The sequence below is a fragment of the Spirosoma sp. SC4-14 genome, from assembly GCF_037201965.1.
Lineage (GTDB): Bacteria > Bacteroidota > Bacteroidia > Cytophagales > Spirosomataceae > Spirosoma.
Genome location: NZ_CP147519.1, coordinates 173015 through 230685 on the forward strand (window position 1 = coordinate 173015; position 57671 = coordinate 230685).

The window sequence follows — 57671 nt, forward strand, 5'->3', positions numbered from 1 at the left end:
AGACGATGGAGACGACTCAGTTCTACACCAAAAAGCGGACGCAAAAGACGTATCTCCAGCAGATGCCCGATTAATCACTTAGTTTTGGGCCACTATATACACAGCGTATCAAACCTGATCAACTAATGGAATCATTCAAACCTGGTTTTTTTATTGAAGGCCAATCCGAGCCGGAAACTCACCTGCAAAACACACTCCATCTGATGCTCACGGCGGACGCCTGGATTGCTATCACAGTTAAAGAGAATCCGATTAACGGCCTGGAAGTGGACGTCAAATCAGCGAACTTAACGGCTGAACAACTGAATAAAATTCTGCAATATGCCGTCAATGCGACCAGTGGTCCGCCCACCTCGATGAGCTAATCGGGATTTATTCGAGATAACAAAGGGTCATCACAAGTAGCTATTCATGTAGTTGCGAATTGTTAAAACTTATTTAGGTTTAGAAATGATTGGCGTTGCTAGTCAATTGCGAGTAAAAGCCCGTCAGCAGCTGATGACAGAGCGTGAACCTGCGTAAATGTTATGTAAAATGAGGAAAAATTAGTTTGGCCTTAATTTCTATGACCCATTGAGTGAAGAGATGTATAGGTGAATCAAGCGCACAACGTCCATCATGGCTTTGTTACGTGATAAATATCATATATAATTTGACTGACAGGTTGACAGTGTAAAGGGAAACTAACCTAAATTGCTTAATCTACTATTCTCCTAATCGTATCAAGAAGGGATGTCAACCTGTAGATCGATTTAAGAGATACATACCTTATGATAATATATCATCAGTAGTAAAAAAAGTCATGTCCCTAAAACCAAGTCAAATTTTAACGTGAGTCGGATTCCCTGCAACGATTATTAAGCAATTGCAATATAATGTAAATATCTAATAATGAGTAAGTTATAATAATTATTACAAGTAGGTGCAATTATTTATTGGGTTTCATGTTCAAATAGCTAAAATTACAGGAGTTGAAAAGGATCATTAAAGCTACTACTAGCAAAGTGGACTCATTGACAACCTATTCTGTTAATTTCAAAGTTTTAAACAACGCATTAATGCGTTTACATCAAAAATCTTAAAGTCATGTAATCACGTTCATTGTACATAGCGAAAATAGCAAGCATTATCAACGCTTAAAGAAATAATTATGTTAAGGTAAATATTTCATTATGTAAAAAATGAAAATAACTAAACCTATTTCAATAAAACCAACACTTCTTGGAGAATCTATAGAATTTTTACACCAAGAAGATATGACATGTATAGCAACCACCGAGGGTATTGTAGAATTAGTAAGTCAACTAGTTTATTATAAAGAAGAAGGTAAAGCTTTATTTCCAGAAATTTATATTTTTGATGATTTGGAATTAGTAAAAAAGGTATTACCTACCTCTCAGGTATGTTCAATTGGAAAAGGTGGGAAAAGTAAAGAGACAATGCTTAAAGCATTGAAGAAATGTGCACCTTTAACTGAAGGGGGATGGGCTATATATATATTAAGAAAACTTGATTCATTTGAGTATGGTGTTATTAGGGCTGGAACTTCAATATTATCCGTTTCAATTTCTGAACTTCTAATTGATAATGGATCAAATGAATTAAAAGCTGTTTTGATTCATCAGGTTGCTGAAAAAGTTATAGAAGTAAAAGGGGTTAATGCTGATACATTAGTTATCAATTTTGGTAGTCACACAAATTCCATAAACTCGCCAACTAAAAATCAATTAGAATTTATAGAAACTATCGTTGCAAAGGTAGATATTAAACTAAAAGATCCTACCCTGAATTTTTTCCAAAAAGTATTTTTAGAAGTTTTACAAAAAGGTCATGGTACATTATCCTGCGTAATAAGTAGTAAGAAAAGTTACCCTAAAAGGTTACAAGATGGAATTTTACTAGAACATAAATTAAATATTCCAGATATAATCAGAGAGTTACTTGACAAAGATGACCTAGTGGCAAACTCAAAATTACAAGGTAGTTACTCACTGCTGTCAGGGATGCTACAAAGTGATGGGATCACTGTTTTTTCTGATCGAGGGGAGATTATTTCATATAATGTTTTTATTAAGCATCCTGAAAAAATATTAAAATCTACGACTAGTGGAGGAGCAAGGAGTAGAACTTTTTTGACTCTGTGTGAAATGGTTGGGAGTGGCCTCGAATCAGCATTTATACAGTCACAGGATGGAAATATTGAATTCAAAAAAAATGGAAAATAACTCAATTGTCCTATGGCAAAATAGTAATTTGCCTGTGATACCTAAAAAGGTAGTAGATGTTTCAGAATTAGTAGCATATGGTGTTCAGCTATCTAAGAAAGATCAAAACCAGATCATTAAGGCTTATAATGATGAGTCCTATGAAATGGTTACTACTTATATATGGACTAAAGCTATAAATTTTTTAAAAAATCAACTTAGCAAAGTTGGAATATCATTTATAGCGGAAATGCTTGATCGACCAGATATAAACGACCATACTGATATACAGCAAGCAATTACTGAATATGAAGCACTACGTTTATCTGAAGAATTAGGTGTAATTAGTGGAACTGCTTCATTTAGACTGAAGCGTACTATGGAAACTGTTGCCCACTTCAATCAACTTGATTTGGATGAAGATCCTGAAAATGATTTAACCGAAGAAGAAGCTAAATCAATCATACGTTCTTGTATTCAAGGTGTTTTAGGTGCTAATAAGATTGAAATTGCTATTGATTTTAAAAATTTTAGAGATGAACTTGAAAATAGTACACTAACTGAAGATAGCTCATCTGTTTTAAAATTGCTTCAAAGCCCATACTTTTTCCATCGAACTACTATTAGGACTCTTCTTTCTATAATTAAATCTGCATCAGGCGCGCAACTTGAAAATTCCTTAGCAAATTCAAATTTAATTATACCTAAAATATGGAATAATTTAAAACATCCCGAAAAATATCAGGTTGGCAGAGGGTATTCAGAATTGTTTGCAGACGGAAAGACAAAAGCATCAAGTGGGTTAAAACAAGTACTGCTTAAAGTTAGAGGTTTTGATTTTGTGCCTGAAGACTTACGCTCATCTTCTTTTATAAAAGCAGCTAATGAAATACTTAAAGCGCATGAAGGCTTTAATAATTTTTATAATGAGCCGGCTCCAACAAATAATTTAAGTAGAATGGGTAGCGTTATTCCTATCCCAGCTTTTTCTATTTGTTTAACTGCGGTTTTGTGTGTAAAGCTTGGAAATAGCTATGGTGTCTCAGATGCAGCTCAAGAAAGCGCTAATAATATTATACGTGGAATCACTCACGAAAGATGGATATATTTTTTTAATGAATGTATCCAATCAAATGATAGATTATTGTATAAACTAACCATCCCAAAGCCAACAAACAGATGGTTGAAGCTTTTCAATGAGACGTTTTATGATCGAATTTTGCCTGAAATTAAACAAAAAGAAATAATTAATTTGTTGAAATATTCAAAAGAAGGTAAGATTGAAAAAATTCATAATTTAGCAAAATCAATGTATTCACAATTAGGTTATGCAACGACATGAAAATTACTATTAAATCAAAATTTATTATTGAAATATATCTCTAAGCAAACCAAATCACGCTAATAATGTATCCGTAACTTTTAGAGTAATAGCATTGCTCATACATTCTTCGATTACTTCGGAAATCGTTTGCCCAAAACCAATCATTAGGATCTAGTTCTTCCTGCGTTGTATATTTAGCACCTACTTTACGACTATACTCGCCTACCACAGTTGTAGGAGGAACGGCTTCATGAACCTTGCATCTGAATGCCCAATTGGGAAAATCCTTACTTCGTGCAAACCATTTTACAATTCCATTTTTTGAAACGACTACTGTGATTTCATGAGTACCAATTTCTGTAAAGCGTATGGAAGTAGCAAGAAGACTAGCTTGAAAATTATCAGAAAGAGTTAAAAGAGTAGATAAAGAAAAAGTTTTCCCACCAGAAGATTTCCTAAATTTTTCTTCAGGCATCAATAAACACCCGGCAAAGTAATCAGCTTCTATTTCTATTAATTCTTTTTGATTGACTTCATGTTTTGAACCATGAGGTTTTATTAAATCATATTTTAAACCTATGCGATGGTTGTCTAAAAAGAAATGACCTAATTCATGGGCAAGTGTAAATCTTCCCCTCTTAAAATTGATATTATTGCCTCGATCAATATTTATATGAATATGAAAATTATTTTCTTGATTATCATATACTAACATACCATCAAAATAATTTTCATAATGGTCTAAGTGGCAAGGTAGACTTTCATAATTTAATATATCTTCTAAATTAGTGATATTACCATTTGAAAAAGTGCTTGCAACAAATGAAGCAATTTTAGTTATTGGCGCCTTATTCACCATTATCTTTTTTCTTATTTTCTTGATTTTGTTTCATTTTATTTAAAATATGATCAGGGATTTGCCCTTCACCCTTACGAGCGACCATTCTATATTGGGAGAAATCTCCTATCGGTTTCGAAACATTAAAAACTGCGTTTATAGATCTAGGTTCACCTGATAGAATTCGTTCAATTGACACATCTGAGTTAGAGGTATCAATTTCTTCTTCTGGAAAAAGCTTTTCAAAATGCATTAATTCTTGCTCAGTACGGGGAAATAAGAATCCGGTAGAAGCAAGCCACACATCTACATTTTCTGGCGTAACATTTTGTTTATTTGCTCCCATAAATTTCAAGATATTCGTTAACTTTATCAAATGCTTCCTTTTTATAAACTTGTATTGAACTTTGTGCTAAATCAAGTTCATCTTGTAGAGCTTTAGTTAAGTGAGGTGGCAATTTATGCCCTTTATGTTTGTAGGCTTTATACGTTAAATATATTATTTTATGTTTGGGCGAAAGTCGACCCAAAGCATTTGATATTATTTCCTGTTTATGTTTGAGTTCCTTTTTCCTTAGCTCCCCTATGTTCATACTCTCCAAATCAGGAAAGTCTATAATTACAGTTTCCTCTCCAGTATAGGGATTTGGGTTTCGTTCCTGTTTTCTATAATCGGATAGTTGATTTTGAGCAATACCGTATAAATACAGCTTAAGGCATGTATTTATATTGTACGTTTTACAGTTAGTCTCATTAAACGTGTGTGGTCGATTCCAAAAACGTTTAAATGTTCTTTCTGCTATATCATCCCCGACAACTTTATCATAACCCCAGTTGCTAGCGATGACTCGACATTTACGTATCAGATCTTCACAAAAACGAAAATAAAGTGAGGTGAAGGCTTCTTTTGCGGCTTCTTGGTAATCTGGTTGGTCTTTCCATTTAATGTACTCGATAAGCTCGTCTGTAGGTGTGTTTTGATAGATCTGCCAACTCATAATTTGGAGGGCTGGTATAAGGTGTATACTGCAATCCGTTAGTAACGCTTTAAGTAATGCTGTATGAGAGGTATTTCAATGAATGTTCTACTGATTCTAGAAGTACTATTTAGTCTTAACTAAATTCAAAAAGACCTGTAAATGATTAGCTATGAGCGAATTAACAACGAAATCAGTTTTACATAGTCGAATGAGCGAATTCACAAAGTGGATTGCTCCTGATCCGGATAAAATGGATGACATCTATGATCGCGGAGATGAAATTAGAAAAAATATTAAACAGAAAGCAGAGGACGACAAACTAGTCGTGCAATCGACTCCTATTGGTGGTTCATCAGGAAAAGGAACTGGCATTCGTAGGCATTATCGAGGTAAGTCTGAGGTAGATGGGATGGACGTCGATATACCAGTTGTCGTTGAACCTATTACCACAACTGGCGATCAACTAGAAGAATTACTAGTAAAGTTTGAGGGCTACGCTAGATCTTCCTACCCGAATACGGACATCGATAAAACGAAAAGCTCCGTAAAGCTGAAGTTTGCCGACAAAGTAACCTTCGATCTCGTGCCTATGCTGGCAACTGAAAAGGATGATGAACAGATATTAATTCGTCGAAACGGGGATCGGTTAAGAACGTCGGTGCAAAAACACAATGAATTTATAAAAAGTAGAACTAAAATTAGTAAGGGGACACCAGGCGTAGTTTCCTTTAATAATGGCATTCGGCTGATGAAATGGTGGAAAGAGTTTCAAGCCGACAGTTCCTACTATTTGGGATACAACAAAATGGCAGATATAAATAATATTCCACCAACCATACTTATTGATTTGCTCTGCGCCTACGCTTTTGATAAGCTTGGTGTTGAAAAAACCTATGCTGAGACCTTAGCAAAATGGTGCAGCTACTTGTCTCACATAGTACGAAACAAAAAAGCGGTTCATTTTGCCGACTATTATTCTAATCCAATTTTAGATACTGATGCCCTGTGGATCGTATTGGACCCAGTAAATAATGAGAACAATATTGTCGCGAGTTGGAATGATAACAAAATAAACGAACTGGCAAACTGGTTTGAAACGGCTCGTGACAACTGGCAGCGTATCATTCACTATGACGAGGATGGATCAGATACGTTGGCTTTATCTGAACTGGTAAAGCTATTTGGAAACCCATTTAAAAACCACTGTGATAACGACTAATAAAACATGGTAGGAACTTATTCTCAAAGCGACACAAATACGTATACAGAGTCACGAGCTAACTATGTAATGGGAAAAGTGTATGAAGATACTTTAAATCTCTACTTAGCTGGCCTGATTACAAAAGAACGTGCCGACCAAATCAGACGAGATTTATTGTATCTGATGAATAAAAAAGCACTTAGGTACTTTCAATTACAATTCTTTAAGCCAGATGGGACCGAAGTTGGTGGATTACATTATGAATTAAAATCGGATTCATCGATAAGCGGAGATGCCGCTTCAGGTGGCCTAGATTTTTGGGGATTACCCAGCAATACACGTGTGACCCTACTGGTAGACATTGATCGGTCTTCATCCTCAATTCAGGAAGTAGATCGGCAATTGAATGATTGGGGTTGGGGTACTGGCCAAGCACTCACTGGGGCTCATGAATACTTGAAATCGTATTCGAAGGAAGGGTATGGCGTTCAACAATCAATCGTAGGCAAATGGTAACAACAGCATTAACACTAACTGAAATAAAGCATCCTGATCAGGACGCAGAAATATCTTATCATCAACTTATCGGTATTGATGAACAAAAGACGGAGTTACTGAAAAACTTGACTTTCTTATTAGATAGTAAAAGAATTGATAAGTGGGCGCAAAAGCATCATAATGAAGGTATTTCTTTGCTGCTCCATTTAGATACAGGAACTCCATTAGTAATCCTTTCTGGCGAAGTAGGCTGTGGAAAAACTGCGCTTGCTCAAACCATTGGTACACCGTTGGCACTTTCGTTAGGTCGGCCAGTGAAAGTATTCGAAACACCGTCTAATATCCGAGGGAGTGGAATGGTAGGAGAAATATCAAACCGAATTACCGAAGCCTTTGAGTTTGTTAAGTCCCAACTAAGACACGAAGAAGTAGGCCTACTAATTATTGATGAAGCGGATGATATCGCAACTAGTAGGTCCCAAAACCAAGCCCATCATGAAGATCGGGCTGGTTTAAATGTACTTATAAAACAACTTGACGGAATTAAACGTAGTAAAAAATCGATAGTGGTCATTATGATCACAAACCGTGTCACAGTTTTAGACCCTGCCATCAGAAGACGGACCAGCCTGCACTTAGTCTTTGAGCGACCCACTGGCAATAAACTGATTGAAGTTTTACGATGGCTGTTGTTAGGAACTACATACACCGAAGATGATTTCAAAAAATTAGTTGATGTAGCGACAAATCGTATTCCGTTTAGTTTTTCTGACTTGATTCATAGAGCTGGTAAACAAGCCATTTTCAGTGCGATTGAGAGAGACGTACAATTTGACATCCACATACTGACGGAAGTTCTAAGCAAATTAACACCTACCCCGTTACTAGACCAGCTAAATAAATAGACTAATGGAGACCACACCAAAGGGTTTACTGATTATCAAGCATGAATTTTTTCATGCTATAAGCAACGACGACTGTATAAAAGCCTTACCCGAAACGTGGGAAAAACTAGATAGGCAGTTTATAACTGTTGCTCCCAAATCGCTACGACTCAATGAACTATATGATGCGCCACAAGTGCAAATAGCTTTGACGCAACGAAAATATTTCACTGAAGTAATTGAACCTAAACTTCGTGAATACCCAGAATATAAAATACTTTATTTTGGGTTTGCGCCAATTCCATTAGCTATTGATTTAGGGCAGCAATTTCATAATTTTAGGAATATTGAAATTTTTCAATGGCATCATGTTCACAAGGTTTGGTATCAGAATATTGACCATGAACCTAACCAAAATTTTGACTTACAAACGGTTAATGTGCCGGATCAAAAACAAAAGGGGTTAAATAATCTTTTGATCCGTTTAAGTGTATCACATCGGGTTAAAACAGGTGATACCCAAGAAATACTTGAAAACGCTGCTGAAATTGATATTTTATTAACAGAGCCAGATGAAGATGCTATTTCTACGAAAGATAAAATGCTTCAAATTGGCGAAGAATTTAAGCGCGTGTTAGATAAAATTGCTGATAATGAAAGTGCCCTTGAAGTCGTTCATTTATTTGCATCTATCCCTACCGGATTAGCGTTCTTTATTGGAACAAAAATTAGCCCTAACATTCATCCATACGTTCAAACCTATCAGTATTCTACTACTGAAAAGGTTAAGTACGCAAAGTCTGTTCTGATAAAAGGTATTATAGAAGATACTATCAAAATTACTGAAGAAGAACGCGCGATTGCCCTTCAGTTGAGAACGTTATCCCAAAACGAGCTTGAAACGAATGTAAAGAGCTTTTTAAAATCAAATGTGACTGATTCACGGGGTAGAGCGTGGTATTTAGGTATTATGCCTGACTTGGCCGATGGTATCATGGCAGATCGATTCTGGAAAGATTTACCACCTATTTCTACTAGTAGTTTACTAGATGATTCGTTCGATTTTAAGCAAACAGCAATAAACGATGGATTTTACTGGAAAAACAATAAATGGTTCGTAGATGACAGTTTCTTCATCGCTTTACATAATCGACTTCAGAATGAGGATAAAATAAAGAAAGCCATTCGTCTTTTTATTTTCCATGAAGCTCTACACTACGAAAAACATAGATTGACAACAGCAAATTCAACGGATATTGGTAGCTTTCCCAAAGTCCTTGAAACGGCTGATTATCAAGCTGATGCATATGGCATAATGAATGAGTTTGGGTACTCATCAAAGGTTAGTGAAATTGGAAATATTAAAACATTTTTTCTAGATAGCATTGATGTTGCCACCGAAACAATGTGGTCTTTTGATGATAGAGGTAGTAACCTGGAAGAAATCCAAATCAGGCGTTTAAATCGCTATTTGATCTGGTATTGGCAATATGTTCGGATTGAGAAGGAAGGCAAAACGCTCGATTCGATTATCCAAATTTTAGAAGAGAAGCCAGTAATTGAAATAAATGGGTTAAAAACTAAAGAATTAAACAACCGTTTTTATTACGACCTAAACAGGAAAAATGCAGCTCATTTTGAAATTGCTTTGTTTAAAGACAATTTAGTGTCTCGGCATGGTAGTTCTTCCCCTATCCCTATAGAAAGTTTAATTGATGGGATAAAAAAAATGAATGGTGACTTAATTAAAGAAGTGCTAAGAGGGTTGAGGGATTCTCAATGAATTTAGGAATACTTCTGCATTTGCAACAAAACACTGGACAAATATTTAAGCAACATTTTGTAATTGCCCATATAATACTCAAAAGGGGAAAGATAGCCTAGCGCCGAATGCCTCCGTTGACAATTGTATCAGACTTTAATATATTCAAAAACAGCCTGTTTAGCTAAGGCTTGCGTTTGAAAATCCAGCTGACACACCAACTCCGACTTGAATCATAGAAATCGATCCGATCTAATTCGGCCTGTTTAAGCTCCTTTTTCAGGCGTATTATTTCTTGTTGCTCTTGGCTTACCTGGGCCCGTCTAATGGCTGGAGTACTAGGAGTCACCACTCATTCTCTACGCCATCTGGTTAGAATTTGTGGGTTTATGCCTAACTCTTCAGCGGTTGTTTTAAAGAACCTTTTGCCTCTGAAAGCTTCACGGCCATCTTTTTGAATTCTTCACGGTCCGACGTTGCGGGCGTACTGTCTCATTGATTTCATGGTCCACTAAGTTAGATCGCCCCTAACTTAATGTCTAGTCAAATTGTAGCAGCTCCACTTTCGTAAACGTCTGAATAGTAAGACCATTTACTTCACCTTTGAAGTATTATTCCACTTCATTGTAGTGTAATAAGTACTATCGCATGTAATTCTAGCTTACTCAGCGGTTCAAGAAAATGAGACCAAATTTTGGCAAATAATCGGTACTTTTGCCAAAATTTGGAAATAGATGGAAATAGAGTAGTGGATAAAGAAAGCTTAGTCGAAAATTTAAAATCACGATTTCGTGATCAAGCTGCTATACCCAAAGAGCAACTAATTGACTTCTTAAAATTATTCTATGCTGATGCTAAACAGTCAACCCTAGATTGGCGGCTGCATGAGTTGGCCCGGGATGGTGTATTGATAAGAACAGGATGGGGATACTATGCTCTTAATACTCGTCGTCAGTTTTCGCCGAGTTTACCTAAAGATTTGCGTTGGATAGGCGATCAGATAAAAGCTGAACTACCATACACTGACTATTGCGTTTGGGACACCCGAGTATTAGCTGATTTTATGATTCAGCAGCCAATGAATTTTATTCAACTAGTTGAAGTTGAAAGGGTTGCAGTTTCTTCTACACATAATTTGTTGCAAAATAGAGGGGCCATTTCTGAGCACAATTTAGGGAGTATCTATTTCTACGAGGATTGGATGACACTCAGCCATCATATAGTAAGCACTAACAACCCTATTATTATTAGACCACTTGTCGGTGAAGCACCTCTTCAGCAGGAAAAGCAGTATAAAACAGCTTCCTTAGAAAAAATTATAGTGGACATAATCGCCGACCAAGACCTATTCTATGCTTTTCAGGAAGAACTAGCATATATCATAAGGTCTGCTTTCGAAAAATATGTGATTAACCGAGATAAGCTCAGACGCTACGCACGCCGACGTAATAAGATCGAAAAAGTCGATTATTTTCTTTTTCAACTCCCACCTAACTATCAACCGTATGATTCTTGAGGAATCTTTTACAAGAGAATGGCTACAAGCAATCGCCAGACAATTTTCTAAAACAGTTGATTTAAAACTTCTTGAAAAGGTGGTGAGAGCTTTAAGCTTATTAGAACAGCTACAACACCAGCAGTTGAATTTTGTATTCAAAGGAGGTACTTCATTAATTCTTCATTTTGAGCAGCCACGCCGGTTTTCGATTGATATTGATATAGTAATGCCGAATAAACCGGAAGATTTGCTACAACGCTTTGAGGCCATTGTTCAGACAGGTGCATTTACGCGTTGGCAAGATGATTCGGGGCGTGCAAGGCATTCCGATGTACCTGTCGGACATTATAAATTCTATTATGTTAGTCAAGTAGATCCTCAACTTCCAGAGGAGCCGATTCTTCTGGATATTCTCTATACAGAACCTAATTACGTTTCAATCACTGAGAAACCCATCCGTCACACTTGGCTCAGTACAGAAGAACCCCTTACCATAATTCGTTTGCCAGAGACCGATAGCCTACTCGGAGACAAATTGACCGCGTTTGCTCCAAACACTACAGGCATTCTTTATAGTAAGGAACGCCCCGCCGAAATCGTCAAACAATTGTTTGACGTAGCACACTTATTTGATGTCGCTACCGATATGGAGGCTATCAGGCTGTCCTTCAAGGAAATAGCTGAGGAAGAAATTAGATTCCGCCAATTAGAAATTGGATCTGATGACGTGTTAGATGATATCTTCCAGACATCGTTGATTTTAGCTCAGCGAGATATGAAAAATGAATACTATACCATTCTACTAGGAGGTATTCAACGACTAAAAAATTTTGTGATTGGGGGATTTACGGCAGAAGATGCTATTGTGGCAGGTGCCAAAGCGGCTTATTTGAGTCAACTGCTAAAAACAAATCAAACAACTATTCGTCGATATATAAAACCGGAAGAAATAGCTGGTTGGATAATCACCGATACTGCCTTTAATCGGTTGAATAAACTGAAAAAGACGCAACCAGAAGCTTTTTTCTACTGGTACCAAGCGTTACAATTAGTCGGAATCTCCTAAGAAATATAATGGTAACCCTCTTATAAAATATATAAGATACGCAATGGTTGCAGAATTCTCGTTTGTTTTCGTATTTGTATTTCCTTCCCTGAATAAGGTCGCGTCTATATGTCCTCTAAGTTTTTTACTAATCGTAACGGCAATAGTTTACTCACGAAGTTTGAAGGCGTCTTTACCAATCTAGTCAATCTTTACGCTTTCCACGCCGTGGTTGGGTATTTTCGGGCGTCGGGCTATTTTGCCATACGAGAATACCTGCTCAAGATACCTGAGGTTAAAATCCTGGTGGGTATAAACGTTGATAAACTATCCGCTGACGCGCAACGCCGGGGACTGCTATTCGATGGCAATGACGAGAAAACACGTGACGAGTTTGTCAAATGGATGCAGCAGGATATTAAAGAAGCCCGTTACGCTAAAGAAGTGGAGCAAGGTGTCCTGACGTTTATGCAAGACGTGATGGACAAAAAAATCGAACTTCGGGCGCACAAATCTCAGAAGCTACATTCTAAAATTTATGTGTTTTTACCACAGGGCTTTAATGAGCACACCGACGGTCGTGTGATCACTGGCTCGTCAAATTTGACGGATGCCGGTTTAGGTAGCGGTAAATACTATCATAATTACGAATTCAACGTAGAACTTCGGGAATTTACCGATGTCAGTTTTGCTGAAAACGAGTTTCAAGAACTCTGGAAAGAGTCTACCCCTATCCTACCTGCTGACTTAACTCAAATCAAGGATAAAAGTCACCTTGATAAGGAGTTCAAGCCGTTTGAACTGTACATCAAATTTCTAATAGAATACTTCGGACGGAATATCGAGTATGATCCCGAAACGGTGGGCGATGTGCCCAGCTCATTTAAAAAGCTGTCTTATCAGGTAGATGCCGTTAACGAAGGATACCAGATGCTAATGGACCATAATGGATTCATTCTGGCAGATGTTGTTGGAACAGGAAAAACGGTTATGGCGACTATGTTGGCAAAGCGTTTTATTATCGCCAATGGTACCGCTCATACGAAGATTCTAGTGATTTACCCGCCTGCGCTTGAAAAAAGCTGGAAACGTACCTTCAAACAGTTTGGTATCGACCGTTATGCCAAGTTTGTTAGCAATGGTAGCTTAGACAAAATAATTAAAGAAGATATTAATTATTGGACGAAAGAGGAGTATGATTTAGTGCTTGTCGATGAAGCCCACCGCTTTCGAAATCACCAGTCCCAGGCGTTCCAAAATCTACAAATCATCTGCAAGGCCGGACGATTAACGAATGGCATAATTGAGGGGAACCAGAAAAAGGTCGTGCTTATTTCGGCAACGCCCCTCAATAACCATCCTCGTGACCTGTACTACTTGTTGTCATTATTCCAGAACATCCGCCGTTCCACGTTACCCGAGACAAACCTGCAACGCTATTTCGGTCGCGCATTTGATGAATACCGACATATTCAGCGTACTGACCCGCCCGACATGGATCGACTGCGTACGTTATATACTGACATACGCGAACGGATTGTGAAGCCGATCACGATTCGTCGAACGCGTGCTGATCTGACGGGTACAGAGCGGTATCGACAGGATTTGGACGATCAGGGTATCCGATTTCCTGACATGGCCGACCCAGTCGCGATTCAATACCAGATGAGTCCAGCGCTGGAGCAGTTATTTTACACGACTATCTTATGCTTGACTGACGCCGATCAGATTCAATACATGCGTTACCAAGCCATTACCCAGCTTGAGGATAGAGTCCGCGAAGAATACTATCCGCTGTACCGTGAACAGTCCGCGTTTGGATTAGCGGGTATCATGCGAACGCGCTTTGTAAAACGTTTAGAAAGTAGCTTTTATGCTTTCAAACAGTCTTTAGGGACGTTCCATTCGGCAACAAAGTTTATGCTTCAAGCCTACCAAAATGGTAAGGTATTCATTTCACCCGACCTAGACATTAATTACTTACTAGAAAAAGGGTTAGATGAGGAAGAGATCGAAGAAGCTGTACTGGAGCTGTCAGACACCAAACCCGGAAACCGTGTTTTCAACAGTTCCGATTTTAAACCCACATTTGCTGAAGGCTTACAACAGGATTTAACAATTCTAACCCACCTCTGTGAGGCTTGGGAGCAAGTTGAAGAAGATCCTAAATGGGATAAATTTCGATATTTACTAGAAAACGAATTGTTTGCTCAGCCACGAAACCGGGAGAAGAAATTAGTCGTCTTTTCTGAGTCTAAGGATACATCAGACTATCTAGTACGACGGATGCGGGAGGCAGGTTTTACGGATATGCTAGCCGTTTCGGCCGAAAATCGCAAAGCGCTTTTTGAATGCATCTTGGAAAATTTTGACGCTAATTACGACCGGTCATTCAAGAACGATTACAATATAATTGTCACGACAGAAGTGTTGGCCGAAGGCGTCAACCTACACCGCTCTAACGTGATTGTTAATTATGATACGCCTTGGAATGCAACCCGGTTAATGCAACGTATCGGCCGGGTGAATCGAATTGGTTCGAAAGCCCCGACGATCTATAACTACAATTTCTACCCATCAGCGCAGGGTGATGGTATGATTGAACTGTATAAAAAGTCGTACCTGAAATTACAGGGGTTCCATACTGTCTTCGGCGAAGATGCTCGTGTATATACATTAGAGGAGATCATTGAGCAATTCCGGTTATTTAATCAGGTTGGTGAGCAGCGGGATATTCGCTTAGAATACTTAGAGTTTATTCGCAAATTTAGAGCTGACCAACCGGATGAGTTTCGGCGCATTAAAAAGCTTCCACGCAAAGCTCGTACAGGTAGGCGTCCCAAAACCAATGACGAGTCATACGCTGGTTCATCAATCTGCTTTGTACAAAATGACTTTAAAAAAGAACTGTACTTAACAGATAACAACCATATCCGTGAGTTAACGTTCGAGGAAGCGGTTCGGGTATTTGAAGCACAAGCGAATGAAGAATCAGTGACACTACCTGAATTTCACTTTGAGCATATCAGCCGAACAGTTCGCAAGTTCGATGCCGACATGCAGGCGCAGCAACAACCGACGCCTGTTAGCGAGCAGGCAGACGCACGAACGAATTATGCTAAGGCGTTTTTACGCCAATTACATCCACACGCTCTGACAGACCAGTTTGAAGTAGCTTACCGAAAACTGATTCCACTATTGGACGAAGGAACGTATATTAACTTAACCATTGATCTTGACCGGTTACGCCGGGAAAGTCAGAAACGAGGTAAACTAGCCGGCATTGAACAGGCAGTCATCAAAATTGCCGAAAAGTACACTAGTAAACTCAACTTAGCAGATGAGCAGCCGGAGGGTGACGAGAAACCCCAGAAGCTGCTTTCTGCTGAACCCGAAATCATCATCTCCGAAACCTTTACTAAGTAACTTAAGCCTAAATCGATAATCTGACAATTCTTATTATCACACCACGATGACAAAAGACGCTATCCTAAACCTGCTGCAAAAGGCTTATGACCGTACTACCTGGCAACCTTTTATCCGTGAACTTTTTGGTAGTGGTACATACTACACAAATCCTGAACCGGTTTTTTTACCTGCAAATGAACTTGCCGATAAAGCTGTTGAACTAGGTTCCTTTATGACTACCGACAACCGGCAGATTGGCTTGTTTGAAGTTCAGCTAAAAGTCGGTGTTCGCATTGAAGGTAGGCGGGTTGGCCTACGGCAGTTACTCAAATCAATGTATAAGCTGGTAGATGGGGCGCTGGTCGTCTTTATATGTGATGACGGTACATGGCGGTTTTCCTATGTCTCCGAAATATTTACTTACGACGCCAGCGGTAATCAGCAAGAGCTTAAAACGGAACCTAAACGATTTACGTATGCACTAGGTCGTGGTAAAAATACGCGTACTGCCGCCGACCGATTTTACGAATTAGCCCAACGGCGGGCTACAGGTGTTCTGCTTGATGACTTGCGCCGAGCTTTTTCAGTCGAGACGCTGACAAAAGAGTTTTACCGAGAATTGTCAGACTGGTACTTTTGGGCTCTGCAACACGTACGTTTTCCTGAAGACGCAGAAACGAATACTGATATACGTAATGCAACTAATACCATCCGGCTAATTACTCGGTTAATATTTGTTTGGTTTCTCAAGCAAAAAAAGCAAAATGGGGGCTTAATCCCAGATGACTTGTTTGACCGTGATGTCATTGCCAAACTGATTAAAGGGTTTCGGCCTGATAAGGATACACTATTTACGTCTACAGGTGAAGGGGATAAAACGGGCAGTACCTATTATAAAGCCATTCTACAAAATCTATTCTTTGCTACCTTAAACACAGAGATGACGGGCGACAACCGCAAGTTCATCAGCCGTCAATATGGTGTACAGGAGTTTTACCGCTATGAGCGTTACTTTCAGGATGTAGAACGTTTTTTGGAGTTGACCCAACCCGTACCATTTTTGAACGGTGGCTTGTTCGAGAATCTTGACCGGAACGTGGGTGAGCCAAATGAGATACGTATCGACTGCTTCTCTAACAAACGCGACAATGAAGAGCGATTGGCCGTACCGGATTTTCTCTTTTTCGGCGAAGATGTCGTTGACTTAAGTAGTATCTACGATGATAAAAAGCGCAAAGCCGTGCGTGTCCGGGGTTTAATTCGCATCCTGAATAGTTACAATTTTACCATTGAGGAAAATACACCAACTGAAATTGAAGTAGCACTTGATCCTGAACTGCTAGGTAAAGTATTCGAAAACCTGTTGGCCAGTTACAACCCTGAAACTCGGACTACCGCCCGCAAACAGACCGGCTCATTCTATACGCCACGCGAAGTAGTTGAGTACATGGTTGACGAGGGGCTAAAAGTTCAATTGGCTCGCAAGTTGACACAGGCAGGGCCGTTGGCATACGCTGAACCAGGTAGCAAGCAAACCCAATTATTTGGTAATGAAGTCAAACGTGGTCAGCTTTCCATGGTGGCAGAGGTGGCTACAGCTGTGGTTATGGATGAAACTGAAGCCATTGAACAGTTAACGGAATTATTCCGGTACGACTCAGAGGCCAATCCATTTGATTCCGAAACATCACGTGTACTGACCGAGACACTGTGCGCCTGCCGAATTTTCGATCTAGCATGTGGCTCTGGAGCGTTTCCGATGGGAGTTTTGCAACGTATGGTGCATCTACTCAGAAAGCTAGATCCGCAAAACGATTATCTAAGGGAGCTGCAACTTCGTCCAGTTATGAAGGAGATCGAGCAGGCTATACGTAAAGGGGGAGGGGGGCCAGTTGCAGACTTACAAAGCCAAGTTCAGGATATCATTCGTACGTTTAATGAAAATACAGATGATTATGGCCGTAAGCTATTCTTAATTGAAAACTGCTTGTACGGAGCGGATATTCAGCCCATCGCCGTACAAATCTGTAAGCTAAGGTTTTTCATATCATTAGTAGTTGAGCAACAACCTGATGCAGCTAAACCTAATTTAGGTATTCGGCCATTACCTAATCTGGAAACAAAATTTGTGGCGGCTAATACACTAATTGGTCTGGAGAGACAGGGGGGATTGATTCGTGATCTGCGAGTGGAAGCACTCGAAAAAGATTTAGAAGATGTGCGCCATAAGCACTTTCGTGCTCGATCGGCTGTGACCAAGAAGAAGTATCGTGACCAGGATAACGAGCTTCGTAATCAGATCGCTGATTTACTAAAAGCGAGCGGTTGGAAAACGGCCACTGCGGATCAAATTGCCGCTTGGAACCCCTATGATCAAAATACTCATGCCAGTTTCTTCGACGCTGAATGGATGTTTGGTATTACAGATGGATTTGATCTGGTGATAGGAAACCCACCTTACGTGCAGTTACAGAAGTTAGGTAAGGTGACTGATCAACTTCAGAAACAAGGCTACCAAACGTTTGTGCGTACTGGTGATTTATACTGCCTATTTTATGAAGCAGGCATGAATGCGCTCCGAAAAAATGGCGTATTATCATTCATTACATCGAACAAGTGGATGAAAGCAGGCTATGGCCAGGCGTTACGCAAATTCCTTACCGATAAGTGCAACCCTCTCAAGTTAATCGACTTTGGCGGCTACCAGGTGTTTGATGCAACGGTTGATACAAATATTTTAATTATTGAAAAAGCTCCATATCAAAAGCAAACGTATGGAACAGTCATTACACGGGACTTTGAGAAACTAGCCAATATCAGCGTTTTCTTTCAGCTTAATTCACAATTGATCCCCCTTGGCTCGCCTGAGGTTGGCTGGGTTATTCTATCACCTGCTGAAACGCGCATCAAACGCAAGATTGAAGAAGTCGGTAAGCCGCTAAAAGAATGGGATGTTAACATCTACCGTGGTATACTCACCGGATACAATGATGCTTTTATCATTAACGGGAATATCAAAGACCAGCTATTACAAAAATGTCCAGAAGCTGCTGAAATAATACGTCCGGTTCTGCGAGGCCGGGATATTAAAAGATATAAAGCCAATTTTGAGGATTTATGGCTTCTTTATATACCTTGGCATTTTCCAATACAAAATGATGAGTCAATCAATGGTAATTCGTTAGTTGCAGAGCAGCAATTCAAGCTTCACTATCCAGCGGTTTATGAACATTTATCGAGATACAAAAAGCAATTACTAGAGAGAAATCCTGCCGAAACATGTATACGTTATGAGTGGTATGCAATGCAACGGTTTGGTGCAAATTATGTTGAAGATTTTTCCAAACGGAAGATAATATGGGGTAATCTGAACGTTGAAGCCACCTTCAGTTTAGACGAACTAGGAAGTTATATACTAGCCCCTTGTAATTTGTTGACATCTAAGAACCAAGATATTGAATATCTGCTCATTTTGTTAAACTCACCAGTCACGACTTATTTCATGAAAAATCAAGGATATAGCCGTGAGGGAGGATACGTCGAGTACAAACGGATTTTTCTTGAGCAACTACCTATTCCAGTTGCAGATTTACAAACGCTAAAACTGTGTAGAGATCTAGCGTCAAGTTTAAGTATGGTAACATTGAGTAAAAGTCTGACTGATGAAATTGAGCAAGAAGCTGCTGAGATCGCCATTAAAAAATATGGACTTACACTAGATGAAAAGAGCTATTTATTCAAAGTGGCCAAGAAGATTTAACTACAGTAACTTCTTCTTTAGAAAGATCATACATATCGTAAAAAATCAGGTCCAATTCGTTTTCTAGCTCTGCTGTGTTCAAATTCTCCTCTTTACGAGCAAGAATCTGATCAACATAAGCACAGAATTCTTTTTCAAGTGTTTCGGACGGCTTTATTACTTTAATCTGCTCAAAAAAGACTTTTCGTAGCTCACGTCTGTCTTCCCCAAGATCTGGAAAGCTTGTTTTGTAAACAGATTTAAAAAGTGTCGAATTAAAGAAGGCAACAAGATATTTTAAATGTGTACCAACCATGAAAAACGTTTTATTATTCAGATAGTAGCCGCTATCGTCATAGACAAAAGGGAGAAACTTTGTAATTTCTGGATATATAATCTTAGGCTTCTCTAAATCTAGTAGATAGGCGCAATTACGTAAATTAGTCCAATGACTACCCTGATCTTCACGTGTCTCAATCAATGGTTTAAATTTTTGCTGATTCAAGTACTCGAAAATAGCTGGGTAATCTCTTTCAACATTAATCCTATCAAGCTTTAAACTACGCTGGCCATTGTGAGTATTTATAAGCCATAAATCCTCAAAATTGGCTTTATATCTTTTAATATCCCGGCCTCGCAGAACCGGACGTATTAACTCAGCAGAATTTGCATCTCTTCTTATCAACTCGTCCTTAGTTTGGCCACTAATGATGAAAGCATCATTAAACCCCGTTTTGATGCCATAGTTAATTTGTATATCCCATTCTTTCAGAGGTCTCCCTGATTCTTCTATCTTCCACTTAATCCGTGTCTCAGCCGGAGACAAAATTACCCAACCGGTTTCTGAATTTGTAAACGCAGTTGGTTGCCCATTAAGCTGAAAGAAAACGCTAACCCGACAAACGGCTCAAGAATTGCATACATAAACTATGACACACTATAAATTCAACAATTTATGCATAACTAAAGGGAATCTACAGATTGAACACTGTTTATATTGGAAAGAATCTATATTCAGTTTTTCTTAACATTCCCTACGATGCTATTTGCCTATATCCGCGTTAGTACAGACCGCCAAAACACCGAAAACCAACGCTTTGAGTTGGAACGTTTCTCTAAAGAACGAAACTGGATCGTTGACACCTGGACCGAAGAAACGGTAAGCTCAACCGAGAAACTAGAGAGTCGAAAGCTGTTCGGCCTATTGAACTACCTGCGCAGAGGAGATATCCTAATCGTCACCGAGTTGTCCCGCCTTGGTCGTAACCTCATGCAGATCATGAACATCCTGCATCATTGCATGGAGAAAGAAATCCTGATCTATACTGCCAAGGAACGCTACGAATTAGGTAATAACATCAACTCAAAAGTCCTCGCCTTCGCTTTTGGTCTTTCAGCCGAGATTGAGCGCAATCTAATCTCCCAGCGTACCAAAGAAGCCCTTGCTCGTCGAAAGGCGGAAGGGAAGATATTGGGCCGTCCTAAAGGTAAAAAGTCAAAAACGCAGAAATTGACGGGCAAGGAAGAGGAAATAAAAAAACTGCTAGAAAAGCGAATATCCGTATGCGGTATTAGTCGAATTTTAGGTGTACATCGTATGACGTTGAGTGCTTATATTAAAACGCATAAGATAAAAGCAGCATAATTGTAGAAATGCAATCAAGCTTCAAAAGCCACTAAAGATTTAAACTCTTAAATCATTGACCTCTCCTTTTATCAGCACATTGACGCAACCTGGTTTGCTAAATGTTCTCAATACTGCCCGGCAACAACTTATATATGCTGCACCCGGTATTTCAACCGATATTGCAAAGGTGTTGGTTACCTTAAGAAACCAAGGTATTAAAGTGAAAGTCATTATTGATCCTGCTGAGGAATCGTTCCGAAACAGCTATGGAGAATTAAAGGCGATACAAATAATCCAGCAGGGGAACTGTGAAGTTTTGGAAGTTCCTGGAAACAGAGTCTCTTTTGTCCTCGTCGACAATGCCGGCTACTTACTGTTTAACCAGAGCTTAGCACTCGAAGAGCAGGGACCAGGCACGAATGCTGTTCAACTGAATTCAGTCCAGCAACAACAACTCTTGCTGCATTTCTTCCCACCTCGCAACGTGTTCGAGGCTACCCAGCGCATTCGGGACCTACAGCAGGCCGTCCAGAATGCGCCGATTGACATCAATCAGCTTACGACGGAAGTGGACACTCGTATTGGGGAATCGGTGGCCTGTCCACTTAACTCAGTAATTTTTAAAGAGGTGGAGAAGAACTTGACAGATAACCCACCCGTACACCCCGACCGTCGACGGCAGATTATGATCTATACGTCAAAATTTCAGTTTGTTGAGCTGGAGTTCAAAGGCGCTAATCTCACTTATAAGCGTGTGGATATACCCAAAGACGTGCTGCCGGTCCGGGATAAGCGGCTGAAAGATGCGTTGGAAACAAAGTTGAAGATTTTGGAAACGCAAGATAATCTGCCCAAATCATGGCTAACGCTTAAGGACAACGTAGAGAAGACCCGTGAAGAATTTTTAGTCAAGATTATTACGGCTAACAAGAATGTATTAAATCTTAGCCGAAAGAAAGCGTTTACTGAAGCGATTGTTGCACTAGAACAAACCGTTGCTAGTGCTAAGCAGGAGTTAGCCAGCTTTCTTATGGCCGAAATTAAACAGACCAAAAATCGCTTTGTACAAACACTCCTGAACTTTTTTACTGATAATCCGCCCGATGAATTGCGTTTGTTTGTCGATGATGTAAACTACCTGACGTATTTAAAAGATTACGCTGAAGACATCATCCGAAAGATTAACTTTCCCAAGCCAGCTGCGGAAATGGAAAAAATTACCTTCTCCGTGCGCTATTACGATGTGACCTGGGAGGATTTGAACAGTGAACAGTTTTTGAAGGAACTAAATACTAAAGGACTTATCACAGATCAAGACTTTACACAGCTACGCGAAACAGAGCAAGTCTTTAAGAGCAGAAAATGATTAGATTCCCATGATAAATTAGCATCTATGTTTGGAACCAAACCTATTAAAAATAAAATATTTAGCCTCAACGACATCTTCATTTAAATGGCCACGCTTGACAACCTTTCTAAAAACTATTCAACACTGATTCAGGAAATAGAGTCAGGACAAATTAAGATTCCACAGTTTCAACGAAACTTCGTCTGGGAAAAAAGACAATCAGCGCAATTGTTAGATAGTATGTTGAAAGGTTACCCAATAGGAACATTTATTTTCTGGCGTACTGATGAAGAATTACGAGCAGTTCGTAACGTTGGTAACATCCCCCTACCAATGCAAGGGAAAAACGAGTATGTTAATTATGTGCTTGATGGTCAACAGCGTATTACGTCTTTCTTCGCTGCTATTAAGGGAACACAAATTGTACGGGATGAAAAACGGCTGGACGACTTTTCCAGTATTTATGTTGATCTGACGGCAGAAGCAGATAAAGAGATTGTCACCATTGATTTAACGGATCGTAACCCATCTTTCTGTATAAAGGTTAACGAATTGATGACTGGCGATTTCACATTGCTGTTACAAAGGATGACACAAATGTCACCTGAATTGCACCCAAAAGTAAATGAGTACCGGAATCTCCTAACTGGCTACCAATTTAATATTATTCTGCTTAAGAACGCGTCAATCTCGGTAGCAACAGAGGTTTTTACCCGCTTGAATGTAGGGGGTAAAGCGTTGTCATTATTCGAAATTATGGTGGCTAAGACATATTTGGCACCTGATTTGGCCTATCCGAGCACGGTTGGCTTCGATCTGGCAGTTCAATACGAACAATTACTCGCCGAACTTCGCCCAGCTCAGTATGACACATTGGCTCCTGCGACTGTATTGCAGGCTGTTTCCATGTTGGCTGTTAAAGGATGTACCAGAAAACAGATTTTGGAAATTGACAAGCATAAGTTTATTGAAACATGGCCACGAATGGTAAGAAGTCTTAAACTATCAGTGGACTTTTTGCGTGATTACGGTGTAACCGTATCTGAATTACTGCCTTATAATGCTTTATTGGTGCCGCTTTGTTACTTTTTTGATCGTCATCCAATGCGTCCAGATGGTGAAATGCTCAGGCGTATCGAAGACTATTTCTGGCGTTGCTCCTTAGGTACGCGCTACTCATCAGCGGTCGAAAACAAACTCCTCAGCGACGTAGAAAAGATCGATAAAATTCTAGTTAATGAGCAGCCACGTTATGAATGGTCGGTTGATATTTCTCCCGATGCGATCACTCGGGATGGTTGGTTTAGTGCAAGCCGCAGTTATATAAAAGCTATTTTGTGCCTATTGGCAAAACAACATCCACGTTCGTTTAAGACAAATTTGGAGGTTCGGATTGATAATGCCTGGCTTAGTAAATCGACTTCCAAAAACTATCACCATTTTTTCCCAAAAGCTTTTCTACATAAAAACACCCCAGAGTTTGATGCATGGCGGGCTAACCATATAGCAAACATTACCATTGTAGATGATTATTTAAATAAGAATGATATACGCACGAAAGCACCTGCAGGGTACATAGCTGATTTCAGTACTGCCAACGCGTATATGAACCAGACATTAGAAACCCATCTAATTGGTAATCAAGAAGAATTTGGAATAACTGATAATGATTATGAACGATTTTTTGCCGCTCGCGTCCAGAGGATATCCAACTGTCTAAATGCGCTGCTTATTCAACAAACAACAGACAATCAAATTCAGGTTGAAGCATTAGAGGAAGATGAGGAAATTGAAACGTTGGAAGATTAGGTATTATAACTCAGCTTTCATTATACAAAATAGCTTATTCTAAGAACTATAACCTCAGGCCTTCTGGCAAAAAGCATCTAGCTGTATGTCAAATTGTTTAGGTTGGCATGAATTGAATATAACTTATTAGTTACATTGAAATGCTAAAAAAAACGTTCAAAAAAGTCTTCAATTAAGTAAAAATCATGAACTACATAAATGAACGGTTTTTCTGGACGCAAAAAGGGCCGTTTCAAGCCACTTCCCTCCTCCCCGACCACCGTTCAGAAAAACGTCCGTGACTGTTGCACAATGCTAATAGCCTAGTATTGAGATAGATGCCTATCTTGGCGTATGGTAGGCAAAAAACAAACCGCTCCCCAACAAGTTCATAGTCTGCTTCTTGACCAATGTGTTCCCCAGCAGAATCTATATCGGCGGCTCAAACAGGCTATTGATCTGACATTTTTGTACGAAACGGTCAAACCGTATTATGGTAAATGCGGCCAAAAGTCGATTGATCCCATTTCATTCGTTAAACTAATGCTGGTGGGGCATTTGGAAAACCTCACTTCGGATCGAGCGATCATTCGCTGTTGCCAACTCCGATTGGACATCCTGTATTTCTTAGACTACGAGTTGGGTGAGGCCTTACCCTGGCATAGTACCCTATCGCGCACTCGGCAGCGACTGCCCGAAAAAGTGTTCGAACGGTGTTTTGAGTATGTGTTGACACAGTGTATTGAACTTGGGCTGGTTGATGGGCATACTCAGGCCATTGATGCTGCTTTCGTGGAAGCCAATGCTTCCTTAGATAAGTTAGAAGCCAAACCCTTAGCTAAGTGGACACTGGAGAAAAATGAGCAGCCCCTGGTTGATGCTTCGGACCGGCTATCTTTTGATAAGACTAACCAGTACGTTAACCCTAAGAAAGTGACTCGCAATAATCGAGTCTATTACAGCCCAAACGATCCGCAGGCCTGCTTGGCCACTAAGCCCAACAAGGCCTTCCGGCTCTATTACCTGGCCAGTATGGCTGTTGATTGTTCTCATCATGTGATCACTCACATTCAAGCCGACTTCGCGGATGAGAAAGATTCACGCCATCTAATGACCATCGTTGATCGAACCAGCAGGCGGTTATCAAGTCTGGACTTATCATTACGCTGTGTACTGGCGGATGCCGGTTTCAGCTCAGGGGAAAATTATGCCGCTTTAGAGAAACGACATATTGAGGCTTATATCCCTTTGTTTGGTCGCTACAATCGGGTTCGTGATCCGTTCACCTATGAGCCCTGGCAAGATCAATATCGCTGTAGTTATGGGGCTGTTTTACGCAATCACGGGATTGAGATGGCAGGTGGGTATGGCAATTATCAGTATATAGCCAGTTTTAGTGCGTGTCAAAACTGTCCCATTAAAGAAAGTTGTTGCGGCAAACGGGATCGTAAATCCTTGAGTGTGACGATGTATTACCGGGAATATGAGCGAATGGTGGCTCGCCTGGCGAGTGCGAAGGGAAAGCAGTTGAAAAGGCGACGTAGTGCGGTGGTTGAGCCCGTTTTCGGGAGCTTGCTAAACTACTTTGGGATGCATCGGACTTCAAGCAAAGGCAAAACGGGTGCTCACAAGCGGATGGTAATGGCGGCAACGGCCTACAATCTCAAGAAGTGGCTGTTGGCCAAGCGTGGGCCTAAGGTAGTTACTCAGGTGTTGGCTTTGCACCCAGAGGACTCTTTTTTGACTTTATGGGACGAGTTACTTCAGCAGCCTATTTATTCCTAAAAGGGTTGTGCAACAGTCACGTCCATTATTTTTAGAACATGACCGTCGTGTATCGTCCTGAAAAATGTTGACCGTTGTCCGATCCTGAAAATAAGTTGTCAGTTTTTGGGTCAAAAATTATTCGTCAATCTTAATCCTGATATAGCATTGTCAAAGTAGATAAAAGCCATGGAATTAACCAAATTGGCCTTGGTCCCGGACAACCTTGGACCGTTTATAGACCTTCGGCTTCCAGTGCTTTTTCAGCGGGTGCTCGCTCTGATGAGCCATCACTGGAGTCAGGTATCCACAGCTCATGTGGGGACGCAGATGGTTGTAATTATAAATACTTTTATGAACCGCCTTCTCAGCCTCCTCAAAAGTAACAAACACTCGGTTCAGCCGGAAATCCGTCTTTAGAATTCCATTTACCCGTTCCGCGATGGCGTTTTCATAAGGGTCGCCTTGCTGCGTCATACTAATCAAAATATTCGCCCCTTTCAACTTGCGAACATAGTCAAAACTACAGTATTGGCTGCCTCGATCAGAATGATGGATCAGTTCTCCTTCCCTTTCCAAATGAGTTAATAAGGCCATATCCAAGGCCTTTAGACTTCCTTCCGCCGTTAAGAAAGGATGCAAGCAGTACCCCACAATCAGCTTTGAATAAGCATCGGTTATCAGCGATAAATAGCCGAATCCTAAGCCAATATATAGGTAGGTAATATCACTCACCCAGACCTGCCGGGGAGCTGTTATCACCCTATCAATAAGCAAGTTAGGGTATTTTTGTAAGCGATGATTGGAATCGGTGGTCTGGGGCGTCTGCCGACCTTGCCGGATAACCATAGCATGATTGTATAAGATTTTATGCAACTTATCACGGCCTAATTTGATGCCACTTTTAGCCAACGGTTCGGCCAGCAGAAGATGTAATTTTCGGGTTCCCAAACCAGGCACATCTCGCCTAAGCGCCGTCACTAGGTCCAATATTAACATCGATTGGCTCACCGATCGCTGGGCGCGTTGTTTTCGAGCGTGAAATGCTTGTCGGCTCACACCAAACAGTCGGCAAAGGCTTCCGACACTCACCTTTGCTATCTCGTTTTCACGAAGGTTTAGGACCGTTTGGTGCCAGACTTTTTTCTGATCGGTACGTTTAATTCTTTTTCAGCGGTCTCAATCATCGTGTTGAGCGCCAGGATCAACAGATTGGCTTGCTGTAGAGTCTGTTCCAACTCCTCATTTCGCTGTTTTAAAGCGGCCATGTCGCGTTTTTGTGCTTGCTTCATAGCAGGTAAAGTTAGTAGACCCGTCTTCATCTTCTGGCGATAGAGTTGGACCCAGCTGCGTATGCTATGGCCACTGTGAATCCCTAAATCAGCCATTACTTGGCTTACTTCTTCTCCACCAAAGAGGATACGAAATACGGCAGTCTCTCGGAGCTGCTCGCTGTATTGAAAGCGACTTAACAGGTCGCGAATGTGGTCTTCCATAGTTGTCGATTTTGGGTGAAAATCTGACAACCTATATCAGGATAAGACACCTCCTGTTTATTTTGAACGGTTGTCCTTTTCGTCCCTCGTTATCATCGGTTCGTCCTCAGCATAATGGTCGGCTGTTTTTCCAGGTTTCCTTTGTCGTATTTTAGCCTGGCCACGTAGGCTTTATGCTAATTCATTTGGTAATGGAAACGGATTATTTCTCTCTCCGCTTAACAACCCTAACGGCTGATTTAAGCCTGACTGCTGAGCAACTGGAGTCATCGCTTACCGCTGCACGAAAGTCCTTTGAAGATCAGCGCCGACAAGGAGCGGATGTACATCAAGCGCTGGAAATCGCGGAGGCTACCCTACAGGAAACGATTCAGCCCACCGTTCAGGCAGCCAGTCGCTTAAAAGATATATTAGCCAATGATTTTATCCAGGTACCAGCACTGGCCTATCCACCCCATTTCGGTCAGCTACTCCAGCAGTTGATGCCAGCGCTAGCCGGATCTCAAACCCGCCTAACGGATGCCTATCTGGTTGGTTTAGTACTGGATTATCAAACCAAGCACCTCCCCGACAATGGCATTTAACCACCGCGCGCACTTAACTGCCAATCTGGAAGCGCTACGCTTGGCGTTTCTCGTAGATCAGCAACGAAAAGCCGGTAAACAAGCCGAACTGACTCCCCAGCAACGGAACACCTTGACGGCATACAGTGGTTTTGGTGCCCTGAAAGCCGTCCTTCAATCCGTCGACGACGACAGGCTGTGGACCAGTTCGCTGGATATGCAACTTCGACCGGGGGTGCAGCAGCTCCATGAGTTAATCAAGGAGCAGGCAGGAAACCGGGCGGACGAATTTCTATCGGGCATCCGTAACAACGTTCTATCCGGCTTTTATACTCCTCCCCAATTGGTGGAATCTCTCGGCCGCGAACTGGCCCTCAGATTGGGCGATGAACCCATTCAATATCTGGACCCATCGGCCGGTACGGGTATTTTCCCGCAAGGGCTCGCTACAACTGGGCTATCCATTGGCTCAGCACAGCTTATTGAAAAAGACCCGGCAACGGCGTTGATTTTGCAAGCACTTTATCCGCAACATACAGTTGAAAATAAAGGATTTGAGGAAAGTGGCCGACGGCTTAATGACCGCTTCGATTTGGTGGCCAGTAACATCCCTTTCGGCAATGTGGCCATCTGGGATGAGGCACTGGCTAACAGCAAAGACAAACAGCGCCGTTCGGCCTGCGCCCGACTGCATACCTACTTCAGCGTAAAAAGCGTCGATTGTCTACGGGAAGGGGGCGTGGCCGCTCTGCTAACGACGGATGCCCTTCTAAATTCACCGGCAAATGAGCCGATTCGTCAGTACCTGATGACCACTTGTGACCTGGTATCGGCGGTACGTTTACCGCACAACCTGTTCACCGATTACGCCGGCACCAGCGTCGGTAGCGACTTAATCCTGCTTCAGAAACGAAACGGTAAAACGACGCTTACCGCTCAGGAAAAGCGATTTGTCAGATCTGTAACCGGGCCGGCTAGTATCATCACAAATGAGTTGTTTCTGAATGGAAATAACATTGTGAGCACCAGCCAAAAGTACGGAACGGATCAATATGGTAAAGCCGCCCTTCTATATACCCATGACGGCGGTATGGACGAAATCGCTTGGCAGGTTGGTCGGCTCGTTGGTCATGATATGACTCAACATTTCCGTCAGAAGCGTTTCGAACAGATGCGGAACGCGACGGACTTGGTGCAAACCATCCCTCAACGTACATCGCCTAATCGGGCAAAGGACCGTACCCCGATACAGGAAAAAACTGGCCCCTCCCCTGCTCCTTTATTCGTACAAGGGGAATTATTTGCGCAATCCGGTCCACAGGTGTTCACTCCGCCAGCTCCTCGCCCGCTAACGGTGGAACTGGAAGCCTTTCATCAAGCAGGGAGTCTAATCGACCAACAAGGAGAAGTAGGCCGACTATCCCCTGATGAGAAAATACTTCTGCCACTTCCAGGCCAGGTCGACCATCCGCGCTTGAGTGCAATGCTCCAAGTTAGGGATGCTTACGAACGACTTTATCGCCAGGAAACCCAAACTCAGCAGCCTCAGGCTGAATTGCGACTCGCTCTTAATACAGCTTATGGCTTGTTTATTACTCGCTACGGGCCAATCAACACAAGCGCTAATGCGGGTCTGGCTCTGCTTGACCCGGATGGGCGTAGTCTGTTAGCTCTCGAAAAGGCAAACGGGCAGGGGGAGTTTGTACGGGCTGACATCTTCAACGAACCTGTCAGTATTCAACGGGCCAAGGTCGAACAATTTACCGCCCAGGAAGCCTTAACTGCCTGTCTCAGCAAATTGGGACGGGTGGACATGAATTATCTACAGGATTTGACCAAGCAGACCGGGCCGCAACTTATACAGGAACTGGCAGATCAAATCCTTTGGAACCCGCTGGAACGGGAATTCCAGACTCCCACCCGATTGGTATCCGGCAATGTAGTGGAGAAGCTGGAATCAATGGAAGCGTTTGCGGAAGATCCACTGGCCGGGCCTGCACTTCAAGCCTTACGCGATGGTCAACCGACCCCCATTAGCTTCGATGAACTGGATTTTAATTTAGGGGAACGCTGGATACCCACCGAGGTTTACCAGCAATTCGCCCAAGACTTATTTGGGCAACGTGTTTCGGTGACCTACGCTTCGTCCACGGACGAATTCAGTGTCGATACGCCCTCTTGGATGTTCAAAAACGCGGCCATTTTGCAACAGTACGCCGTGCAAGGGCACTTCAGGATGTATGACGGGTTGACGTTATTTCAGTATGGCCTTTATAATACGACGCCAACGATCAATAAACCGGGACCGGACGATACCAAAGTGCTCGATAGCGAAGCTACCCAATTGGCGGCTACCAAAATCGAGCAAATCCGAACGGCTTTTGTCGAATGGTTGCCTACGCAAAGCCAAACGTTAAAACAGGAATTGACGGATCGCTATAACCGGTTGTATAACTGTTTTGTCAAACCCGCTTACAACGGTGCTCATCAACAATTCCCCGATCTGAACCTAAAGGGTTTAGGTATAAATGGCCTGTACGGATCGCAGAAAGATGCCATCTGGATGGTGCTGCAAAACAGGGGGGGCATAGCCGATCATGAAGTCGGTACGGGCAAATCGCTCATCATGACCGTCGCTTCTTACGAAATGAAGCGGTTGGGCTTGGCCAACAAAATCATGCTTCTCGCCATGAAGGCCAACGTGGCCCAGATTGCCCAGACTTACCGAACGGCCTACCCTAACGCCCGGCTGCTTTATCCCGGTCAGGATGATTTCACGCCCGCCAACCGGGAGCGATTTTTAAATTCGATTAAGAACGGCAATTGGGATTGTATTATCCTAACCCATGACCAGTTTGCCCGTATTCCGCAATCTCCAGAAGTACAGCAAAAGGTGATGCGCGAAGAGTTACGAAACCTGGAGAAAGACCTGCAAACGCTGCAACGGAGTGGCGTGGACATGTCTAAGTCCTTACTAAAAGGGTTAGAAACGCGCAAGGCTAACTTAGCCACTAAGCTACTTAAATTGCAAAGCGAGTTGAACCAGAAGCGGGATAATGTACCGCATTTTGGGGAAATGGGTATCGACCACATATTTGTCGACGAGTCGCACCAGTTTAAGAATCTGCAGTTTACAACCCGTCACAACCGAGTTGCCGGGCTGGGTAATCCCGAAGGCAGCCAGCGGGCGACGAACCTGCTCTACGCAGTGCGCAGCATTCAGGAGCGCACCGGAAATGACGTAGGGGCTACATTCCTTTCCGGAACGACAATCACCAACTCGCTAACGGAAATGTACTTGCTTTTCAAGTACTTGCGTCCGCAGGAGATGAAACGCCAACATATCGAAAACTTCGATGCCTGGGCTGCCGTCTACGCCAAAAAGACCGCTGATTATGAGTATAGCGTCACCAATCAACTGATTATTAAAGAACGGTTTCGGCATTTCATCAAGGTACCCGAATTAGCCCAGTTTTACAGCCAGATAACCGATTTCAGAACGGCCTCAATGGTGGGGCTGGATCGGCCAAAAGCGGTCGACGTGCTGATCAGTATGCCGCAGACGCCCGATCAGGCAACCTTTACCCAGAAACTGATCCACTTCGCCAAAACAGGCGATGCCACGATTCTGGATCGTAAGCCCTTGTCGGAAAGCGAGCAAACCGCCAAAATGCTTATTGCTACTAATTACGCCAAAAAAGCGGCCTTAGATATGCGGCTGATTGACCCTGGTCTGGAAGATCATCCCAATAGTAAACTATCCCGTTGCGCAGCTCTGATTGCCAGCCATTATCAGGAAAGCGCCATGCATAGAGGAACCCAGATGGTGTTCTGCGATACGAATACGTTTAAGTCAGGTGAATGGAATGTGTATTCTGCCTTACGGGATAAGCTGGTGCAGGAGTACGGCATTCCGGCCCATGAAATTCGCTTCGCTCAGGAGTGTAAAAACGACAAGGAACGTCAAAAACTATGGGATCGGGCAAATGACGGAGATGTTCGGGTATTAATGGGCTCGACGGGGACGATGGGAACGGGTGTGAATGCCCAGAAGCGAGTCGTAGCTATGTATCATTTAGATATACCCTGGAAACCGTCGGAACTGGAACAACGGGTGGGCCGGGGTTCACGAACCGGAAACGTCATTGCCCGTGATTACTACAATAATGAAGTAAAAAACTACGTCTTCGCTACGGAAAATACGTTGGATAACTACAAATTCAATCTGTTGCACAATAAAGCGGTATTCATCAGCCAGATTAAAAATGGCTCGGCCAGCGGCCGTCGGCTGGATGAAGGGGCTTTCGATGAAGCTACAGGCATGAATTTCTCGGAATATGTGGCCATCCTGTCGGGTAACCAGGATTTACTGCAAAAAGCCAAGCTGGATAAGCAAATAACCATGCTGGAATCCGAGTTAAAGCTGTTCCAGAAAGAAGCGTACAAAGCCACCTCGATTCTAAGCGACGTTACAAAATCATTGGATAAAGCCGAAAAAACGTTTGCCCAGCTTCAGGCAGATTTCACTAAACTGACAGCGGTCACTCACTTTAATCCGGAAGGGGGTTTACCCAACGCAGTAAAAATTACGTTAACCAGCACCCCCATCACCACTGTAAAAGCCTTGGGCGAATACATCAACCAGGTAGATCAGCAAATAGACACAAGGGGGGGACTGAAACAGTTAGGTACGCTACACGGATTCGGCCTTTACGTGCGAACCGATGCCGGCTATAGCATTGATGGTAAAGCTGAAAAAGCCAATGCGTTTGTGGTCAAGGGCGAGCAGTTGACTTACTCCTATAACAATGGGTATTTGGCTGGTCGGTCGCCCGAAATAGCAGCCCGGCAGTTTGTCCGGGCGTTGGAAAAGTTACCAGGGTTGCTGGACAGTCAGCAGAAAAAAATTGAAAACCTCACTCAGCAAAAGGAGCTGCTCACCGATATAGTGAACAAGCCCTGGGGTAAAGGTGATAAGTTACAGGGGTTGAAAACGGAATTGCGTCAAGTTGAAGCCCGGTTAATCGCCAGTGGTCAGGACAAAGTAAATGAGCCGGAAATGTCCAAACAGGCCGAAAAAAATGCTACCAAGCGTCATGATCAATCGTTTAGTGTGGCTTAGAAAACGATAATTAGTAGAAGTGACTACTAAATCAATTTATGGCGCTGGCGTTTGTCCGGACCTAAAATTCGATGGACTTGATTCGCGGTTGAGTTGTTCAAAATAAATCCGTTGCCAGAACCCTCGGTGCCTGGCCACTGCTGTTATTGGATCAGTGGTTTTGTTTTTAACGTAATACGTTACCTGATTCACGTGCTTATTGTCTTTGCAAATCGGACAATAATAGGTATGCGTTCGCTCCGAGTGGGCACGTTTAGCTACGCTAACACTGCCGCAACACTCGCAGGCCATCCGGGAAATTGTTGGCAAGGTTTTAAGCAAAGCTTCGTCACTTTGCTCAAGTATGCTTTCGCGAATTTGAGCCGCCGTCATACTTGAGCAGGAGGAACAGTTTTAAACAAAACTGAGCCGGAGCGGGAACAGAAATGCACAATGAATTCGGCAATCAGAAAGCCGACAATCCCGCAAACTACCAGAGTAATAACGATGTACAGAAGTAGCAGGGGCAGCGCTTGTACCTTATACGTATTCGATCTCATTTTTTAAAAGCAGTTAGTAAGAATATTATTAAATAAAGTTGGATTACACCGACACCCCGTAAAGCTCGGCCAGTGTAGGCAGTTGAATTAATTAGTTAGGATTAAAACGTTAAGCGCAATTTACCGACACTGATACAGTTGTTGCCAGTGCAACAACAATTGGGAAAGCCCAAACAGATCCTCAACGAACCACTGAAAAAGCATGTAAATAAGCCCATATCCGAAGGCCAGACTCAACCACTCCTTCCAAAGTCCGGCTAAAACAGTTAGGCCGAATAATCTAACGGGTTTATCAGGAATCGGCGAAGCCGTTAATTTGTTTACCTTCATATTACTTAACCGCCGTTAGCGTAAACGACGTATCTTTTTGCTGGCCCATCGTATCGTAGAAATGTAGTGTAAGCTGGTGCGCTCCTGAATCAGTAGGTACATAGGTAAGGGTGTCGGTCATTAACTTGCCCGCGTTGGCGAAAACCAAAGCTTTACCTCCTGGCGAAACTACCTGGTGGTTAAGCACCATGATACCCTGCTGCGGAGCCGTAATTTGCCAGGTAAAAGTATAGGCATTTCCGCTCATAAGGTATTCAGGTCGGATACTAAACCCAACTGACGTGGGTTTGTGAATGGGAATTTGCGGAGGAAAAGCATCCAGTTGAAGTTGGAACGGAAACGTTCGCCGAATGTCGAGGGATTCGCTTTGGCAGCTTATTACTATCAGGAAAAGGCCAATGGCCCAAAATAGTTTCGTATTCATCGGAAGAAACAGAAGCGGATACCGATGTATCCCGTGGTGCGAAATTGAGAAACTTCAGAAAATGGAATAAACCGTTCGGTAATGCCGACGATTAAGGCCAGCGAAGGACTGACATACGCTTCACCCTCCAACCCTGCTTGGGGACCAATCGAAGCTGTGGACTGATTCTGAATGATACCTTCCGGTAAATCGAGTTGATTCCGGTTCACTGCCTCATAACCCACATAAAGACCGGCCGTGGGCGCTACGTACAGCCAACGCCGGGTAGTGTAGATACCACGCGGTACATAATCAATGGCCAACCAATATTGCTCCACCACCGGCTTTTTGGCGGTAAGTGCATCGTAATATTTTCTGATGTAGTTGAACGAGGTTTTCCAGTACCGTTCGTTTTTGCGATACCAGATGTAATCAATAGACCCGGCATAACCTCTGCCAGGAGCATGTGGAGTCGAAAATTTTGGGAAGTTATCGACAACTCCGGCCGTAAAGCTTACAGCATTCTGTCCTTTTATGTGACGCTGGGCATAGCCACTATGCACTAACAACATAATTAGGAGGAGCAGTGAAAGATTAACCAATTTCATAAGGTGTCTGCGTCTAAAATGTCTTGGTTAGCCATCGTGAACGAAACAGTGCGTCCGCCGTTTTTCTCGCCAAGGATGATCTGCACTACCTTGTCATCAGGGATTGTAAACTTTTGAAAGGCGAAAACTTTTTCGACTGCATCCCTCCCAGGAATTACAACTAACGGTTGGTTATATACGTATAGCGGGATGACCTCTATTTCCTGATGGGAAGTTTCCTTGGCAACCGTTTTATCGACGATAAAAAACCGAATGAAATCAAGGTCGTACCGGATATTCGATTTGTTCTTTATCCCGATCTTGTAATAGAGGACATTGTCCTTATAATACAAGCCACGTAAACTTGCCTGAATGTCGTACTTGTTTATACCCACATGTTTTACCCGCCGACGCTGGTCCATAATGTGAGAACAGTTCTGGACGATTTCTTGCTGAGATGTGTTTACACCTGCAAAGCTGACCAGCGTACCTTTTTGATTGATGGTATGGGCATTTTGCTGAACAACGCCATTGTCGTTAACGGATAAATCCAGGGCCAGCAATGTGGGATGTTCATTATAGTTAACAACAAAACTATAGAACTGTCCATCCGCTGTCATCACACTGAAATTGGTTTCGTTGAAACCAATGCTGGAGGCTTTCACGCGCAGCACGTTATCGACCGCGCTGGCTTTGTCGGCAATGATGTCCTTTGAACCTATATCGACGGAACGGATTGGCGACTTAAATATAATGCAGGTCGTTTTGTTAAAGGCGAGATCCACGTAATATGACTTAATAACGTTACGGTCCTGGATAGGAATAGAACCGTACTTAAATACCGTAGGCTCGAGGAGAGGTATTTCGCCCGGACGGTCAGGTATCGTTGCCGATCCATCCGACGGTACACCACCCGGTTGATTTATTATACTGGTTGCCGCCTTAGGTGAAGATGGTTTAATCAAAGCAGCTATCCGTTTCCGTAGAGAGTCGAGTCGACGGGCCTGAGTTGACGACTTAGTAAGACCGGAAGTTTTAGCCGAATCGGAAACTTGAGCCAACACAAGTTGGTGAAGAGTTAACATTAAAACCAATACATAGGCTATAATTTTCATAATGGTCACTTATTTAAGAAGAACATAGTAATTGTTTTTCAGCGTAGCTTTCTGAACGGAAACCTTCCGTGAAAGAAAGCTGCGCCCTCCCTGTAGTCCAGCCTGAACGGCACTGGCCGCTGCCATTGCGGGCACATTAGTAGCCAAAACGGGGGTATTGACATTAAAACCTTGACCTGCTTGGGAGATGGCTTGACGTCCTTGCTCGACAGCCAGCACATTCGGTACATAAATTCCTGATAACCCGTCCATATCATAAACAGTGAGCTTCATCGGAAGTATGCGCCCTTCGTATTGCACCTGATTGATTGTAATATTCACCCGTTGCCCTCCAAAACTAGCAATGCCATACAGGAGCGTTCCTTCTGAAATCATTCGACCCCGGAGTGTTATTGTCTCCAGCAGTCGCAAGCCCACACGTCCACCTGAAACAATCGTCTGTTCGGAAAAAATCATGGCTTTGACGGTGACCGACAGCGAATCTTCTTTGGCGTCCATCTGCTGCTTTCGCATCTCTGACATCAATCCGTAGAAACTATTCTTGCCTGCTGGTCCATTCAGGGAAGAAACCGTGGGTACGGCATAGGATTCCGGCTTGAGCAGTCGACCCTGAGCTTCCTGCTGGCGTTTTAGCTTATCGGCTTTGTATTCCTGGAGAAAAGCAAGTAGCTTTTTTTCCTTCTCTAATTCTTCCTTTGGTTTGGTTGAACTGACTTCTTCCTCATCATCGTTTTCCAGATCCGAGCGAACCGTTCGTCTACTGGATTTTGGGCTTCGTAATTTGAGTGGAGGAATCGTAGAGGTATCCGGCTCTTCGTAAATTTCTTTGGGAACGGCTTCGCCGTAAATATAGGAATCGGCTTCTCCCCGGCGTGGCATATCGGGCTGAACTGAACCTGGAACGTGCGCATTAAGCCCGCGTTCCATTGGCATTTGATCGGGCATGGCCAGCGGCTGGGCATCAGCCGCCAATTCCAGTTTGGAACGGGAGGGCAATCCGGTAGAATCTCCTGCGTTGGGCAGTTCCGCGTTTAGGCTTAGGCTCGTTCTAACGGGGTTGTCGTCTTTGGGCTGCTTATGCCGAATGAAATAGTAGATGATCAACACCAAGCTAATACCGACTCCCGTCAAGATTGTCACAAAACGTTTATCCTGAAATAGCTGCTTGATTCTACTTCCGTCGAAACGGCTCGTAGTTGACGTGTTGCTCATAATGTTTTGAATGAATATGCGTGATAAAACGTCCAGTAGCCGTCCAGTAGACACTTAATGAGCCGAGCAAGAGCAACCCTGTCAAGAAAAAAATAAGCTGCCTTTTACGGTGTTGAACGGGTTGCTTTTCCCATTCCCTTACGGCCTGGCAGAGCCAGGTAATCAGTTGTTGACGAGCGGCCTCATAAGCTATAGTCAGCCCTTGAGAAGGCGGTTTTTTACGCCTTCTTAAAAAATTAGTGAACATGATTCAGAATAAAATAGTCGTTAGCTACCGATGCATTTCGTACTGATCGCGGTTAATGGTTTCTATATCCGAATTATCTGTAACTCGAAATCGCTCAATCAGAAAACCATGCGGATTATTGTCAGTGCGGGTTGCATCGATTAGGTAGCAATCCGCTTTTAATTTGCGAAACGTTATGTTGGTTGCTCGCACCAACAAAATTCGGGCATTAATCGAGCAATAATACGGTGACTTATTCAAGTCGAGACCAACCGAATCGATCATAATCTTCTGTATAGTGTTGCCCTGTAACAGCTTAGTGTAGAAACCTTTTTCGCGTAAATCCAGATAGTGGCGGGTGATCGACTCATCCCCTAAGTACGCAGCTTGTTTCATGTTTTCGTCGATGGCCTTTTCATCCGGTTCCTGATTAAAGAAAAGCTTCAGGAAGGTCTTAACATGATCTCTGGCTTCGGCTGGTCGGTTAGCGTTCTGCTCCTGAGCCAACGCCAGCATAATTGACTTTCCACCGTTATCAAGTACATATATTTTTTCACGGGACTCCCGGCTGTTTTTATATGAAAGGTAGGTTGCCCAGGAAGCGAAACCGATGGAACCAACAATCACAATACAAACGATAATCCGAACTAATCGAAACGACGATTCTATATTTCGCAGATAGCGAAAGTTAAAGTTTGCATTCATTCTGTAGCTTGTATTAAATGATTAGTAGGTACTGGCCGCTGCGACTACCCGGCCACCTATATTTCCCGAGGTTGCGCCGGCTATTTGACCGGCTGTACGTACCGGAGCTGACATGGCACGAAGTCCATCCGAAACACCCGTCGAATCCAGCACCCAGGTGGCTAATTTCGGTACCAGTAAATACCCAAAGATGCCCACCGCATAAAAAAGTAAGTTAGCGATGGATGAACTGGGCATGCCTGGATTGCCTTGCAGTTGCTGATATTCAACATTCAGGCTGGATAAATGAAAACTGTCCAGGATAAATCCGTAAATGTTGGCTATGGGAATCCACAAAAGCGTATGTAAAACCCGTCCCACCCAAGCCGCAATGGAACTATAAAACCAGTCGAAGCACCCTAATCCAATTGTCAACGGACCGAATATGCCCAGGATTATCAAAAAGTACGTCGATATAATCTTGATGCCAATAATGACAATGAAGTAGAGCAGGCGGAATAGTGCCATCAGTACGTAATTTACCGTCGTGTCAATCACGAAGTTCACGGCATCCGCAGCCGCTGAGGAAACAGAATTGGCCATGCCCATAACGGCGTCTGTCATCAATTGAAACCAAGTCCGATTGTCTTCCGCCGGTGCCACCGGTGGCGGGGCATTGGTATTACCCATATTTTGAATTCGCGTTTGGGCATTCGTTATCACCTGCTGTTCCACTTCATCTCGCCGGGAAGCGCCCATTTCCTGGGTTGCGTCATTCAGCGAGCGGCCTAAGTAAACCACGCCAGAATACAATCCCGGATATGACAGCAAGAGCATCGAAATGACGAGGGGCCGCAATAAGGGGTATACGTCAATGGGTTCGCTTCGGGCTTGATGGGCCCATACCCGATAAAAAACGTAGAACAATGCACCAACCAGTCCAATCGCCTGGCCTACCGCGATGAAGGAAGAAAATTCGGGCAGCATCGTATCAAACAGTGCGTCAGCAGCTTCCTCAATGCTGGTAATAGCCCCGCTGGCCAGTGACGCATTCCAGCCGGAGCCAGGAGCTTGCAGGAGTATCATGGTTTGTAGCGAAAAGTTTCAACTTTTGAAAAAGTGAGCTGAGTAGTATTCAAACCGAAAGGCCCTCTGCAATATGTTGCCAGTGAGAACGACTTCATTTGCAACTGCTTGGCGCTGGTCAGACGTAGATAATCATACCCATACCCCTGCCCTACCCCATGGTCGGCTTTAGCCACGTGCAATGAGTCATCCCACAGAATAGGCATAAAATCCATTTCGGGTCCACAGGGTGTCTTTTGCCTCGTCGTAGTATCTACAATCTGGGAAAAATAGTGCCACAACAAGGAATCTCCGGAAGGTTGTATCGTGATGCCCGCCTGAAGTTTTTTGGGACCGCCCATTGTCGAAATAGCTTGCCAGTTTCCTACGTATTCTTTCGGAAAGGCAGCCGACTTACGTAGGAATCGTTCTTGCTTTGCATGGCAAGCCGCCACTACTAAGCCGATTAAGATTACAACCTGTTTCATTTCTTAATAAAACGAGCCATGTATGGATCGGAAATAGTTTTGCTAAGCATCACCCGCATCGCTTGTTCCGATTCCGCCATACGATAATAGTTGACTGAGGCCGCCACTTTACGGCCGTAATTGACCAAATCAGCGTGGCGCTGCCTGGCTTCTGCTAAGGACTGTTGCTGCAACTTTAGCCGCTCGTAAGGCGATAAGAAAACCGGCTTTCCCTTAGACGTCTCGACTGCGTTCCTGGATTTTATCAGCTTAGTCGATCCCAGGTTGCCATTAATGATCGACAGATGATAAAAAGCCAAGTCATCTTTCCCCTGATCAAGGTATTTCTTGATTAATTTCGACGTAGGCCCTCCATTATCATAAGTTTGATCAATGGCCTTAATCTGAGTTCCCCAAATGTCTTTCGTCAACTGGCTTTCTAACCCTTTGATGGGCGAATCCTTAACGGCCTTATTCTCCTCATTATGCTGCTTGGCCCATTCATACCGAAGCTTAAAATCCTGGTAATTCAGCTTATTGAGCCGTTCCTGCCCGTCTTTCCAGACCTCCCGTAGCGAAGCGAGCTTTTTGACAAGCCGCTTATCTTTCGTTTTCTGGTATATCGACATAATCTTCTCGGCCGCAGGAGCCAGCACAACCGCATCGGCGAGTGCCTTTATCATCTCGTCCAACGCTTTGTTAACCATCAAATTCATTAAATCAACGCCGGGGTCGACAATCCCACGTTTGATTTTACTCTCTGTCATGCCCAGCACTTTGTCAATTTCGGCCTGTAATTCAGGATCGGATGGCATTCCACCCTGTAATTGGGTCGGACCCAGAACGTCCGTCATTTCGTCTTGAGCAGAAGTGGCTAATGGGCAGAGCATAATCATCACCAACCATCCTAAAAGGCATAATAAACGAGCGTGCTTAGTTTGAATAAACATGATTCAGACCTGATTTTTTTTGAAAACTACCCTGTTTAAATTCGTCCGATTGTAGCTTGGCAATTCGGTAGATGTAGATTCGACGCAACTCATCCCGAAGCCCGCCGATGGCCTCAAGCCGCTTTTTAATTGCCGCTGCCGCTTGATCAAGCACATCCATACGTTCGCCTTGGGCCATCCAAGACACGGTGACCCCCTTCCCATTGCTGCCCAGATTACACACAATATTCACCGCTGAGGCAAGATCCTTCGTATCGCCGACCGATTTAATCAGGGACTGGTAGCCCTGTCGTTCCTGCGCGGTAAACACAGGAGCGCTGAGCAACTTAGTCAAATCTGTTACGTGGGTTTTTACCGCATCGAATAAGCCCTTTATATTGAGTTCTTTATAATAGGAACAGAACTCCGGTGAAAGGGTCGTATGCGATTTTTTCCAGGCGTAATCAACTTTTAGGGTCTGATACGTAATGCGTTGCTGGGCAGAGTAGCCTTCGGCAACCATCTTTTTTAAGCGTTCCACTTCCCCCGCCGGCGTGGTACCAACATCCGCAATTTTAGAAGCCAGTTGCGCGATCTTATCGCTGATGCCGGACATAATCTGATCTTCTTTTTCCCCAATCAGATTCGAGACCTCATCCGAAAGTTCGTCTTTCATGCCTGAGAAATACCCTGTCAGGTCATTGGTAATGCTGCCTAAAACATTATCGGGTGATAGTTGATTCGCGAGGTTCTCGACGTAATTGCCAATGACATCGCCCAGGTCATCTTTACTAACTTTAATAGGTGGCTGACCGGGAAAAATAACCGTTGCCTTACCGATTAAGGGTACATCAACAATGGGCATGTACCGGCTCAGGTCGGGTGTAGACCCGGTTGAATCGGTAGATTGCCCGTAGGCCAACGGCAGACCTGCCATTATCCAAAACCTACTCATTACCATCGCTATTACAGTTTTATACCGTTTCATAACCCTATCCATTTAAATCTTCGGTAACTACCTCTTTCAGTGCTAAATCGTAATTGCCTCCATTCGAGCGCACTTTTCGCATCACCCGGATTTTTTCCCGCTGTTCCGTGGTATAGGCGTAGTATTCCGGTTTAGATACCTCTAACCCATATACGCGATACCGTTGACCGCCCCAACTCACAAAAAATTCTTTGTATTTGCGATTAGGATCATTGTCTCGATTCATCGACAACACCAAATCTTTTTCCTTATCGGTCAGTCCCAGTAACTCTTTGACGAAGGTGAATTTGTTCTCGTACTTGCGCTGGTCCATCAGGATTTTACAATCGGCATTGTTAACAATGGAGTCTTGCACAATGGGATTGTTAATTATATCCTGAATTTCCTGGGTAACGATCCAAGCCTCTCCGTCGAATTTCCGGACCGTTTTGTAGAGGTATTTAATATACCCGGCCATGTTCGGCGTCATTATTGCTTTCCAAGCTTCTTCGATGAGGATGATTTTACGGATATTTTCCAGCTTCCGCATTTTTGAAATGAACGTGTCCATGACAATGATGGTCACGATGGGAAACAGGATTGGGTGATCCTTTACGTTATCCAGCTCGAAAACGATGAACCGCTCGTGCAATAGATCCAGATTTTCTTTTGAGTTGAGCAGAAAATCAAATTCACCGCCCTTGTAGTAGGGTTTAAGGTTGAACATGAAGTTGTCGAAATCAAAGTAATCGTCTTTAACCCCTTCCTGCTTTAGGTATGCCTTGAAATCCTGCTGCATGAATTCGTAGAAGGTATCAAAGCAAGGAAAAAGGTCCTGGTCAGCATTGAGTTTTAGAAAATATCCTTTAACCGCCGAAGAAAGAGCGTTGTATTCGGAACGGTTCGTTTTTTCCTCCACCGACTTCCAGAGGGTCAGCAGCAAATTCTTTAACGATTCAGCTTTCTCCGTATCCGGCATTAACCGGCCTTCAATAAAAAACGGGTTAAAGTGGATTGGCTTTTCCATCGTGTAAGTGATGTACTTCCCATCCAGCATAGCGCAAAGCCCCCGGTACGAATCCCCTACATCCACAATAACTTCGTGTGCTCCGTGGGTATGATAGCTCCGTAGTAAGTGGTTCGTTAAAAAGCTCTTACCCGATCCCGACGGACCGATGATAAACTTGTTTCGGTTCGTCACCCAGTTTCTCTGCATCGGCTCATCTGAGAAGTCAACCCAAAGGGGACGACCTGATAGCCGATCTACCACCCGGACGCTATTTTTAGCCGACTCTGACGTGTAGTAGTTCGTCTCGTGATTGAATAAGCACGCTGCCTGCGGAGCAAACTGCGTAAATGTATCTTCACGTGGCAAATCTGGAGAATTACCTGGTATTCCCGCAAAAAAGAGAAAAGCAGCATCCCGCGTATTCTCTCTCGGCTTAAGGTTCATTTTTGCAATAGCTGCCGTTGCCTTATTACGCAGTTCGGGCAGTCGAAGCTTATCATCGGTCCATACTTGTAAGTTAGAATGGATACGTACCGGCGATAACGACTTCTCGGCAGCCATCGTCAAGAAGCCATTCACCAAGTTCGCATTAACCGCATTTGCCCGGTCGAAGTTGGCCAGCGCCAGCATATTACCGGCCTTCTTTTCCAGTTCTGCCGTTAAGAGTGTCCGGTCATCAATAAACACGTACTGATTGTAGATGTGATTGCAGTCCAGCATTAGACCGATGGGCGTCGAGTAGCCAACCGACAAATTCGAATTCTCCGTTGAGAGCGCTCCGATCCGAACGTTTGTATTTATCGAATCGGGCATGTCGTCCACCTGGGAGATTGTAAAGAATTTGGAATATTTTCCCCCAATTCTTAACTCATCGTCGGAGGTGAAATCCATATCCATTAGGGGGACAATCTCATCCTTTAGCGATAAGGTCATGTACCGCTCAATCAGGCCGGCCTGGTCAACCGGTGCGTCCCGATCTGGCTGGATTTCATCACTGCTCAAACGTCGACACTTTATCAGACGAGACGACTCAAGTATTGACTTTAACTGGAGGGCCGCTACCATAAATTTGTCGATCTCCTGTCTGTTAAGCGCTCGTTTAGGGACAATACGAGGTTTTAGAAGGGAGGTTGCTCCCACCTTCGTCCGCGTTCGTTCACCCTGGGAATACGTCAGATATAGAAAACACTCATGATGCAAAAAGGGTCGCTCATTAAAGTGTATCTCCGACGAACGGTCCAAGTAATTTTCCGGTAACTCCTTGGCGTTGGGGTGATACTTATCCTCGACAAACCAATCCTGCTTATGCAATACTGTGTTAGCTGGTAAAACGCCAATTGCTTTGGTCCATGTTTCCACCATTTCCCGATAATCCCCTAGCTCAATGCCGTTTTCTGTACGGGCGTTAAGCGTAAATATTTCGGGTAAGGTCAACTGAAAGACAATCGTTAAATCACCCCATTTGGAAAAGATACAATTTTCTTCGACCGCGCCGAGAGGAAAGACCTTTTCCAGCTCTTTTACCGCATACGTCATAAATGCGCTGTTTTAGGTAGTTATCTTTTACGAAGATTGCGGTACACAGAATCTTGGCGCACCGTCAGAATGCCTGGTAATTTTTTGCGGGCTTGGGCCCGTTCGTATCCGCCCGCACCCTGATTGACTGAGCGTTTAACAAGCCCCATATACACTATATAAATTCCAACTGCACAAGCCACAAAAATCATCCAGCCTGGTAGCGGTACGAAGACGGCTGATAGCCCGCCCATAACTACAATGCTAATAATCCATTTTACCAATAGTATAAGGTAATCCATACCGACAACTCCCCTTACTTGCGGTGGACGGTCAGCCCCTTTGTTGATTTCGTAAGGCATACTGCAGCACGAGACTTAATTGCCAAAAGCAGCGGTTAACACCAATCCAACAACCCCGGCAAATACGATAGCTGATCCCCAGTTAATTACCGCCTTTTTAAAGTCAGGGTCATTATTAAAAAATTTACTGACGCATTGTATGCCGCCAATAACGCCCATAATCAGGCATACTGGTAGCATTAAGTCTCCTACACTTTTACCTACGTCCTGTAACTCTGTGGTCGCCTTATCCACCCCTTTGGATATTGCACCACTCTTTAGCCCAGTTTGGGCAAACAGATTCATGGAGGTTAATAGGAAACTTACCAATAAAGAAAGGGTGGCGAAATAGGTGAACTTTAGATTTCTCATGAGTAATGAAAATTTATTGGTTACTGATGCACTGATTTAGCCGATGTGTTTCAAGAACCCCGCAGGTTTTGCCTAAATAAGCTCCAAGATGTGGTTATCAGGAAGCGTTGACGAATACCGATAAGGCACGGTGCTGACCTTTACAAACTGGTGATCTTAACTCTTCACTTTTACCTAGAAGGGATAATAATCTATGCTCTTCAAGCCGATTCAACACTTTAACTATCGAGTCATTTATAATTGTACTTTTTAGTGTTCGCATGGAATTTAACTGGGCTAAAAGGCCGCTTAATCAATCTTACATAAACTATTATGCAACTAACCTACGAACACTAATTCAGAAAACAAGCAGAATAAGTAATCTGTTTAAGACTTTTAATAACATTAAAAGTGTCCCAGAGTCTCGTTTGTCCTCAAAAAAAAGAGGTTCGTCCCTCGCAATTTCTATTTCGTCTGAGAAAAAAAATTTCAATTTTTTCAGGAAAATTTCTTCAACTCCCGAAATTCTTATAAAACATTTCCTGAAAAATCTTCCGATTGGTTTCTGTTTCATCGTTGGACATTTCCGCTGAGGCCGCAACCATACTGGCTTGTGCGACACTTTTTAAATTGACATCACCGGGTAGCCGATCAATTAGCGAAGCTATGATGCTCAACAAAGTTGCCTGATGCCGTTCATGCTGCTCTTTGAGTTGGGTGTTAGCCGCTTCTAAACGCAGAATTAACATTTCTTTAGTTAGCGTGGCAAATTGATTCATCCGGTCCTGATAGGTTTCCAACTTCTCCCCTTCTTCAAGCTGATTATCGATTAAGCGCTGATCGATCTCTTTCTCCATAAATTCCTCTGGCAAGAGATCATCATAGCTTTGGGAAACATCAAAAAGAGCTTGCTCTCTTTCAAAGTCAATTTCTTTTTCCTTCTCACGTTCTATCCGATAGGTTTCCTGCAAGGCAAAAATTTCTTTCCATTTGTCGGAGTTAGTTGCTTCCCGGTCAATGGCTTCCTCGCTTATACCTGCTTCAGTATCCAAACAGACATTTGTTTGGATCAACTGCTTGCCAGAAGCGGTAGCCTTTTGGGAATTAGCGTCTTCTTCCATCCCTGGTGAGTAACTCTCTCGTTCGAGTTCTGACAGTCTATTCAGCACAAGCTGATAATCCTCGGTAGTTACGTACTGAGTCGGTTTACCTTCTTTGGGCTCTCCCCTACTCGGCTCATCTTCACATACTGACTTCTTTGTCGGGGAAAGCAAAGCAGGGGTATTCTGTAAATACCCCTTCAGGGCCCAGCCCGAAATGCATAACCCTATTAAACCAGTAAACAGCAGTATCGCATCCATTATCCAATTCGTTTACGGACCTTCCATTGATTAATTAACTTGTCAACCTCCGTTTTGTGTTCCGCCCGGTGATTAGCTAAAAGATTGTCAACTAAATCAGCTAGGGTGATTTTATAACCTTGACGACGAGCTTCTTCGATCATAACTGATAATAACCAGTGGCTATCTTCAGAAATACGAACTGGTTTGACTTCAAATGCAGCTTCGTCCGTTGATTTAACTGGTCTTTTAAAAAAAGTCTCCTGGTAGGTTTCCGGCTTTTTCCCCTCCCCTGCCTTATTTTTCGGCTTCTTGGTACCAACAACTGAGTCAGCAGTAACTGTAGAGTTGTTTTCAGTCTTTGTTTCTTGCTCTTTATCAACTGGTTCTAAAGTAATTGATGAAGTAGTTTCTTGTTCAGGTTGCTGCTCATCGGCTGAGGATGTTTTCCCCGGCTGGTTTTCGGCGGACTCTATCTGATTATTTTCCGTGGCCGGACTTGGTGTTAGCTCTGATTCAACCGCAGTTGATATATCGTTTGGACTCGTCTGCTGATTAATCCATCCCATTAATCCACTATTAGGCTGATTAATTGTTGGGATCGGGGCTTTGTTGGACTTACTGTTTGACTTTGCCATAGGATTATGGGGTTTATGAATTTGAAACCAATGTTTTATTTAACTCATGAACTAAGGGTTCGATAGTACGATGCGGGATTAGGGTAGAACGATAATCTTGGATATTGACCGACTGCGGTATTCGATACTTAAGGAATTTAACGTTGATCGGGGTCTTCCTGTCTTTATTAAGGCCCTCCAAGTAGGTAATAGCTGCTTGTTCCAGATTGGCATAGCGATCCTCCCGTACTCGAATGTCATATTTATTCCAGAGCAGGTACGTAGGCACCATCCCCCCATTCTTATTATCAAAGCTGGCCATTGCCAAGACGGTATGCATGGTTGATTCAAAACTGATTGGGTCTGCCTCGATGAGTAAGATTGCCGCATCTAATCGCTTGACCATTCCTGGAAAACCGTCCACATTCAAGGTACCAGGTAAATCGACCAGGACAAGTTCATTCTTTTTATTAAAGGAATCCAGCTTAGGTAAGGTGTTAATCAGTGAATCAGAATAGATAGGATATGGCATCTTACCTAATCGTTCTGCTTTCTTGTAATAGGACTCGTCCGATTTTAACCGTTGTATTTCTGATTCACGAATTGAGTTAAGCGAGTGTTGTGGATAATCACAGTCAAAGACGGTAACTGGAATACCTTCTACCTGATAATAATACGTAGCTACGTGGGTGGTGATGCTAGTCTTACCTACCCCACCTTTCTGGGAACAAAAAGAAATAATCTTTGCCATAGTTTAAGGTTTAACTGTTGCTTTGGTACAAAGTAACAATGTTACTTTTCTTTTTTGATATAATGACACATTGTATAAATATTATTTTTTACAATGTCGCAAATCTACATTAAGCCTTTTATTCTTTGCATCAAATACACTTTGATACAAAGCTACTTTGTTGCATTGTTAAAATGTAATATTGCACAATTTGGCAAAATAACTATGTGTAAATTTATCAACTTACCATTGTACTATTGTTACAAAGTAACGAAGTTATATTGTTATATCTCAACATTATCACAATGTATCATTATCACAATGCTACATTGTCTCATTATGACAATAAGTCAAAACCACAATGCTACAGTGCTACACTGCTACATGATACATCCATTCATGTTAATTAAGGCTGGTACATAGCAAATGCATGGTTCTAACATTCTGATCAAGTCGAAATTGATCTATCTATGTCACAATAATGCATTGGTACAAAGTATCATTGTGACATTGTGACAATGTAACATTCATCAGCCATTATAATATATAAGTAAAAAGTAGGTGAAGAATTATTGAAGGTTTATAGCTTTAGGAATAGCTTTGTTATTATAACAAAGAGCAAGATGTGTTTTCCGGCACGCAAAACCTTTCTACGCTAAGGCGATTAAGGGGTATATCCTGACTTTGAAGAAGCTTTAGAAGGATGGAAATAATCTTTATAACCCAATATCCGAATACGAAATGGAAAGCTCAGAGGAAAAAAAAGGCCAAAACCAGGGTGGGAGGCCTAATTTAGCTGACGAGGAAGTTCGCGCCCACCGATTGGTTACCCGTATGAATACAAAAGACTACCGCGCCCTCAGTCGAGACTTTGAAATCTGGAGGGAAGGAGGTGTTGGACGTATTGCTGATTACTTAAGAGAAATCATTTTAAACCGTCATATGCCAAAAATGTCGGTTTCATCAGGAGCGGATAAGGATCAAATCATTGATTTTACTCAATCCTTATACAGTATACGACAGCAGCTAAAGCATATAGATGTTAATTACAATCAGGTAGCTAAACGCATTAATAGCATTGAACATACAGGTAAATTGTACTTTGAAGTCCAGGCCAGCAAGACCATAATCGACAAGTTAGAACCAATAATTAGCCAAATTGATGTGATTGTAAAAGCGCAAACTGAGGCTTTGTATAATAAGAAGTAGTATGGTCATTCGATTAACTGTCGGCTCTAAAATTAGCGGAGCAATCCGTTATAACGAGCAAAAAGTCGTTCAAAAGCAAGCCCATGTGCTTGGAGCAATGGGCTTTGCTAATAACCAGTTAGCGGCACAAAATCGAAATTATACGACTAATGTTCTTGAATTACAGAGCCGAAAGAATCCAAATGTAAAGAAACCAACGCTCCATTTTTCGCTTAGTTTACACCCCAGTGAAAAAGTAAGTGATGAAAAGTTTAGAGCGATGGTTAACCAGTTCATGGGCGAAATGGGCTATGAAAATCAGCCCTATATTGTTTATCGCCATCACGATACCGCTCATCCCCATGTGCATGTCGTAACAACCTGTGTCGACGAAACAGGGTCAAAGCTTAATGACACATTCATCAAGCGTCGAATTAATGATGTCCGACAAGAGCTTGAATTACAATTTGGCCTTATTAGAGCAGAGGGTAGGGGTAAAGGAGTCGATCATCAAGCCGCCCAGCACCGGCACGTTCCGACCAATCAGTCAGCAGGAGTCTACGACCCACTGAGGAAAGAACAATTAAAAGTAATTTTACAACAGGTGCTTCAGCAGAAGGCATTTTCAACGATAGAGGAGTACTGCCAATTACTGAAGAAGCAGCAGGTAAATACAATTCTACACCGTGGAGACCGGCAAGGCAAACAGATCAAAGGTATATCTTATCAACTAACAGATTCTGGAGGCAAAGCGCTAACTACCCGCATCAAAGCAAGTGAGATTGGAGCCTGGGCTACTTGGAACGGTGTTGAAAAACAATTCATTGGAGTAGAGCCAAAATTGCAACAGTCACAACGGTTGGAATATGGACAATACAGAGTGTTGGCTGCGATGCTATCCGAGCAATTACGGACCTATAAGAAAGGGCGATCAATTTATTATGACAGCGCGTTGGTTGAAAACTTTCCAACGGATGAGATGCAAAAGGCCCTCCACCAAGTTACTCAATACAAACTAACAAAAGAGGTGGTAAATGAAGCTGTGCAGCGGTTTGAGCTATACAAACGCTCACAATTGCCAGAAATTATCAAAAAGGAGCAGGTTGCATTTAGCCGCTCGATGGAAATTTATACAAAGATTGCGAGTGAAATCGAAGGCAGTTCACTTAACAAATTCCAATTTTACCAAGCCCTTAGTGTAACGCTCGACCCTAAAGGGCATGTAACCAGCCCAACTAACCGCCATCTGGCCTATCAGATCGATCCTGTACGATGGGCAGTTATTCAATCCGAAACCGGTCCTGATTTGAAAATACCAGCTCTTTACTTGAGAGGTGAGCGAACGGTTATGCTTTTTAGTGAATCCAACAAGTCTTTTTCTGAAAGTTATTATGAAGTTCGCCCCAAGCTACTAGAGCACATCCTGAAGCCAGATAAGATGGTGAAAATTCATCGCCAACTGAATGAAAACTATCTGAATAGATTGATAAAAGATGGTCCAGTTATCGGAATAGATCAAGTACGTTATTTTTATCAAAGGGGTATAATTGTCGATCCAAAACCGACCATATGGCCAGAGAAATCGGACAAACAACCCACGCATTTAATTCGCTACAAAGAGGCTCCTGCTCAGGTCGCCGTAGCGTCGAACAGTCTATTTTCTAAACAAATACCTCATCTGAATATGCATAACTGGGAGCAGGGGTTGTCAACCGAAGCGGGTCGTTACATGACCGCTCTGGCGCAATGTATCGACCAAGCGAAATTAAGCGGTGGGAAGTCAAATGAAATCAACCAACTACGGGAACGAATCTACCAACGTGATCCCGCCCTGTCTACCTATTCAGACGAAGAACTTGTTACTGCGCTAGAGATGCGTAGTCAGACAGGTAAAGGTTTAATTAAACAAACTGAACTTGACGTAATTCTGGAGCCAAGAACCTACATGAATGAAAACGCAATTCAAGTAGAACTCCTCAAGGTTCGGGCAAATGATGTATTTGGTTATGAACAGACGGGTAAATATAAACACGTAGGAAAAGGGATAAAGAAACGGAGTAGGGGACGGGAGCTATAATTGGAATTACTCATCTAATTATTTTGAATAATTAATCAATACTTTCTGGGCATACAAACTAAATCAATCCAGGGACGAATCCATTTTTTTTGAGGACAAACGTGACTTTTGGACACTTTTAATGTTATTGATAATCATAAACAGTTTACTTGTGCTGTTGGATATAGTTTCGGAAGCAATTAGGTTAGGAGTATAATTCACTCCTGATGAGCACACAAAACGAACAGCAACAATACGACTTCGTGTTACGAGCCGTGTTAACAACCAGCTTTGTTATTCTGGTGGTGCATGCTTATTACTTCTGTTATGATAGTTTGGAAGTAAGAGGATTTACCTGGACTTACGTGGACAATTTTCTGGTGAAAATGAACCGAAGATTTCATGTTTTCGATTCAACTCTGCACTCTAAACTGATTTGCTTATTTCTCCTATTAGCCTATGGCTGGGCCAATAAACCTAAAAAAGACCTGACCACGACTTGGGCGCAGGTATGGGCAAATGGCATCCCCGGATTACTACTATTCTTATGTAATTTCTTTTTATTAAGAATGGCCACTGTAAGGATGGATACCCGGAATACACTTTACATGGCCACAACCGTCGCTGGTTTTATTCTGCTGCTTAGTGCAGTTAGCCTGGCTAAACGAGTGCTCGGCTTCAACCTACGGGACGACCCTTACAATGAAGAAAATGAACAGTTCCTCCATCAGGAAGAGAAGCTGGAGAATAAAGACTCGGTCAATATACCAATTAACTACGTATATCAGAAGAAAAATCGGCAGGGGTGGGTTAACATCATTAACCCCTACCGAGCCACAATGATCGTCGGCACACCCGGTTCCGGGAAGTCGTTTGCCGTATTAAATAATTTTATTCGGCAGCACATCGAGAAGGGTTTTTCGATGATGGTCTATGACATCAAATACCCGACTTTAACCAGGATTGCTTACACCTACTACCTGAACAATAAAGATAAGTATCCAGAATTAAACAAAAATAGGGATACTGGCGAAAAAGGAGTGGTTCCCCTCTTTTGTAATGTCAACTTTGACAAGCCGCGCGAATCACTGCGTATCAACCCTCTTTTGCCGACCAAGATGACTGATATTCAGGATGCACTGGAAGCCGCCAAAATTATTATGTATAACATTAACCGGAGTTGGATTGGAAAAGAAGGAGATTTCTTTGCAGACTCTGCGGTGAACTTCCTGACATCTGTTATCTGGTTTTTAAAAAAATACGATGATCGTAAACTCGAAGAAGCTCGGCAGCAAGGGGGCGATCATGACGGACGATTTCTGTGCACCCTACCGCACACGATTGAATTGATTGCCACGGTTAAGGAAAAGCTATTTCCCATCCTGCAATCAGAAGAAGACATCGAATTGTTGTTAAGCCCTTTTGCCTCTGCCTTGCTCAAAGGGGCCAACAATCAGTTGGAAGGTCAAATAGCGTCAGCGCTTATTGCCCTAAGCCGCGTGGCCAGTCCCGCTTTGTACTGGGTGATGACGGGCAATGACTTTAGTTTGGATATCAACAATCCTAAAGAACCGAAGATCCTTTGTCTCGGAAACAACCAGGAAAGAAAGGATACTCAGGGTATTGTCATTGGCCTCATCAATTCCCGTATGGTAAAATTGATTAATAAGGAGAGCCAGTTAAAGTGCTCTATCATCGTCGATGAGTTGCCGACAATCTACTTGATGGGCTTAGATAACCTCATTGCTACGGCCAGGAGCAATAAAATCTCAACTTGTTTAGGCATTCAGGATTATACCCAAATCAAAAAAATGTACGGGGATAAGGAAGCCGCAGCTATCTGGACGATCATCGGTAACATTTTCGCAGGCCAGGTACTGGGCGAAACGGCTAAGGATCTGTCGAGCCGGTTTGGAAAAATCCGCCAGCAGAGCCGGTCGGTCTCCATCAATGAACGCGATACCAATGTGAGTCTTTCCGAACGGATGGAACCCTTGATTCCAGAATCCAAAATATCTACTCTATCACAAGGGTCGTTTGTGGGGAGCGTGGCCGACAATTTCGATCAGAAAGTAAAACTTAAAACGTTTAACGGGGAATTAGTTGTCGAACCGCAAATGCTGGAGCAACTCAGGAATTTAAATGATATTCCAGTTCGACCCGAAATGGAAAACTATACGGACGAGCAAATGAATCAATTGGTAGCTGATAATTTTAAACAAGTAAAGCGGGAGATAAAAATGCTGGTTGAGTCCGAATTAGAACGGTTGAATAATGATCCCTCTTTGCAACATCTGGTCAGTCAGTATCAGGAAGCTGACGAGGGCTAACGCTTAAATATGGGGTTGAAGGAATGTGTAGGTTAACAGGAACGACCTGTGTTAAATCGGAACAAATTCTAAACCTACTTACGGGACGGGTTGGTCGTTGATTTAACCGATCTGGATAAGAGAAAGCAGTAGGGGAGGGGATCGACTACCTGCCCATTATATCGGACGCCATAGTGCAAATGCGGTCCGGTTGTTAAGCCCGACGCACCCACCCGGCCGATGACTTGACCACGGTTCACGAAATCGCCCGGCTTAACCCCCGTTGACAGGAGATGGCCGTATAGAGTTTGATGCCCACGACCATGTGTAAGGTAAATGGCCAGGCCTATGCCATCTGGTTGATTGACGATTTGGCGGCAGTATCCGTCGGCCGTGGCATACACCAGAGTTCCCATAGGGGCGGGTAGATCGATGCCAGTATGGGAAACCAAGCCACCCAAAACCGGGTGTTGCCGCAAGCCGAAGGCAGAACTCATTCGGGTTCGTACCAGACCCGTAGATTTATTGGCAATGACGAAAAAAGGTAAGATGGAAGGTATATCACGCAAACGGTTAAGTGAACGTTCTCGGACGTTAAGCAATCTCCGTCCCGAAACCTCCTCTGCCCGCATAGCGGCAACGCGCAATGTGGCTAAACTGTCTACGTACCGTAAAAACTGTAAGCTATCCTTAACTGGATCGGTAGCCAAGGGCTGGGAAGAACCCTTGATTAAACTTGTTTGAGGGGTCTTATCCAAATATGTAATCGGAAATGAATGATTCTCTTTATGACGGACAGAATCGGTATCATTTGGTTGTGCATAAGCCGCTGAGGTAAGCTTAGCTGGCGACGTAAAAATCCCCTGAGCTCGACCTGTCTGACAAATCAATAGAATCGCTGAAATTGAGAGTAACAGTTTAGAGACGTGCATAAACAAAAATAATAAGATTAAGTCTTGCAGGCTATAGCTGTATGCACTGAAGATGTTATCAACAGCTTGTCGGTGCTTTTCGGAAAGCAAGCCTGGTGATCGGATCGAAAGTGGAGTAACGTAAAAAGGTAGACGCTAACCAACTAATTTTATGGCAAAACAGAAATTTCCAAAAAAGTCGCCCAGCTTAAAAATTACGCCTGTGGCGGAGGTTGCGCCCGAAGCGGAACAGCTCAAGGAACAGTTTTACGAACTATTACTGCCTGAGGAGTACGAAGAGCTTCGGCAGTATCTGGGCAACGACGGATTCTTGAGTAACGATGAAATAACCACAGCTCTGCGCGATGCCCGGTTAGAGAAGGATGAATTATCCGAAAAATTATCGGCTTTACAGTTGCCTAACAAAGACGAAACCTTACGTGAAAAGTTGACGGATTACTTGTGGGAGCTTCACCAAATCATTCAGGACCCGGCCTTAGAAAAAATTCGAGCGGATCGATATTACCAAGTTGAAACCGTGCAGCCCATTCCGGATGCTGAACGGACGACGGCCGAAGTCGACCAGGAAACCCGGCAGCGTAAAGCAGACAGAAGCCTTGAAATCGTCAATGGAGGGTTAATCGCTAATTTCCTTCACAACTTTAAAAAAGCCTATAAGCTCGAAGAACCCCCTCATATTGAAATGGGAAAAAAGACGCGCTATCAATGGCAGGACGTTGGAGCGTCCTTGGAAAAAATGGGCATTACGCGGGAAATTATGGTAGAAACTGGCAACCTGGACAGGTTATTAAAAGGTGAAAAAACAGGACTCATTGACTTCAAGTCGGAATACAATGGCCAGGAAACTTTGCTACGGGGTAAAATTTATTTAGTAAAACACGGAGAAGAAGTCATACCTTATTTTCAGACGGTCAAGCAAACCTTACAAGTGCCTGATCAAAAATGGGGATACAGTTTTAGTCAGGATGATAAAGAAACCCTAAAACAAAAAGGGGAGTTGGGTAAGCTGGTTGAATTGGAGGAGTTAAAGACGAAACAAAAATTTAAGGCGTACATCGGAGTCGATCAGGAGACCAATTCCTTAACGGCATGGCGGGCAGACCGGGTTTATATACCCATGCAGATTAAAGGCGTGACTTTGTCGAAAGAGCAGCAGGAAACTTTGCAACAGGGTGGGGCTATTCGCTTAACGGGCCTGACCAGTGAAAACGGTCAAAAATACGAAGCAGATATTCAACTTTCAGCGGGTAAGCGGAGTTTGAGTTTCACTCCGCCATCGGCGGTTATCAAGCAGACGTTAGATCAGAAAACAGCTAAGGATTTAGATCGCGCATCGAATGAGTTGCAAGGTACGTCTGTAGGCAACTCCACCACAAAAAATAAGTTGCCGGAGCAAAAACAGAAAAAAGCGGAAGCTAAGCAAAAAGGCATTGATCCCGAATTGTCCAAAGCGAATGGCCAAGCAGTTAAAAAGGAAGCCACTAAAAAACAGGGCAAAAAGGCTAAGGCTCAGAAAGATCAGAGCCATAGCCTTGCGTGAAGCTTTATTGCCGTGCCCAGGTTAGGGTTACTTCGTGCGGTTTATTGTCTTCGCTGTCGACTGGATCAATATGACGGTGCCAAACCATCGACATCGGATCAACCGTTACATTATAGTAATCACCGGATTCGTAAGGCGACAGGATGCTGAGGGTAGAGCCGGAAGCTTTCCAAATGCCATTTTCGGCAAAACCAAACAAGGTCAATGTGCGGGAATTACACTTGTCGGACGTTGTGCGCGAAATTTTACCAGCACTGGTCATATTCATACGGAAATTAGTAATGCATTCGTCTCCGATTTGCTGGCGGTAAGCGCCCAATAAATCCGTTACATTCGTACCCCAAACGCCGGTTTCAGCCGGATCTATAGTCAATGCCTGAAGTTTCCAGGTACCGGCTACTAAGGCAGGATCAAAGGCGGGGGTGAGGTCATCGCTACTTTTTTTACAACTCAATACGGAAAAAAGGGTAAAGAAAAGAATTAAACGTTTCATGGTAATTTGTCTATAATTGGATAAAAATATGCCTACCTACAGCCAACCCAGTTTTCAGGATTATCGGAATCAAATATCGATTATCGAATTAGCCTTACACGCTGGGTACGAATGGCAACCTAAAAAAGGAAAAACCTTGCCGGTATTATACCATCCTGGCTTCGACGACCATATCGTCGTTAAGAATCCAAATGATTCGGCAAATCAAGTTTATTTTAAGGCTGGTTCCTACTCGGATCGCGGTACTTTGATCAATTTTGTCTCGAATCGTTTAACAGCCTGTTTCAGTCAATTCAATAATCCTAACCGTACCCAGGCCCAGTGCATTAACGATGTGCTTAAGGATTACTTAGGTATCGTGCCCGAGCGAAAACAATCGGTCAAAAAGCTGGAGAACTTCATTCACCAAAGTTTCCGCGAAGTCGGCACCGAAAAAGAGTTTTCCCTGGAGCATTATAAACTTGGCCAACTGCCGGACAAAAACTATTTGACCCAAGAGCGGTACATTAACCCCGCACTCCTCAACTCCCCTCAGTTTTCTGGAACTGTGGCCGTTCAGCGCATTTATTTTGACGAGGGGAAACCTGTGTCGCTGGGCGCGACCGAAACCCCACCGAAGGAAAAGCACGTCGTAGAAAACATCGCATTCCCCTACATTCCTTCTGATGGGGAAGCCATTAATGGCCTTGAACTTCGCACGGCTACCTTCAAGTCGCACGCGCCGGGTTCGGAGCGCGGTCAGGGCGTTTGGATTTCCAACCCCAATGAAACGCCCACTGAACGAATTGTGGTCGGTGAAAGCGCTATTGACTTGCTATCCTACCGTCAACTTGAAATCAGTACAGGTTTGCATCCCCAGGCGGACAGTCGGTACGCATCCATTGGTGGAAGTTTATCTTTAGACCATCTGACTACGCTGGCAAAATTCATGAATTCGTCAACCCAACTTGTCTTTGGGTTCGACAACGATGATAAAGGAGCTCGTTACGCGCTGACGGCCCTCACGACACTGTCTAAAGATGGTTTAGCCTTAACACAAGCCAGTCAACAGGGATACGTAGCTTTACAGATTCCAAGTATAAGATTGCAGGATCAATTCTCGAAGTTAATTGCGGAGCACAGCTTGACCATGCAGACATACATGCCTCAGGCAAGCGGGGAATTAAGTCAGGATATACGTAAGAATATGTTTTTTTGGCGAAACGGCGCGACTATACCTACTCTCGAAATACCCATCAACACAGCCTTGTTGAACACGGTCAATAATCAACTCATTCAGCATGGCCAGTTTACCCGCTCCGTGTCCATAGCTCGCCCACGCGGAAAAGATTTTAACGAGGATTTGAAGGCAGAGCAGCTCCGTCAGGTCAAACGACCGCTTTTATTCATTAATCCGGTCAAAAATCAAATCGTCAACCGGTTCGCTACTGAAGAAGACGCTCGTCAATATATTGAGAAGGAATTGATAAAGAAGGGAAAATTGGAAGCAATGCCCATCGGCACCGAGCTGCGCATTTTGAAAACAAACCCGAATAAACTACACCCTGAGCAATTGGGACACATTCGGATAGCTCCAACTGGTATTGAAAAAAATTTCACCGACGCCTTTAAAGCTCAGGCCAACCGGCAGCGTCATG

General features: G+C 43.0%; 48 protein-coding genes and 1 pseudogene (2 of these 49 running past the window's edge). 23 read left to right on the forward strand and 26 right to left on the reverse strand.

Features of this window, described 5'->3' with window-relative positions; translation table 11 throughout:
- The 4 genes from WBJ53_RS32800 to WBJ53_RS32815 form a co-directional block, all read left to right on the forward strand.
- Positions 1-74, forward strand: partial view of a tyrosine-type recombinase/integrase gene (locus WBJ53_RS32800; protein WP_338877526.1) — the 3' end only. Its footprint begins 1126 nt before the window's first position; only the last 74 of its 1200 coding nucleotides appear in the window; the start codon falls outside the window, past its left edge; the stop codon is at positions 72-74.
- Between the two features lie 51 nt (positions 75-125).
- Positions 126-365: a hypothetical protein gene (locus WBJ53_RS32805; RefSeq protein WP_338877527.1), complete on the forward strand. Its 240-nt coding sequence runs from the start codon at positions 126-128 to the stop codon at positions 363-365.
- An 816-nt stretch (positions 366-1181) separates the two neighbouring features.
- Positions 1182-2225, forward strand: a complete 1044-nt coding sequence (locus WBJ53_RS32810; RefSeq protein WP_338877528.1) for a hypothetical protein — start codon at positions 1182-1184, stop codon at positions 2223-2225.
- Positions 2215-3546: a hypothetical protein gene (locus tag WBJ53_RS32815; RefSeq protein WP_338877270.1), complete on the forward strand. Its 1332-nt coding sequence runs from the start codon at positions 2215-2217 to the stop codon at positions 3544-3546. The genes WBJ53_RS32810 and WBJ53_RS32815 overlap by 11 nt, the downstream gene beginning before the upstream one ends.
- Before the next feature lie 40 nt (positions 3547-3586).
- Here the strand turns inward: WBJ53_RS32815 and WBJ53_RS32820 are convergent, their stop codons facing one another.
- Genes WBJ53_RS32820 through WBJ53_RS32830 form a run of 3 tightly spaced genes read right to left on the reverse strand, consistent with a single transcriptional unit; the run spans position 3587 to position 5364 of the window.
- Complete coding sequence (locus tag WBJ53_RS32820) at positions 3587-4387, reverse strand: ImmA/IrrE family metallo-endopeptidase (protein WP_338877271.1); 801 nt, start codon at positions 4385-4387, stop codon at positions 3587-3589.
- Positions 4377-4712 (reverse strand): hypothetical protein, encoded by a 336-nt coding sequence (locus tag WBJ53_RS32825; protein ID WP_338877272.1) that lies wholly within the window; start codon positions 4710-4712, stop codon positions 4377-4379. The genes WBJ53_RS32820 and WBJ53_RS32825 overlap by 11 nt, the downstream gene beginning before the upstream one ends.
- A complete protein-coding gene (locus WBJ53_RS32830) occupies positions 4699-5364 on the reverse strand; it encodes a hypothetical protein (protein ID WP_338877273.1) in 666 nt (221 codons plus the stop codon). Before WBJ53_RS32830 ends, WBJ53_RS32825 begins: the two co-directional genes overlap by 14 nt.
- 151 nt (positions 5365-5515) lie before the next feature.
- On the opposite strand from WBJ53_RS32830, the gene WBJ53_RS32835 reads away from it, so the two are divergent.
- The 4 genes from WBJ53_RS32835 to WBJ53_RS32850 are packed head-to-tail and all read left to right on the forward strand — an operon-like array spanning position 5516 to position 9712.
- Positions 5516-6565: a CBASS oligonucleotide cyclase gene (locus WBJ53_RS32835; protein WP_338877274.1), complete on the forward strand. Its 1050-nt coding sequence runs from the start codon at positions 5516-5518 to the stop codon at positions 6563-6565.
- 6 nt (positions 6566-6571) lie between these two features.
- Positions 6572-7063 carry a hypothetical protein gene (locus tag WBJ53_RS32840; RefSeq protein ID WP_338877275.1) on the forward strand — a complete coding sequence of 164 codons (492 nt, stop codon included), beginning with the start codon at positions 6572-6574 and terminating at the stop codon, positions 7061-7063.
- Positions 7057-7950, forward strand: a complete 894-nt coding sequence (locus WBJ53_RS32845; protein ID WP_338877276.1) for an AAA family ATPase — start codon at positions 7057-7059, stop codon at positions 7948-7950. The genes WBJ53_RS32840 and WBJ53_RS32845 overlap by 7 nt, the downstream gene beginning before the upstream one ends.
- A 4-nt stretch (positions 7951-7954) precedes the next feature.
- Positions 7955-9712: an SAVED domain-containing protein gene (locus WBJ53_RS32850; RefSeq protein ID WP_338877277.1), complete on the forward strand. Its 1758-nt coding sequence runs from the start codon at positions 7955-7957 to the stop codon at positions 9710-9712.
- Between the two features lie 2 nt (positions 9713-9714).
- On the opposite strand, the pseudogene WBJ53_RS32855 reads toward WBJ53_RS32850, so the two are convergent.
- A pseudogene (locus tag WBJ53_RS32855) lies at positions 9715-9873 on the reverse strand (IS3 family transposase); the annotation flags it as partial.
- Positions 9874-10415: 542 nt separating this feature from the next.
- Here WBJ53_RS32855 and WBJ53_RS32860 point away from each other — a divergent pair.
- The 4 genes from WBJ53_RS32860 to WBJ53_RS32875 all read left to right on the forward strand — a co-directional run bounded on the left by WBJ53_RS32860 (position 10416) and on the right by WBJ53_RS32875 (position 19402).
- A complete protein-coding gene (locus WBJ53_RS32860; protein WP_338877278.1) occupies positions 10416-11207 on the forward strand; it encodes a DUF6577 family protein in 792 nt (263 codons plus the stop codon).
- Positions 11197-12255: a nucleotidyl transferase AbiEii/AbiGii toxin family protein gene (locus tag WBJ53_RS32865; RefSeq protein ID WP_338877279.1), complete on the forward strand. Its 1059-nt coding sequence runs from the start codon at positions 11197-11199 to the stop codon at positions 12253-12255. Before WBJ53_RS32860 ends, WBJ53_RS32865 begins: the two co-directional genes overlap by 11 nt.
- Positions 12256-12363: 108 nt before the next feature.
- On the forward strand, positions 12364-15660 hold the full coding sequence (locus WBJ53_RS32870; RefSeq protein ID WP_338877280.1) for a helicase-related protein: 3297 nt from the start codon (positions 12364-12366) through the stop codon (positions 15658-15660).
- A 46-nt stretch (positions 15661-15706) separates the two neighbouring features.
- Positions 15707-19402, forward strand: coding sequence for a TaqI-like C-terminal specificity domain-containing protein (locus WBJ53_RS32875; protein ID WP_338877281.1), 3696 nt, complete (start codon positions 15707-15709; stop codon positions 19400-19402).
- Here the strand turns inward: WBJ53_RS32875 and WBJ53_RS32880 are convergent.
- On the reverse strand, positions 19380-20207 hold the full coding sequence (locus tag WBJ53_RS32880) for a TaqI-like C-terminal specificity domain-containing protein (RefSeq protein ID WP_338877282.1): 828 nt from the start codon (positions 20205-20207) through the stop codon (positions 19380-19382). The two genes, WBJ53_RS32875 and WBJ53_RS32880, sit on opposite strands and share 23 nt — an antisense overlap.
- Before the next feature lie 213 nt (positions 20208-20420).
- On the opposite strand from WBJ53_RS32880, the gene WBJ53_RS32885 reads away from it, so the two are divergent.
- From WBJ53_RS32885 to WBJ53_RS32900, 4 genes are all read left to right on the forward strand, one after another.
- Positions 20421-21026 carry a master DNA invertase Mpi family serine-type recombinase gene (locus tag WBJ53_RS32885; protein ID WP_338877283.1) on the forward strand — a complete coding sequence of 202 codons (606 nt, stop codon included), beginning with the start codon at positions 20421-20423 and terminating at the stop codon, positions 21024-21026.
- A gap of 55 nt (positions 21027-21081) precedes the next feature.
- On the forward strand, positions 21082-22374 hold the full coding sequence (locus WBJ53_RS32890) for a hypothetical protein (protein ID WP_338877284.1): 1293 nt from the start codon (positions 21082-21084) through the stop codon (positions 22372-22374).
- Positions 22375-22461: 87 nt separating this feature from the next.
- Complete coding sequence (locus tag WBJ53_RS32895) at positions 22462-24165, forward strand: DUF262 domain-containing protein (RefSeq protein ID WP_338877285.1); 1704 nt, start codon at positions 22462-22464, stop codon at positions 24163-24165.
- A gap of 333 nt (positions 24166-24498) precedes the next feature.
- The gene (locus WBJ53_RS32900) at positions 24499-25929 is read left to right on the forward strand and encodes an IS1182 family transposase (protein WP_338877286.1); all 1431 of its coding nucleotides are present in this window, start codon (positions 24499-24501) and stop codon (positions 25927-25929) included.
- Positions 25930-26103: 174 nt separating this feature from the next.
- Here the strand turns inward: WBJ53_RS32900 and WBJ53_RS32905 are convergent, their stop codons facing one another.
- Both WBJ53_RS32905 and WBJ53_RS32910 read right to left on the reverse strand, forming a co-directional pair.
- Positions 26104-27072 (reverse strand): IS3 family transposase, encoded by a 969-nt coding sequence (locus WBJ53_RS32905; RefSeq protein ID WP_338877529.1) that lies wholly within the window; start codon positions 27070-27072, stop codon positions 26104-26106.
- The gene (locus tag WBJ53_RS32910; RefSeq protein ID WP_338877287.1) at positions 27027-27404 is read right to left on the reverse strand and encodes a transposase; all 378 of its coding nucleotides are present in this window, start codon (positions 27402-27404) and stop codon (positions 27027-27029) included. The genes WBJ53_RS32905 and WBJ53_RS32910 overlap by 46 nt, the downstream gene beginning before the upstream one ends.
- Positions 27405-27577: 173 nt before the next feature.
- Here WBJ53_RS32910 and WBJ53_RS32915 point away from each other — a divergent pair, with 173 nt between their 5' ends.
- Positions 27578-27988 (forward strand): hypothetical protein, encoded by a 411-nt coding sequence (locus WBJ53_RS32915; RefSeq protein ID WP_338877288.1) that lies wholly within the window; start codon positions 27578-27580, stop codon positions 27986-27988.
- Positions 27978-33089, forward strand: coding sequence for an N-6 DNA methylase (locus WBJ53_RS32920; RefSeq protein ID WP_338877289.1), 5112 nt, complete (start codon positions 27978-27980; stop codon positions 33087-33089). Before WBJ53_RS32915 ends, WBJ53_RS32920 begins: the two co-directional genes overlap by 11 nt.
- Positions 33090-33125: 36 nt before the next feature.
- Here the strand turns inward: WBJ53_RS32920 and WBJ53_RS32925 are convergent, their stop codons facing one another.
- From WBJ53_RS32925 to WBJ53_RS33005, 17 genes are all read right to left on the reverse strand, one after another.
- Positions 33126-33461, reverse strand: a complete 336-nt coding sequence (locus WBJ53_RS32925; RefSeq protein ID WP_338877290.1) for a hypothetical protein — start codon at positions 33459-33461, stop codon at positions 33126-33128.
- Between the two features lie 287 nt (positions 33462-33748).
- Positions 33749-33958, reverse strand: coding sequence for a hypothetical protein (locus WBJ53_RS32930; protein WP_338877291.1), 210 nt, complete (start codon positions 33956-33958; stop codon positions 33749-33751).
- A 1-nt stretch (position 33959) separates the two neighbouring features.
- Positions 33960-34382, reverse strand: a complete 423-nt coding sequence (locus WBJ53_RS32935) for a hypothetical protein (RefSeq protein WP_338877292.1) — start codon at positions 34380-34382, stop codon at positions 33960-33962.
- The gene (locus WBJ53_RS32940; RefSeq protein ID WP_338877293.1) at positions 34379-34933 is read right to left on the reverse strand and encodes a conjugal transfer protein TraO; all 555 of its coding nucleotides are present in this window, start codon (positions 34931-34933) and stop codon (positions 34379-34381) included. The genes WBJ53_RS32935 and WBJ53_RS32940 overlap by 4 nt, the downstream gene beginning before the upstream one ends.
- 32 nt (positions 34934-34965) lie before the next feature.
- Entirely contained in the window at positions 34966-36063 is a 1098-nt protein-coding gene (gene traN / locus WBJ53_RS32945; RefSeq protein ID WP_338877294.1) for a conjugative transposon protein TraN, read from the reverse strand.
- 9 nt (positions 36064-36072) lie between these two features.
- A complete protein-coding gene (traM, locus tag WBJ53_RS32950; protein WP_338877295.1) occupies positions 36073-37275 on the reverse strand; it encodes a conjugative transposon protein TraM in 1203 nt (400 codons plus the stop codon).
- A 271-nt stretch (positions 37276-37546) separates the two neighbouring features.
- Positions 37547-38206 (reverse strand): conjugative transposon protein TraK, encoded by a 660-nt coding sequence (gene traK, locus WBJ53_RS32955; RefSeq protein WP_338877296.1) that lies wholly within the window; start codon positions 38204-38206, stop codon positions 37547-37549.
- Between the two features lie 21 nt (positions 38207-38227).
- Positions 38228-39271, reverse strand: coding sequence for a hypothetical protein (locus WBJ53_RS32960; protein WP_338877297.1), 1044 nt, complete (start codon positions 39269-39271; stop codon positions 38228-38230).
- A complete protein-coding gene (locus tag WBJ53_RS32965; RefSeq protein ID WP_338877298.1) occupies positions 39268-39738 on the reverse strand; it encodes a hypothetical protein in 471 nt (156 codons plus the stop codon). The genes WBJ53_RS32960 and WBJ53_RS32965 overlap by 4 nt, the downstream gene beginning before the upstream one ends.
- Positions 39735-40571 (reverse strand): hypothetical protein, encoded by an 837-nt coding sequence (locus WBJ53_RS32970; protein WP_338877299.1) that lies wholly within the window; start codon positions 40569-40571, stop codon positions 39735-39737. Before WBJ53_RS32970 ends, WBJ53_RS32965 begins: the two co-directional genes overlap by 4 nt.
- Before the next feature lie 79 nt (positions 40572-40650).
- Complete coding sequence (locus WBJ53_RS32975) at positions 40651-41634, reverse strand: hypothetical protein (RefSeq protein ID WP_338877300.1); 984 nt, start codon at positions 41632-41634, stop codon at positions 40651-40653.
- 4 nt (positions 41635-41638) lie between these two features.
- Entirely contained in the window at positions 41639-44158 is a 2520-nt protein-coding gene (locus WBJ53_RS32980; protein ID WP_338877301.1) for a TraG family conjugative transposon ATPase, read from the reverse strand.
- A gap of 20 nt (positions 44159-44178) precedes the next feature.
- A complete protein-coding gene (locus WBJ53_RS32985) occupies positions 44179-44499 on the reverse strand; it encodes a DUF4133 domain-containing protein (RefSeq protein ID WP_338877302.1) in 321 nt (106 codons plus the stop codon).
- Between the two features lie 15 nt (positions 44500-44514).
- Entirely contained in the window at positions 44515-44850 is a 336-nt protein-coding gene (locus WBJ53_RS32990) for a DUF4134 family protein (RefSeq protein WP_338877303.1), read from the reverse strand.
- Between the two features lie 491 nt (positions 44851-45341).
- Positions 45342-46190: a hypothetical protein gene (locus WBJ53_RS32995; RefSeq protein WP_338877304.1), complete on the reverse strand. Its 849-nt coding sequence runs from the start codon at positions 46188-46190 to the stop codon at positions 45342-45344.
- Positions 46190-46807, reverse strand: coding sequence for a DUF3408 domain-containing protein (locus WBJ53_RS33000; protein ID WP_338877305.1), 618 nt, complete (start codon positions 46805-46807; stop codon positions 46190-46192). The genes WBJ53_RS32995 and WBJ53_RS33000 overlap by 1 nt, the downstream gene beginning before the upstream one ends.
- A gap of 13 nt (positions 46808-46820) precedes the next feature.
- On the reverse strand, positions 46821-47537 hold the full coding sequence (locus WBJ53_RS33005; protein WP_338877306.1) for a ParA family protein: 717 nt from the start codon (positions 47535-47537) through the stop codon (positions 46821-46823).
- Positions 47538-48257: 720 nt separating this feature from the next.
- Between WBJ53_RS33005 and WBJ53_RS33010 the strand changes: the two genes are divergently transcribed.
- The 3 genes from WBJ53_RS33010 (at position 48258) to WBJ53_RS33020 (ending at position 53090) form a co-directional block, all read left to right on the forward strand.
- The gene (locus WBJ53_RS33010) at positions 48258-48725 is read left to right on the forward strand and encodes a hypothetical protein (RefSeq protein ID WP_338877307.1); all 468 of its coding nucleotides are present in this window, start codon (positions 48258-48260) and stop codon (positions 48723-48725) included.
- Between the two features lies 1 nt (position 48726).
- Positions 48727-50781 carry a relaxase/mobilization nuclease domain-containing protein gene (locus WBJ53_RS33015; protein ID WP_338877308.1) on the forward strand — a complete coding sequence of 685 codons (2055 nt, stop codon included), beginning with the start codon at positions 48727-48729 and terminating at the stop codon, positions 50779-50781.
- Between the two features lie 206 nt (positions 50782-50987).
- Positions 50988-53090, forward strand: a complete 2103-nt coding sequence (locus WBJ53_RS33020) for a YWFCY domain-containing protein (protein WP_338877309.1) — start codon at positions 50988-50990, stop codon at positions 53088-53090.
- A 74-nt stretch (positions 53091-53164) separates the two neighbouring features.
- Here WBJ53_RS33020 and WBJ53_RS33025 read toward each other — a convergent pair whose 3' ends face one another.
- The gene (locus tag WBJ53_RS33025; protein WP_338877310.1) at positions 53165-53566 is read right to left on the reverse strand and encodes a M23 family metallopeptidase; all 402 of its coding nucleotides are present in this window, start codon (positions 53564-53566) and stop codon (positions 53165-53167) included.
- Between the two features lie 586 nt (positions 53567-54152).
- Between WBJ53_RS33025 and WBJ53_RS33030 the strand changes: the two genes are divergently transcribed.
- On the forward strand, positions 54153-55541 hold the full coding sequence (locus WBJ53_RS33030) for a DUF3945 domain-containing protein (protein WP_338877311.1): 1389 nt from the start codon (positions 54153-54155) through the stop codon (positions 55539-55541).
- 4 nt (positions 55542-55545) lie between these two features.
- On the opposite strand, the gene WBJ53_RS33035 is transcribed toward WBJ53_RS33030, so the two are convergent.
- Positions 55546-56034 (reverse strand): hypothetical protein, encoded by a 489-nt coding sequence (locus tag WBJ53_RS33035; protein ID WP_338877312.1) that lies wholly within the window; start codon positions 56032-56034, stop codon positions 55546-55548.
- A gap of 28 nt (positions 56035-56062) precedes the next feature.
- On the opposite strand from WBJ53_RS33035, the gene WBJ53_RS33040 reads away from it, so the two are divergent.
- On the forward strand, positions 56063-57671 hold the 5' portion of the coding sequence (locus WBJ53_RS33040; RefSeq protein ID WP_338877313.1) for a toprim domain-containing protein. It continues 32 nt past the right edge of the window; 1609 of the gene's 1641 nt are visible here — the first part of the coding sequence; its start codon is at positions 56063-56065; its stop codon lies beyond the right edge, outside the window.

Bases quoted from the DNA above. Each gene is read 5' to 3' on its own strand.
- WBJ53_RS32805 (WP_338877527.1), top strand. From the start codon at position 126: ATGGAATCATTCAAACCTGGTTTTTTTATTGAAGGCCAATCCGAGCCG.
- WBJ53_RS32810 (WP_338877528.1), top strand. From the start codon at position 1,182: ATGAAAATAACTAAACCTATTTCAATAAAACCAACACTTCTTGGAGAA.
- WBJ53_RS32815 (WP_338877270.1), top strand. From the start codon at position 2,215: ATGGAAAATAACTCAATTGTCCTATGGCAAAATAGTAATTTGCCTGTG.
- WBJ53_RS32820 (WP_338877271.1), bottom strand. From the start codon at position 4,387: ATGGTGAATAAGGCGCCAATAACTAAAATTGCTTCATTTGTTGCAAGC.
- WBJ53_RS32825 (WP_338877272.1), bottom strand. From the start codon at position 4,712: ATGGGAGCAAATAAACAAAATGTTACGCCAGAAAATGTAGATGTGTGG.
- WBJ53_RS32830 (WP_338877273.1), bottom strand. From the start codon at position 5,364: ATGAGTTGGCAGATCTATCAAAACACACCTACAGACGAGCTTATCGAG.
- WBJ53_RS32835 (WP_338877274.1), top strand. From the start codon at position 5,516: ATGAGCGAATTAACAACGAAATCAGTTTTACATAGTCGAATGAGCGAA.
- WBJ53_RS32840 (WP_338877275.1), top strand. From the start codon at position 6,572: ATGGTAGGAACTTATTCTCAAAGCGACACAAATACGTATACAGAGTCA.
- WBJ53_RS32845 (WP_338877276.1), top strand. From the start codon at position 7,057: ATGGTAACAACAGCATTAACACTAACTGAAATAAAGCATCCTGATCAG.
- WBJ53_RS32850 (WP_338877277.1), top strand. From the start codon at position 7,955: ATGGAGACCACACCAAAGGGTTTACTGATTATCAAGCATGAATTTTTT.
- WBJ53_RS32865 (WP_338877279.1), top strand. From the start codon at position 11,197: ATGATTCTTGAGGAATCTTTTACAAGAGAATGGCTACAAGCAATCGCC.
- WBJ53_RS32870 (WP_338877280.1), top strand. From the start codon at position 12,364: ATGTCCTCTAAGTTTTTTACTAATCGTAACGGCAATAGTTTACTCACG.
- WBJ53_RS32875 (WP_338877281.1), top strand. From the start codon at position 15,707: ATGACAAAAGACGCTATCCTAAACCTGCTGCAAAAGGCTTATGACCGT.
- WBJ53_RS32885 (WP_338877283.1), top strand. From the start codon at position 20,421: ATGCTATTTGCCTATATCCGCGTTAGTACAGACCGCCAAAACACCGAA.
- WBJ53_RS32895 (WP_338877285.1), top strand. From the start codon at position 22,462: ATGGCCACGCTTGACAACCTTTCTAAAAACTATTCAACACTGATTCAG.
- WBJ53_RS32900 (WP_338877286.1), top strand. From the start codon at position 24,499: ATGGTAGGCAAAAAACAAACCGCTCCCCAACAAGTTCATAGTCTGCTT.
- WBJ53_RS32910 (WP_338877287.1), bottom strand. From the start codon at position 27,404: ATGGAAGACCACATTCGCGACCTGTTAAGTCGCTTTCAATACAGCGAG.
- WBJ53_RS32915 (WP_338877288.1), top strand. From the start codon at position 27,578: ATGCTAATTCATTTGGTAATGGAAACGGATTATTTCTCTCTCCGCTTA.
- WBJ53_RS32920 (WP_338877289.1), top strand. From the start codon at position 27,978: ATGGCATTTAACCACCGCGCGCACTTAACTGCCAATCTGGAAGCGCTA.
- WBJ53_RS32925 (WP_338877290.1), bottom strand. From the start codon at position 33,461: ATGACGGCGGCTCAAATTCGCGAAAGCATACTTGAGCAAAGTGACGAA.
- WBJ53_RS32930 (WP_338877291.1), bottom strand. From the start codon at position 33,958: ATGAAGGTAAACAAATTAACGGCTTCGCCGATTCCTGATAAACCCGTT.
- WBJ53_RS32935 (WP_338877292.1), bottom strand. From the start codon at position 34,382: ATGAATACGAAACTATTTTGGGCCATTGGCCTTTTCCTGATAGTAATA.
- WBJ53_RS32940 (WP_338877293.1), bottom strand. From the start codon at position 34,933: ATGTTGTTAGTGCATAGTGGCTATGCCCAGCGTCACATAAAAGGACAG.
- traN (WP_338877294.1), bottom strand. From the start codon at position 36,063: ATGAAAATTATAGCCTATGTATTGGTTTTAATGTTAACTCTTCACCAA.
- traM (WP_338877295.1), bottom strand. From the start codon at position 37,275: ATGAGCAACACGTCAACTACGAGCCGTTTCGACGGAAGTAGAATCAAG.
- traK (WP_338877296.1), bottom strand. From the start codon at position 38,206: ATGAATGCAAACTTTAACTTTCGCTATCTGCGAAATATAGAATCGTCG.
- WBJ53_RS32960 (WP_338877297.1), bottom strand. From the start codon at position 39,271: ATGATACTCCTGCAAGCTCCTGGCTCCGGCTGGAATGCGTCACTGGCC.
- WBJ53_RS32965 (WP_338877298.1), bottom strand. From the start codon at position 39,738: ATGAAACAGGTTGTAATCTTAATCGGCTTAGTAGTGGCGGCTTGCCAT.
- WBJ53_RS32970 (WP_338877299.1), bottom strand. From the start codon at position 40,571: ATGACGGACGTTCTGGGTCCGACCCAATTACAGGGTGGAATGCCATCC.
- WBJ53_RS32975 (WP_338877300.1), bottom strand. From the start codon at position 41,634: ATGAAACGGTATAAAACTGTAATAGCGATGGTAATGAGTAGGTTTTGG.
- WBJ53_RS32980 (WP_338877301.1), bottom strand. From the start codon at position 44,158: ATGACGTATGCGGTAAAAGAGCTGGAAAAGGTCTTTCCTCTCGGCGCG.
- WBJ53_RS32985 (WP_338877302.1), bottom strand. From the start codon at position 44,499: ATGCCTTACGAAATCAACAAAGGGGCTGACCGTCCACCGCAAGTAAGG.
- WBJ53_RS32990 (WP_338877303.1), bottom strand. From the start codon at position 44,850: ATGAGAAATCTAAAGTTCACCTATTTCGCCACCCTTTCTTTATTGGTA.
- WBJ53_RS32995 (WP_338877304.1), bottom strand. From the start codon at position 46,190: ATGGATGCGATACTGCTGTTTACTGGTTTAATAGGGTTATGCATTTCG.
- WBJ53_RS33000 (WP_338877305.1), bottom strand. From the start codon at position 46,807: ATGGCAAAGTCAAACAGTAAGTCCAACAAAGCCCCGATCCCAACAATT.
- WBJ53_RS33005 (WP_338877306.1), bottom strand. From the start codon at position 47,537: ATGGCAAAGATTATTTCTTTTTGTTCCCAGAAAGGTGGGGTAGGTAAG.
- WBJ53_RS33010 (WP_338877307.1), top strand. From the start codon at position 48,258: ATGGAAAGCTCAGAGGAAAAAAAAGGCCAAAACCAGGGTGGGAGGCCT.
- WBJ53_RS33015 (WP_338877308.1), top strand. From the start codon at position 48,727: ATGGTCATTCGATTAACTGTCGGCTCTAAAATTAGCGGAGCAATCCGT.
- WBJ53_RS33020 (WP_338877309.1), top strand. From the start codon at position 50,988: ATGAGCACACAAAACGAACAGCAACAATACGACTTCGTGTTACGAGCC.
- WBJ53_RS33025 (WP_338877310.1), bottom strand. From the start codon at position 53,566: ATGAGTTCTGCCTTCGGCTTGCGGCAACACCCGGTTTTGGGTGGCTTG.
- WBJ53_RS33030 (WP_338877311.1), top strand. From the start codon at position 54,153: ATGGCAAAACAGAAATTTCCAAAAAAGTCGCCCAGCTTAAAAATTACG.
- WBJ53_RS33035 (WP_338877312.1), bottom strand. From the start codon at position 56,034: ATGAAACGTTTAATTCTTTTCTTTACCCTTTTTTCCGTATTGAGTTGT.